At 39.1% G+C, this 57671-nt stretch carries 49 protein-coding genes and 1 pseudogene (1 of these 50 running past the window's edge); 5 read left to right on the top strand and 45 right to left on the bottom strand.

Annotated elements, in window-relative coordinates; translation table 11 throughout:
* From Hs30E_RS02055 to Hs30E_RS02020, 9 genes and pseudogenes are all read right to left on the bottom strand, one after another.
* A protein-coding gene (locus tag Hs30E_RS02055) for a DNA cytosine methyltransferase (RefSeq protein WP_172207589.1) crosses the window boundary here: on the bottom strand, positions 1 to 840 show its 5' portion. The gene continues 324 nt to the left of window position 1, outside the view; only the first 840 of its 1164 coding nucleotides appear in the window; its start codon is at positions 838 to 840; its stop codon lies off the left edge, out of view.
* Positions 841 to 1001: 161 nt separating this feature from the next.
* The gene (locus Hs30E_RS02050; RefSeq protein ID WP_172207588.1) at positions 1002 to 4760 is read right to left on the bottom strand and encodes a YobI family P-loop NTPase; all 3759 of its coding nucleotides are present in this window, start codon (positions 4758 to 4760) and stop codon (positions 1002 to 1004) included.
* 177 nt (positions 4761 to 4937) lie between these two features.
* On the bottom strand, positions 4938 to 7763 hold the full coding sequence (uvrA, locus tag Hs30E_RS02045) for an excinuclease ABC subunit UvrA (protein ID WP_172207587.1): 2826 nt from the start codon (positions 7761 to 7763) through the stop codon (positions 4938 to 4940).
* Positions 7764 to 8024: 261 nt separating this feature from the next.
* Positions 8025 to 8933: a Gfo/Idh/MocA family protein gene (locus Hs30E_RS02040; RefSeq protein ID WP_172207586.1), complete on the bottom strand. Its 909-nt coding sequence runs from the start codon at positions 8931 to 8933 to the stop codon at positions 8025 to 8027.
* Between the two features lie 31 nt (positions 8934 to 8964).
* On the bottom strand, positions 8965 to 9351 hold the full coding sequence (locus tag Hs30E_RS02035; protein WP_172207585.1) for a RidA family protein: 387 nt from the start codon (positions 9349 to 9351) through the stop codon (positions 8965 to 8967).
* Positions 9352 to 9487: 136 nt separating this feature from the next.
* The gene (locus Hs30E_RS02030) at positions 9488 to 10387 is read right to left on the bottom strand and encodes a polysaccharide deacetylase family protein (protein ID WP_172207584.1); all 900 of its coding nucleotides are present in this window, start codon (positions 10385 to 10387) and stop codon (positions 9488 to 9490) included.
* Between the two features lie 44 nt (positions 10388 to 10431).
* Positions 10432 to 11769, bottom strand: a complete 1338-nt coding sequence (gene asnS / locus Hs30E_RS02025) for an asparagine--tRNA ligase (protein WP_172207583.1) — start codon at positions 11767 to 11769, stop codon at positions 10432 to 10434.
* A 50-nt stretch (positions 11770 to 11819) separates the two neighbouring features.
* Positions 11820 to 12158: a VOC family protein gene (locus Hs30E_RS11485; RefSeq protein WP_371864125.1), complete on the bottom strand. Its 339-nt coding sequence runs from the start codon at positions 12156 to 12158 to the stop codon at positions 11820 to 11822.
* A gap of 33 nt (positions 12159 to 12191) precedes the next feature.
* Positions 12192 to 13364, bottom strand: a pseudogene (locus tag Hs30E_RS02020) (pyridoxal phosphate-dependent aminotransferase); the annotation flags it as partial.
* Positions 13365 to 13694: 330 nt separating this feature from the next.
* Here Hs30E_RS02020 and Hs30E_RS02015 point away from each other — a divergent pair.
* On the top strand, positions 13695 to 14426 hold the full coding sequence (locus Hs30E_RS02015) for a hypothetical protein (RefSeq protein ID WP_172207580.1): 732 nt from the start codon (positions 13695 to 13697) through the stop codon (positions 14424 to 14426).
* A 69-nt stretch (positions 14427 to 14495) separates the two neighbouring features.
* On the opposite strand, the gene Hs30E_RS02010 is transcribed toward Hs30E_RS02015, so the two are convergent.
* On the bottom strand, positions 14496 to 14918 hold the full coding sequence (locus tag Hs30E_RS02010) for a cell wall elongation regulator TseB-like domain-containing protein (protein ID WP_172207578.1): 423 nt from the start codon (positions 14916 to 14918) through the stop codon (positions 14496 to 14498).
* A 10-nt stretch (positions 14919 to 14928) separates the two neighbouring features.
* Entirely contained in the window at positions 14929 to 17274 is a 2346-nt protein-coding gene (locus Hs30E_RS02005) for an exonuclease domain-containing protein (protein ID WP_172207577.1), read from the bottom strand.
* A 101-nt stretch (positions 17275 to 17375) separates the two neighbouring features.
* Between Hs30E_RS02005 and Hs30E_RS02000 the strand changes: the two genes are divergently transcribed.
* Entirely contained in the window at positions 17376 to 18008 is a 633-nt protein-coding gene (locus Hs30E_RS02000; protein WP_172207592.1) for an MBL fold metallo-hydrolase, read from the top strand.
* 243 nt (positions 18009 to 18251) lie between these two features.
* Positions 18252 to 19220: a N(5)-(carboxyethyl)ornithine synthase gene (locus Hs30E_RS01995; RefSeq protein WP_172207575.1), complete on the top strand. Its 969-nt coding sequence runs from the start codon at positions 18252 to 18254 to the stop codon at positions 19218 to 19220.
* A gap of 64 nt (positions 19221 to 19284) precedes the next feature.
* Here the strand turns inward: Hs30E_RS01995 and Hs30E_RS01990 are convergent, their stop codons facing one another.
* The 31 genes from Hs30E_RS01990 to Hs30E_RS01840 form a co-directional block, all read right to left on the bottom strand.
* The gene (locus Hs30E_RS01990; protein ID WP_172207574.1) at positions 19285 to 20148 is read right to left on the bottom strand and encodes a sortase domain-containing protein; all 864 of its coding nucleotides are present in this window, start codon (positions 20146 to 20148) and stop codon (positions 19285 to 19287) included.
* A gap of 93 nt (positions 20149 to 20241) precedes the next feature.
* Positions 20242 to 22089 carry a bifunctional metallophosphatase/5'-nucleotidase gene (locus tag Hs30E_RS01985; protein WP_172207573.1) on the bottom strand — a complete coding sequence of 616 codons (1848 nt, stop codon included), beginning with the start codon at positions 22087 to 22089 and terminating at the stop codon, positions 20242 to 20244.
* A gap of 218 nt (positions 22090 to 22307) precedes the next feature.
* Positions 22308 to 23255: a cation diffusion facilitator family transporter gene (locus Hs30E_RS01980; protein WP_228461969.1), complete on the bottom strand. Its 948-nt coding sequence runs from the start codon at positions 23253 to 23255 to the stop codon at positions 22308 to 22310.
* A gap of 88 nt (positions 23256 to 23343) precedes the next feature.
* Positions 23344 to 24267 (bottom strand): ATP-binding cassette domain-containing protein, encoded by a 924-nt coding sequence (locus tag Hs30E_RS01975; RefSeq protein WP_172207572.1) that lies wholly within the window; start codon positions 24265 to 24267, stop codon positions 23344 to 23346.
* Complete coding sequence (locus Hs30E_RS01970; protein ID WP_172207571.1) at positions 24267 to 25328, bottom strand: ABC transporter ATP-binding protein; 1062 nt, start codon at positions 25326 to 25328, stop codon at positions 24267 to 24269. The genes Hs30E_RS01975 and Hs30E_RS01970 overlap by 1 nt, the downstream gene beginning before the upstream one ends.
* Before the next feature lie 15 nt (positions 25329 to 25343).
* Positions 25344 to 26264, bottom strand: a complete 921-nt coding sequence (gene oppC, locus Hs30E_RS01965) for an oligopeptide ABC transporter permease OppC (RefSeq protein ID WP_172207570.1) — start codon at positions 26262 to 26264, stop codon at positions 25344 to 25346.
* Between the two features lie 2 nt (positions 26265 to 26266).
* Positions 26267 to 27760 (bottom strand): ABC transporter permease, encoded by a 1494-nt coding sequence (locus Hs30E_RS01960; RefSeq protein WP_172207569.1) that lies wholly within the window; start codon positions 27758 to 27760, stop codon positions 26267 to 26269.
* An 87-nt stretch (positions 27761 to 27847) separates the two neighbouring features.
* Positions 27848 to 29836 carry a peptide ABC transporter substrate-binding protein gene (locus Hs30E_RS01955; RefSeq protein WP_172207568.1) on the bottom strand — a complete coding sequence of 663 codons (1989 nt, stop codon included), beginning with the start codon at positions 29834 to 29836 and terminating at the stop codon, positions 27848 to 27850.
* A gap of 703 nt (positions 29837 to 30539) precedes the next feature.
* On the bottom strand, positions 30540 to 31295 hold the full coding sequence (locus tag Hs30E_RS01950) for a tyrosine-protein phosphatase (protein ID WP_172207567.1): 756 nt from the start codon (positions 31293 to 31295) through the stop codon (positions 30540 to 30542).
* A gap of 11 nt (positions 31296 to 31306) precedes the next feature.
* Complete coding sequence (locus tag Hs30E_RS01945) at positions 31307 to 33163, bottom strand: beta-glucoside-specific PTS transporter subunit IIABC (RefSeq protein ID WP_172207566.1); 1857 nt, start codon at positions 33161 to 33163, stop codon at positions 31307 to 31309.
* Positions 33164 to 33274: 111 nt separating this feature from the next.
* Positions 33275 to 34105, bottom strand: coding sequence for a PRD domain-containing protein (locus Hs30E_RS01940; protein WP_172207564.1), 831 nt, complete (start codon positions 34103 to 34105; stop codon positions 33275 to 33277).
* Between the two features lie 279 nt (positions 34106 to 34384).
* Positions 34385 to 34957, bottom strand: coding sequence for a hypothetical protein (locus tag Hs30E_RS01935; protein WP_172207563.1), 573 nt, complete (start codon positions 34955 to 34957; stop codon positions 34385 to 34387).
* Positions 34958 to 35218: 261 nt separating this feature from the next.
* A complete protein-coding gene (gene rpmG, locus Hs30E_RS01930; protein WP_172207561.1) occupies positions 35219 to 35368 on the bottom strand; it encodes a 50S ribosomal protein L33 in 150 nt (49 codons plus the stop codon).
* A gap of 15 nt (positions 35369 to 35383) precedes the next feature.
* Positions 35384 to 35551 (bottom strand): 50S ribosomal protein L32, encoded by a 168-nt coding sequence (rpmF, locus tag Hs30E_RS01925; RefSeq protein WP_172207560.1) that lies wholly within the window; start codon positions 35549 to 35551, stop codon positions 35384 to 35386.
* A gap of 220 nt (positions 35552 to 35771) precedes the next feature.
* Positions 35772 to 37220, bottom strand: a complete 1449-nt coding sequence (gene gltX, locus Hs30E_RS01920; RefSeq protein ID WP_172207558.1) for a glutamate--tRNA ligase — start codon at positions 37218 to 37220, stop codon at positions 35772 to 35774.
* Positions 37221 to 37359: 139 nt separating this feature from the next.
* Positions 37360 to 37842 carry a 2-C-methyl-D-erythritol 2,4-cyclodiphosphate synthase gene (ispF, locus tag Hs30E_RS01915; protein WP_172207557.1) on the bottom strand — a complete coding sequence of 161 codons (483 nt, stop codon included), beginning with the start codon at positions 37840 to 37842 and terminating at the stop codon, positions 37360 to 37362.
* Entirely contained in the window at positions 37829 to 38590 is a 762-nt protein-coding gene (locus Hs30E_RS01910) for a TIGR00266 family protein (RefSeq protein ID WP_172207556.1), read from the bottom strand. The genes ispF and Hs30E_RS01910 overlap by 14 nt, the downstream gene beginning before the upstream one ends.
* 262 nt (positions 38591 to 38852) lie before the next feature.
* A complete protein-coding gene (locus Hs30E_RS01905; protein WP_228461968.1) occupies positions 38853 to 39284 on the bottom strand; it encodes a hypothetical protein in 432 nt (143 codons plus the stop codon).
* Positions 39284 to 39949: a 2-C-methyl-D-erythritol 4-phosphate cytidylyltransferase gene (ispD, locus tag Hs30E_RS01900; protein WP_172207554.1), complete on the bottom strand. Its 666-nt coding sequence runs from the start codon at positions 39947 to 39949 to the stop codon at positions 39284 to 39286. The genes Hs30E_RS01905 and ispD overlap by 1 nt, the downstream gene beginning before the upstream one ends.
* Positions 39946 to 41025: a PIN/TRAM domain-containing protein gene (locus tag Hs30E_RS01895; protein WP_172207553.1), complete on the bottom strand. Its 1080-nt coding sequence runs from the start codon at positions 41023 to 41025 to the stop codon at positions 39946 to 39948. Before Hs30E_RS01895 ends, ispD begins: the two co-directional genes overlap by 4 nt.
* Positions 41026 to 41167: 142 nt before the next feature.
* Positions 41168 to 42529, bottom strand: a complete 1362-nt coding sequence (gene radA / locus Hs30E_RS01890) for a DNA repair protein RadA (RefSeq protein WP_172207552.1) — start codon at positions 42527 to 42529, stop codon at positions 41168 to 41170.
* 2 nt (positions 42530 to 42531) lie between these two features.
* A complete protein-coding gene (locus Hs30E_RS01885; RefSeq protein ID WP_172207551.1) occupies positions 42532 to 42978 on the bottom strand; it encodes a dUTP diphosphatase in 447 nt (148 codons plus the stop codon).
* Positions 42979 to 43099: 121 nt separating this feature from the next.
* Positions 43100 to 44983 (bottom strand): Stk1 family PASTA domain-containing Ser/Thr kinase, encoded by a 1884-nt coding sequence (gene pknB / locus Hs30E_RS01880; RefSeq protein WP_172207550.1) that lies wholly within the window; start codon positions 44981 to 44983, stop codon positions 43100 to 43102.
* Positions 44983 to 45729: a Stp1/IreP family PP2C-type Ser/Thr phosphatase gene (locus tag Hs30E_RS01875; protein WP_172207549.1), complete on the bottom strand. Its 747-nt coding sequence runs from the start codon at positions 45727 to 45729 to the stop codon at positions 44983 to 44985. Before Hs30E_RS01875 ends, pknB begins: the two co-directional genes overlap by 1 nt.
* Before the next feature lie 48 nt (positions 45730 to 45777).
* Positions 45778 to 47109 carry a 16S rRNA (cytosine(967)-C(5))-methyltransferase RsmB gene (rsmB, locus tag Hs30E_RS01870; RefSeq protein WP_172207547.1) on the bottom strand — a complete coding sequence of 444 codons (1332 nt, stop codon included), beginning with the start codon at positions 47107 to 47109 and terminating at the stop codon, positions 45778 to 45780.
* Entirely contained in the window at positions 47102 to 48031 is a 930-nt protein-coding gene (gene fmt, locus Hs30E_RS01865; RefSeq protein WP_172207546.1) for a methionyl-tRNA formyltransferase, read from the bottom strand. Before fmt ends, rsmB begins: the two co-directional genes overlap by 8 nt.
* 52 nt (positions 48032 to 48083) lie before the next feature.
* Positions 48084 to 48866: a pyruvate formate-lyase-activating protein gene (pflA, locus tag Hs30E_RS01860; protein WP_172207545.1), complete on the bottom strand. Its 783-nt coding sequence runs from the start codon at positions 48864 to 48866 to the stop codon at positions 48084 to 48086.
* A gap of 136 nt (positions 48867 to 49002) precedes the next feature.
* A complete protein-coding gene (locus Hs30E_RS01855) occupies positions 49003 to 50133 on the bottom strand; it encodes a cation:proton antiporter (protein ID WP_172207543.1) in 1131 nt (376 codons plus the stop codon).
* 297 nt (positions 50134 to 50430) lie between these two features.
* Positions 50431 to 50568 (bottom strand): hypothetical protein, encoded by a 138-nt coding sequence (locus Hs30E_RS01850; protein ID WP_172207542.1) that lies wholly within the window; start codon positions 50566 to 50568, stop codon positions 50431 to 50433.
* 68 nt (positions 50569 to 50636) lie between these two features.
* A complete protein-coding gene (locus Hs30E_RS01845; protein ID WP_172207541.1) occupies positions 50637 to 51989 on the bottom strand; it encodes a hemolysin family protein in 1353 nt (450 codons plus the stop codon).
* Between the two features lie 41 nt (positions 51990 to 52030).
* The gene (locus Hs30E_RS01840) at positions 52031 to 53158 is read right to left on the bottom strand and encodes an AI-2E family transporter (RefSeq protein ID WP_172207539.1); all 1128 of its coding nucleotides are present in this window, start codon (positions 53156 to 53158) and stop codon (positions 52031 to 52033) included.
* 67 nt (positions 53159 to 53225) lie between these two features.
* On the opposite strand from Hs30E_RS01840, the gene Hs30E_RS01835 reads away from it, so the two are divergent.
* Positions 53226 to 53678: a GNAT family N-acetyltransferase gene (locus Hs30E_RS01835; RefSeq protein ID WP_172207537.1), complete on the top strand. Its 453-nt coding sequence runs from the start codon at positions 53226 to 53228 to the stop codon at positions 53676 to 53678.
* Between the two features lie 140 nt (positions 53679 to 53818).
* Here the strand turns inward: Hs30E_RS01835 and rsmA are convergent, their stop codons facing one another.
* The 3 genes from rsmA to Hs30E_RS01820 all read right to left on the bottom strand — a co-directional run bounded on the left by rsmA (position 53819) and on the right by Hs30E_RS01820 (position 56119).
* Positions 53819 to 54688, bottom strand: a complete 870-nt coding sequence (gene rsmA, locus Hs30E_RS01830) for a 16S rRNA (adenine(1518)-N(6)/adenine(1519)-N(6))-dimethyltransferase RsmA (RefSeq protein WP_172207535.1) — start codon at positions 54686 to 54688, stop codon at positions 53819 to 53821.
* A 95-nt stretch (positions 54689 to 54783) separates the two neighbouring features.
* Complete coding sequence (gene rnmV, locus Hs30E_RS01825; RefSeq protein ID WP_172207534.1) at positions 54784 to 55350, bottom strand: ribonuclease M5; 567 nt, start codon at positions 55348 to 55350, stop codon at positions 54784 to 54786.
* Complete coding sequence (locus Hs30E_RS01820) at positions 55340 to 56119, bottom strand: TatD family hydrolase (RefSeq protein WP_308780661.1); 780 nt, start codon at positions 56117 to 56119, stop codon at positions 55340 to 55342. The genes rnmV and Hs30E_RS01820 overlap by 11 nt, the downstream gene beginning before the upstream one ends.
* A gap of 92 nt (positions 56120 to 56211) precedes the next feature.
* On the opposite strand from Hs30E_RS01820, the gene Hs30E_RS01815 reads away from it, so the two are divergent.
* On the top strand, positions 56212 to 56964 hold the full coding sequence (locus tag Hs30E_RS01815) for an SDR family NAD(P)-dependent oxidoreductase (RefSeq protein WP_172207532.1): 753 nt from the start codon (positions 56212 to 56214) through the stop codon (positions 56962 to 56964).
* Positions 56965 to 57671 lie beyond the last annotated feature (707 nt).

Raw genomic sequence — 57671 nt, 5'->3', positions numbered from 1 at the left:
CTTAAATAAATAAGTGTTCTGTAAATGCTCAGAAATGGTGTAACCATTAGGGTTTTCTTCTAAAATTTGACTAACAGGCACGCGGTTATTAGACCCCTGTGGCAAATCAAAGTTCGTAATCTCTAAATCTTTACGAAAACCAACAATGACAACACGCTTTCTGACTTGTGGCAAACCGTAATTTTGTGCATCTAACACATCTGAAAAAACGTCATACCCCACTTCTTTTAAGGCAGATTTGATAATCCGAAAAGTTTCGCCATTTTGAATCGTCAACAAACCTTGCACATTTTCAAGCAAAAACATCTTAGGTTGATGATGTTTGATAATGCGCAAAACATCAAAAAAGAGTGTACCTTGTGTGGCGTGGGAAAATCCCTCACGCTTACCAATCATGCTAAAAGGTTGACAAGGAAAACCAGCCAATAGCACATCATGTTTAGGAATCTCTTCCGCCTTAATCTGCGTAATATCGCCATGAGGTTTTTCACCAAAATTTGCCTCATAAGTCGCAGCAGCGAATTTATCCCATTCCGAGCTAAAAACAGCTTTTGTCTTGTCGTCCTCAAAAGCCTGTCGAATACCACCAATTCCCGCAAATAAATCAATGAACGTTAATTTATCTACCTTATCTTCACGATTTTTATTATAAACAGCAAAATTAGCAAGCCCCTCCTCAATCAGAAACTCACAGCGACTTGAAAAACTATCGCCATACGCAATCGGCGCTTTCATGACTTCCTCGTACAATTCTTCGGGAATATAAATATTTTTTTGCTTTTTCTTTTCCAGCTCACTCTTGGCTTTTCTACCCGCACCAACCCTTTTTCCGCCACTCATATTGTCAATATCCTTTCAGAATAATGCTTTATTAACAGTATAGGCTTTTATTTTTGAAAAAGCAAGTTGTTTATTCAAGTTTTGTTCCGTAAATAATCATGACTCTTAGTAATTTAAAAATACCTTTCTATTGTTCTTCAATAATTTCTGAAGACTGATTTTCACAAAAATCTCCTCGTACCGACAGCTCGTATTTTTTCATCATTATCAATAAGCTCAAATTTAGTAACTATTAGATTCTTAACTAGCCATTCCAAAATCATTTTGTCTTCATTTGTATTTTTAAATTTCGGTCTTTTTCCATCAAGTAGTTTAGTATAACTACCCAATTTTAAATTATTTAGGAGATTAACAATTTCATTTTTTGAAAGTTCACTTATAACTATCTTAAACAATAATTCTCTACTAATTTCAAATTCTTCGCTTATGATTTTAGAAATATTTTCATTTACAATTTCAAGCATTTTTTCTTGAATTGAGTCATCAAATTTTTCATAATTAAGACACAAATACTCCAAATCATCACTGTCAAAATTATTAGTTAATATAAACTCTAAAACTGCGGAAGAAAAATTTTTTTCAGAGATCGAAATTGGCTCCCGAATCTTTTTAACAATATCAAGATAAAAGTCATCAGTCTCATCTTTTAAATTAATAAGCATCATCAATTCATCAAACTTATAAATCTCTTCATCAAAAACAAGTTCAAGATAATTAGCAATATTATGAGTAATAAACAAAATCACACTATTTGGATAGTAGCATCTAATATCAAGAAGTATTTGTTTGGAAAATCTAATAATATTATTTTCAATTAAAAGCATCATTTTTCCATCAGAAATATTTTGATACTCAAATGATTCTACACAATAATAATTCAGATTTTTAAGTAACGTCAGATATTTAGCGTTATCTAAATCATTACAAAGTACAACTTCACGACAAAAAGCTACTCTTGATTCTTCATCAAAATTATTTTCTACAACACCATTCTCCCTAAACATTGAATTAATAAAGCCAACCAATTCTAGTGTCAATTTATTTTCTTGATTAATAAAATATTTCAAGATATTTTCAACACTAGGACTTAATACTTTAGCTTTAATCACTAATTCTTGAATCTCAACATCATTAATTTCGGATAAATCACTAATTTCAACAGTTAGCAAATTCACATACTGTTCTTTAATTTCGTTTGAAAGATTTTCATTATTCAAAATTTCCAACACATAAAATAACTCATCTGCTATTTTACCTTCGCAAAATGAGACATATTCTTTCATGTATTTGGTAAAATTCACACTATTTTCATGAATATAATCAAAAATTTTTTCTGAATTTTCTCGAATAATTGTGTAATTCTTCATTTTAAACGCTAATTCGTTTATTTCTTTACAAAATTTATTAAATGAATTATATAAATTTTCATAACTTATCTCGTAGAAATTTTTTTCAAAAATAAGGTTCGAAAGTTCTCCATCTAATTCAGAAAAATCAACATTGGCAAATGTCATACCTTGAAAACTACTTTTAAGATTTTCGGCATACTTGAGTTTTTCAGCTATATCAGAAAAATGTTCATTCATGAAACCACGAACAACAGCAACTTCTTTAAACTTCTCTACTTCTTCATATTTCAAGTATGAAAAAACTTTAAATGCTAAATTCGCCTTATCTTTATCACTCGTATCAGAATGGTTCAGATAAGAATATAAAAACAAAGTCCATTTTTCATTAATATATTTTGAAATTTTTTCAGATGATTCATTATCAAAAATCAGGATACATTTTTCAATAAAATCAATAGCATTGTTTTTTTCAAGCATATTGAAGTATAAAGATATTTCCTCAGTAAATTTATCATTATTAGAAATTAAATGTTTCATCAAAGATAGATTTTTAGATTCAATTTTTCCAAAATCATCAAACTCCATTCTGTCTATGACTTTTTCAACATTCTTTAATTCAAAGCCATCTTCGAGAATTTGTTCATCTACAATACTCCTCAAAAATTGTTTATCTTCTAAAGTGATACTGTTAGGATAGAAATATGTCAAATAATCGGTATAAGTCTCATCAATCCAGCCATTAAGCAGCAAGAATGGAATGATTGATAAATAATCATTTTCCCCCAATTCTTCAAACTTACTATCTTCAAGTAACTGTTTAATATCAGCTCGACTAACAATATCTTTGAACTTTGAACTCTTTATTTTTAATTTTGATAGCTCCTTTTCTAGTTTTTCAGATTTCGCTTTTTCTTTATTTTCAATAGTTTCTTTCCTTTTTAAAAATTCTTCATTTCCATTGAGAGCTTCAAAAATTGGAAGTGGATCCAATGGGGATAGGCTACGTCTACTATAACTGTCTAGAACAACTTTTTGTACCTTATCAGGATTATTTTTAATCTCTTCTATAAATTCAGTTCTATTCGGAAAATCTTTTTGCTTTTTATTATTTACTAGAATTTCCCCATCAAAAACGGAATAAATAGCTTCCAACTCAGCTATTTTTAGCAAATGTTCTTCTCTACTTTCCTTTATTCTATTTTTAAGTTCTGTAATTTTCGCCGACAGTTCATTCTTCTTATTTTCTATCAATTCATCTTTTTTGGCAAAAATTTCAAAAATAAATCCTTGATTTAATTGTAATTTTGCAAAATCACTTGGAAAAATATTTTTATAGATAACTAACGATAATAATTTATTATCATCATAAATTGATTTATCCTGTTCTATTTCAACATTTCTCAGTTGTTGTTTGTAAATATTAAATTCATTATAAATATTTTTCAACAAGCTCATATCATCAATATATAGTGAGATTTTTTGTAAAAATTTTTCATCAAGTGACTCGTAACAATCATTTTTCTTGAAAATTTCACTCAATTTTTCAAACGAGTTAGAAGCATTGATAACTGGTAAAACTGGAATAATAAAATCAAAAAATTTAGTTCTATCCTTAGAAATAAACATCTCATCTTTTATTAAATATAGAAAAGTTAATTTCTTTTTCCTACCTGTCTTGCCATTAACTAATGTATTAATTTCCCTTAACTTTACAAAAATTCGATTATCTTTAAATCTATCAATATCTTCAAAAACAATCACATCAGCACCTGAATTGTTGAACAAATAAATGACATCATCCAAATATTTATCAAAATATGATTCATTGCTTTCTCTGAATAGCTCAATATTACTCTCAACTACACCACTTTTAAAAGCAATATTCTTAATGATTGACTTATTTTTTTGAAGTAAGATAAATTGATATAGGAAATACATTATCAAAACAAGAACAACTAATCCAAATAATGCCCTCGCCTTATTTATTGAGACCAAATTAAAAATAGAGATTAAGAAAAATTTTTCTTTTTTCAATTCAGAAATAAAATTTATCCATGAATCAAATTTTACAGTTATTATCCCAAGTACAACTATCATAACAAAAAGAAAACTATAAAAAAATATTTTGACTCGACTAATTTTCCCTTTAATTTTAAAAATAGTTTGCGGAATCTTCTTAGGTTCGATTTGATGAAGTAACTGATTTAGGATTTTTCCTTCAATGAAATTAACCTCTGATATAATTTCATTATCACTAGGAATATTTTCAACTTTTTTATCTCTATCAAATCTTGCCAAAGAAATATGAATAAACTTCTTGCTTTTCTTTTTAAAAAATTTCTTATCAAAAAACTTTTCATAAGTTTCAATTACACTACTTTTACCTGAACTATAAATCCCTGTCATTGCAACATTGTTGATTTCACTATCTTCCAAGGAAAAATCTAAAGCATCTTTATACGCCGATATTTCTTTAGGATTTAGATGGTTATTTGGAGTTAGTTTTTCAAACTTCTTTTGAGATTTTGTATTAACTTTTTCTTTTACAAAGATACTTTTTAAATTCATCATATCCTACCTTCTTTATTTTTAGTTAGATAAAAGTATGATTTACTTAAAAATCTTTGTCGCAAACTTCCACTCTTTCTCATACTTCATTATACCAAAAAAAATTATCTCATATGCACTCTTATCAACATCACACAAAAAAACTCCCACAAGCAAACAACTTGCAAGAGTACTAAGTTTTCACCCCAACTTCCCCTTCAAATACCTCCCAGTATAAGAACTCTCAACCGCAGCCACTTCCTCGGGTGTGCCGACAGCCAGAATCGTCCCGCCACCGATACCGCCCTCGGGACCAAGGTCAATGATATGGTCGGCTGTCTTAATCACATCAAGATTGTGCTCAATGACCACAATCGTGTTGCCTTGGTCAACCAAGCGATTCATCACGTCGAGGAGCGTGGCAATATCCGCCGTATGTAGACCTGTTGTCGGCTCGTCAAGAATGTAGAAACTCTTGCCACTCGTGCGTTTTTGTAGTTCACTTGCCAGTTTCATCCGTTGCGCCTCGCCACCAGAGAGTGTGGTTGCGGGTTGTCCCAATGTCACGTAGCCCAAACCAACATCAACAATCGTCTGCAGTTTTCGTTCAATTTTGGGAATGTGTTTGAAGAAATTAACTGCATCAGATACGCGCATATCCAAAACTTCTGAAATGTTTTTTTCTTTGTAATGAACTTCTAAGGTTTCAGAATTATATCGTCTGCCGTGGCACACTTCGCATGGCACATAAACGTCAGGCAAAAAGTGCATTTCAATCTTGATAATACCATCACCCGAACACGCCTCGCAGCGACCACCCTTGACATTAAAACTAAAACGTCCTTTTTTATAACCACGAATCTTCGCCTCATTAGTATTTGCGAACAAATCACGAATATCGTCGAAAACGCTAGTATAAGTCGCAGGATTAGACCTTGGCGTGCGCCCAATCGGACTTTGGTCAATATTAATCAAGCGCTCAATCTTCTCATAACCCGAAATCGCCTTGTATTTACCAGGTTTTTCGCTATTGCGATTGAGTTTTTGCGCCAAAGCTTTTTTAAGAATGCTATTGACTAAGGTTGATTTACCCGAGCCTGAAACACCAGTGACGGCAGTCATGACACCCAAGGGAAAATCAACATCAAGAGTTTGCAGATTATTCTCCGCCGCCCCTTTGACAGAGATAACATTTTTCTTGTTAATGTTTCGACGTTCAACTGGTACAGGAATTTTCCGCTTACCAGACAAATATTGCCCAGTAATTGACTTCTTGTTCTTAGCAACTTGCCTAGGTGTGCCAGCAGCAATAATCTCGCCACCCAAATCGCCCGCACCAGGACCAATATCAATCAGATAATCTGCCGACATCATCGTATCTTCATCATGTTCAACAACAATCAAAGTATTACCCAAATCACGCATTTTTTTCAGCGACTCAATCAAACGGTCATTATCTCGCTGATGTAGACCAATTGACGGTTCATCTAAAATGTAGAGAACACCCGACAAATTTGAGCCAATTTGCGTGGCAAGCCGAATCCGCTGACTTTCACCACCCGATAATGTTCCCGAATTTCGCGATAAGGTCAGATAAGCCAAACCAACATTTTTAAGGAAAGTTAGCCTGTCACCAACTTCCTTGACAATTGGTTTTGCTATCGTTTCCTCGTTTTCTGACAGGACAAGCTGAGTCAGCAACTCTAAATGTTCGCCAATTGGTAAGGCAGATAAATCAGCAATATCAACACCATTTTCTCCATGAATTTTAACTGACAAGGCTTGTTCATTAAGCCGCTTACCGTGACAAGTTTGGCAAGGTAACTCATTCATATAAGCGCGCATTTGATTTTTTGTGCCGTCAGAGCCTGTGTTAAAACGTCTGAAAATATTAGGCACAATACCGACAAATGCCATATCTAAGTCACGTAGTCCAAAATCTCCCTCATGATAGAAATGGAAAAGGCGCTCGCCTGACCCGTAAAAAATAAGCGTTTTGTCATCTTCTGCTAATTTTTCAAACGGTAAGTCAATGTCAACGTTGAAAGCTGCCATTGCTTGCTCTAAAACCGCTGGATAATAGGTCGAAGAACCTGAATACCAAGGCACAACCGCTCCTTCACGGATCGTTTTCGTAGCATCTGGCACGACTAAATCGAGATCAACCTCAAGGCGCATACCCAAACCATCACAGTCGGGACAAGCCCCCTGTGGCGCGTTAAATGAGAAAAGGCGCGGTTCAAGCTCGGGCACGGAAAAACCGCAAATCGGACACGCATAATACTCGCTAAACAACAGTTCCGCACCATCCATGGTGTCAATCTTGACATAGCCGTCACCTTGGCGCAAAGCAGCCTCAACCGAGTCAAAAAGCCGACCACGAATCCCGTCTTTAAGCACAATTCGGTCAATCACGATGTCAATATCGTGCTTTTTATTCTTGTCAAGCTCGGGCGCCTCCGACACATCATAAACCTCGCCGTTGACCCGCACACGAACATAGCCGTCCTTTTGAATCTTCTCAAAAATCTTCTTGTGCTGCCCCTTTTTAGCACGCACAATGGGCGCTAAAATCTGAAGTCGTTGCTTTTCGGGCATTTCCAAAATCGTGTCAACAATTTCCTCGACAGATTGTGCTGTAATTTTACCATGACCGTTGATACAATAAGGGACACCTATCCGCGCATAGAGCAAGCGCAGATAATCATGAATTTCCGTCACCGTGCCAACTGTTGACCGCGGATTCTTAGATGTCGTCTTTTGGTCAATCGAAATCGCAGGCGATAACCCATCAATGCTATCAACATCGGGCTTATCCATATTGCCAAGAAACATGCGTGCATAAGCCGAAAGCGACTCAACATAACGGCGTTGCCCCTCAGCATAAAGTGTGTCAAAAGCAAGCGATGACTTACCCGAACCAGACAAACCAGTCATCACAACCAGTTTATCTCGTGGAATCGTCACATCAATATTTTTAAGATTGTGGGCGCGCGCGCCGTGGATAATAATATTTTCTTGTGCCATAATGTTCTTTCTGCCTGTTAGTTTTTTGGACTAACACAAGTATATAACTTTTACAAGCAAATGTCAAATCAAAAAATATCGTGGTTTCATACGAAAGTTTGACAATTGCCTTGTGTTGTCTGTCTCTTAATTATAGCATAATTTGACAAAGTTCTATTTTCTGACAACCTGTGTTTTCTAATATCTAAATGATCGTTTTATCTCCTTGTTATAAAACGAAAATCGGAAAAAATATCCGATTTTATTTCCTTTATAAAGTTATTATGCCAATATCTCAGCAATCATTTCATGACTTCTTACAACATCAGTCTGTTTGAGCTTTTGCATTATCTCCTCACGATTTGTTCCGTCAAATCTTTCAAGTTCGGTTAAAACTGCCTTAACCATTGGCTCAAAACCACGTTTATAAAGCGTTGTATCCCAGTCTTTGAAAGAAATGACTTGCTTGCCTGTTGGTCGGTCAATTTGATAATCAGTCAAGTTGAGCAGATGATAAGTAGCTGTTTCCGATTCAACTGTAATCGTCTCCGTATTGGCACCTGACTTAGCATTAAGCCGTGCGATACCTGTCTCGGTCACTGTTTCAATAACAATTACAATCTGTCGCAGACGAGCATTATCCGACCTGAGAAAAACTTGATAATCAATTATTTCATCATCAAGTAAATAAATTAACGTATCAAGCGGATGAATAAATAAATCGTAAAGCCCGTAAGTCAAATCGAACGTTTCGTTAATTCGATTTTTCGTGACAGTAATTATATTTTTCTGTGAAATCGCCTTTAATTCAGTCACACGTGGCGCAAAACGACGATTAAAACCGATGATAAAGAGCAGATTTTTTTCTTTGGCAAGGTTTTGGAGTGCTAAAACTTCAGAAAAATCCTCAGAAATAGGCTTATCCATGAAAACATGTACGCCATTTGACAAAAAATCATGTGCTAACTCAAAATGAGCGGGTGTTGCCGCATGAATGAAAACGATGTCACTAGCGTAAAGCTCGCTCAACTCGGTAGTAACACCCAGAAAATTATATTTTTCCTGAAGATTGATAGCTTTAGTTCTATCACGCGAATAAATAACAAAATCGTGCACATCTTGCAAAGTCGAATAGGTTGGGACATAGGCTTTAAGCGCAATATTACCCGCACCAATAATTCCTATTTTCATACTTCCTCCACTAGATTAAACAAATGATAATTTATTTGCCAAGGTAAGCGATAACTTCAACTTCAACGAGAACATCTTTTGGCAAACGAGCCACTTCGACAGCTGAACGCGCTGGAAATTCTGCGCCGAAAGATTTGGCATAGGTCTCATTAAATGGTACGAAATTTGCCATATCACTCAAAAAACAAGTTGTTTTAATAACATTATCAAAATTAGTACCCGCTGCCTCAAGAATGGCTGCAACATTTTTCATAACTTGCTCGGTTTGCTCAGTAATCGTCGTACCGACAATATCGCCAGAAACTGGAGAAAGCGGAATTTGACCAGAAGCAAATAGGAAATCTCCAACGATTTTCCCTTGAACATAAGGACCGATAGCACCTGGTGCTTGAGCTGTTGCGATTGTTTTGATTGACATGTTTAGTTACTCCTTTTTGAACAGCTGATTATATCATAAAATTATAAAAGAAAATGATGAACAGCGAAATATAACTCCATTATACCAAATTTTCAGAAAGTTGGGTTGGAACGTGACAATTTTGCAATAACTATGTTCACTTATCCCCAATCAGCGCCATAAAAGTCGCCTCACTATGTCCATAAGCCACACGCACACGATTCAGCGCAAACAAGCCATTGCGACTACTAGCAAGACCAGGATTAGTCGTCAAACCAAGTTTGTAACCAGCATTTTCGGCAAGCTCCGCTGTCTCATTGTTGTAGCGCCCAGCTGGATAACAAATAACCGACGTTTTTTGTTTCAATAAACGATCCAACTCTTGTTTAGAGTCCCTAAGCTCACTATCTGCTTGGTCGTTTGTCAAATATTCCAAATCAGGATGATTGACTGTATGACTTTCGAGCGATATAAGGGAATTTTGCTTCATTTTCAGTAACATTTCATCAGGCATCTTATCCTCATCGTCTCGCATACCCGTGATAATGAAAAAACTCCCCGTCATCTCAAGCCTACTCAAAATCGGCATAGCAGTATCGTAGGCATTTTTATAACCATCGTCAAACGTTACCCAAACAATTTTTTCGGCTGGCTTTTCATTCGTCGTCAAAACACGATAGGCTTCCTCAGGTGTCAACGTATAATAACCCGCATTTTTGAGTGCCATCATCTCCATTTCAAACTCATCAGCTGGTACAAACAGCGTATTGCCATCTACAACATCTGCAATATGATGATACATCAGAATCGGAAACTCAATTGGTGTCTCCGATTTTAACCAGTCAGCTTTAGCAGATTTGCTATCGGCTTTCTTTGATTTGGCGGGTTCTGCCGTTTTTTCAAGGACTGGCGCAGGTTTAGATTTCTTATCATCCACCACTTTTTTTGGCTGATTGACTGAGTGCGGCAATTCTGATTTAATTTGCCAAAAAATCGCACCAACAAGCAAAGCTAGTACGACTAAAAATGTTCCTTTTAAGACTTTTTTGATATTCATTTATCACTTCAACCTACAATTTCTAGCTGTTTTTGAAATCATTTTTAAGGTTTCAAACGGTGGAGCAAACGCGGAAATGGTATCGCTTCGCGGATATGTTCATTGCCAGTAATAAAAGTCACAGCACGCTCAAGACCGAGACCAAATCCAGAATGCGGGACGCTACCGTATTTGCGAAGGTCAAGATACCAAGCATACTCTGTTTCGGACAGACCAAATTCAACTAATTTTTCTTTGAGATATTCATAGTCCGTCGCACGTTCAGAACCACCAATAATCTCGCCATAGCCCTCAGGTGCCAATAAATCGGCACAAATTACCACGTCATCACGTGTCGGATGTGGTTTCATATAGAAAGCCTTAATCGCTTTCGGATAGTTGAGGATAAATGTCGGCACGCCAAAATGGTTAGAAATCCAAGTTTCATGCGGTGAGCCAAAATCATCTCCCCACTCAATTTTTTCATAGTCGTTATCGGCCTGATTTTCCTGTAACAAAGCCACCGCATCATCATAAGTAATCTTCTTAAATGGCGTGTTGACATAGTTTTCAAGCACCGTAATATCACGCTCAAGCTCAGTCAAAGCAGATGTTTGATTGTCAATAACAGCCTTGATAATATGTTTAACATAAGCTTCTTGGACCTCGAGCGATTCCTCGTGTGTCGTAAAAGCCATTTCAGGCTCAATCATCCAAAATTCCGTCAAATGACGGCGCGTTTTAGATTTTTCAGCACGAAAAGTCGGCCCAAAGGTAAAAACCTTGCCAAATGCCATCGCCCCAGCCTCAGCATAAAGCTGACCTGTCTGCGACAAGAACGCAGGCTGACCAAAGTAATCTGTCTCAAACAGCTCAGTCGTCCCCTCTGGAGCAGAACCTGTCAAAATCGGACTGTCAATCTTGATAAAACCACGCGCATTGAAAAATTCATAAGTCGCACGGATAATTTCATTGCGAACCAGCATAATCGCGTGCTGCTTACGACTCCGCAACCACAAATGACGGTTATCCATGAGAAAATCAGTCCCATGGTCTTTGGGCGTAATCGGATAATCCACCGACTCGCCAATCACTTCAATATCCGTCACATCAAGCTCATAGCCAAATTTGCTACGGTCGTCAGCCTTGACAAACCCAGTAATCTGAACAGATGTTTCTTGTGCCAAATGCTTAATCGTCTCAAACTTAGCAAGACCCACTTCTTCGCCATATTTTTCAATAAAATTTGGCTTAAAGGCAACAGCTTGGAAGAATGCCGTTCCATCACGAAGTTGCAAGAAAGCAAGCTTGCCCTTGCCCGATTTATTTGCGATCCAAGCACCTATTGTAATTTCTTGGTCAACGTAATTTTTCACGTCAATAATTGAGGTATAATTTGTCATTTTACTTTCCTAATTCACAGCTAGACTAGCAATCATCTTGATAAAGCATCTTATTTTGATTCACGAACGGCGTAAAAGTTGCCGTCTGGGTCGGTAAAATTAAAGACACGCCCAAGACCTGGTGCATCAACGATTTCACCTGCTGCATGGTTAAGCTCCACAAGTTTTTGATACAAATCGTCCAAATCTTCAGTTTGGAGCAAGAGCGACGGCACACTATCCGCAGCCTCAGGCGAGATTTGACGGACAATATCCTTTTTATACAGGGTAAAGGTAACATCCGCATCAGCGCTAGATTTGATGTCAGCTGAATTTTCATCCAATATTTGCGCTGAAAAGCCAATAGAACCCCAGAATTTAACAGATTCAGCAACATCTTCAACATACATCATGACATTAAAGTTTGAGCGGAAAAATTCTCGACCCATATACTCTTTGAGACGATTGACAGCTTCAAAAAGCGTTTCAAAATCTGTCGCATAGCTAAGTCGCAGATTTTGCGAAGCGCCAAAGCCAGCACCTGTGACTAGGGCAACTCCTGTCTTTTCCAAAATATCATCACAAAAAGCTGTCACATTGCTGAAACCTTTGATTGCCATGGCCTCAGATACCTTTGGAAAGAGATAAAAAGCACCTTGTGGCTTGATTGCCTCAAAACCACGGATTTCGTTAATTAAGGGCAAGAGCATATTTAGACGTTTTTCAAATTCTGCCCGCATATTTTCAGCTTCTGTCTGGTCACCGTTTAGAGCCTCAATCGCTGCGTATTGGGCAACAGTTGTCGGATTTGATGTTGTTTGACTAACAATCTTGCTCATCGCTCCAATAATTTCAGGATTTCCCGTCGCAAAACCGATTCGCCAACCAGTCATGGCATAAGTTTTTGAAACACCATTGATGACAATGGTTTGATTTCTAATCTCTTCAGAAAGAGTTGAAATCGGCGTAAACTGGTTAGCATTGTAGACCAAACGACCATAAATATCATCAGCAAGGATAAGGATACCGTGCGCCACTGCCCAATTGCCAAGCAAAGTCAATTCCTCAGCCGTATAAATCACACCTGTCGGATTGGACGGTGAATTGAGGATGAGGACTTTGGTGCTACCTGTCACAACTTCTTCAAGTTGCTCAGTCGTTATTTTAAAATTATTTTCTTGCGTTGCGACCGCAAAAACTGGCTTGCCCCCAACCATTTTAACTTGCTCTGCATAGCTGACCCAGTATGGTGTTGGAATAATAACCTCATCACCAAGGTCAAGAACAGCCGCAAAGAAAGCGTAAAGCGCAAACTTCGCACCAGTCGTAATCACAACTTGCTCATGCGAAACGCCATAACCATAATAACGCTCAAAGTAGCTCCCCACAGCATCTTTGAGTTCAGGCAGACCCTCTGCTTGCGTATAAAAGCTTGATTTTCCTGAATCAATAGCTTCTTTAGCCGCAGTTGCAATATTGTTCGGTGTCACAAAATCAGGTTCGCCGAGTGTCAACATGAGAATGTCGCGACCTTCAGCTTTGAGCTGTTTAGCACGCGCAGAAGCCGAAAGTGTTACCGACTCTTCTAAATTATTGACCAGATTTGATAATGCCATTGTTACGTCACTCCTATTTCTAAAATGATTACAGTACCAAACTTAGTTTTTAGACTTCCCCCAAGCTATAATACTCTAATTACTTAAGATTATACCAAAAATAAAGGAAAAAATCATCTCTTATCAGGCAGTTTTACCATTCTTTTTATTATATTATGAAATTTTTGTCTTAAAATCACTTAAATTAGATATAAATTAAAATGTTTCATTTTCGAGACATTTTCTCTATTATAACAAACTTAGGTATATAATAGTGTTAGAGGTAAGTCTAAAAAATTCAGATTGACTTGTCATGACCTGTTAATTCAAAATAATAAAAGTTGAGAAACTATGAAAATAAATAAGCAACAATTGATTAAATCACTTCTGATTTTTATGACAACATTATTGGTAAGTGTTTTATCGCTCTACGTACAAGCGGAATCTTCGATTTTTAATGAACAGTCAAATACCTTGGCTGAATTTTTTGCGCCTAATAACGAGAGCGGTGTTTATTTGCCAGATAATAATCGACTTTTTGAGCAGAAAACAACTGATGGTTGTAACCTTCAATATCAAAGCCTAGATAAAGCCGTCAGCACTTGGTGGAATGTGAAAGGAACGCTCTGTCAAGTAACCGTCGTCAGATTTGATGGTCAAAATGAAATCACTCGTAAAACGCTCCCACTCTCGCCAGATGGCAATGTCAAGATTCTCTTCAAGGATTTGTATGCCAATGAGAGCAAATTCCCTAGAAGTTCAAGGATTGTTGTTTACATCTCTGAGCTTAATGGTCAAGCCTTTGATCCTGAGGCTAGCACGTTAAAAGAGATTGCTTTCACAAGAGAGGACTGGCAGTATCTACAAAAAAACTTATTCGCTCGAACTGGTAAGAGTAGCTCAGCCAAGATGGTCACACTGCTCATAACTGGTTTTGAAATTTCGGTTTTGATTATGATGGTAGGTGCAGCTTTAATTTTTGTCAAGAAACGCAATAAAACTCGGCTAAAATTAGAAATTGAAAAACAAGTCAAAGCCAACTTCTCCGAACGTCGAGAAGTCATTCTTATGACGATTGATTGAGAACTTTTACGTTTAGAAATAAATCGCCCTCAACAGACTTCATGCTTGTTGAGGGCGATTTTACTATGATTATTGCTTAATTTCCTTGCCTGTCTCGAAATCAAAAAGCGCTAATTCAGCTGTCTGCCAAACTACTTTGCCCTTATATAAGGTTAATTTAGCCGTTTTTTCTGTCAAATTACTTTTATTGTCAGACAATTTAACCGTGATAATCTCACCACCTTCTGCAGGAATCAAAACACCAACTATTTGATTGTCAGCATCTACGCCAATCAAGCTACATGTGCTTGTTTTAGTTGTTGTAATTGAAAAGTTTGTCACTGTTTTAACAGATGTTTTTTCCTTAGCCAAACGGATAGCATCAGCTTTAGCCTGTGTATAGGGACTCGTGGCTTGTGCGAAAAAGATAATTACTCCCACCAAAAAAGCTAGGATAATCATAAATGTCCCAATCCAAATTTGACTCGTTTTTGTCATGCGTTTTTTCTTCATTATCTTTCAATTATAGCAAAAAATTTCGAGTTTGTCTGATGATGTCGGTAAAAGTTGCAAAATCAACACGATTAGTTTGACGCAAATTTTTGACCATTTTCTTGGCATAGGTCTTACCAGTTAGACGTTTGTCGAGAATAATAACTGTTGATTTCTGACTTTGTCTGCGATTGACACGACCGATAGCTTGTTTAAGCTGCAAAGTGGCAAGTGGCACTGAAAAATCGTAAAAAGGATTCTTAAAACGTTTGGCATATTTTCTAATCAAAATATCATCTGGCACTGTAAATGGCAGACGTGTGATAAGCAAAATAAGCTCATCTTGGTGTTCAAAGTCAACACCCTCCCAAAATTTCTTGCTCCCAAGTAAAATGGCATTTTGCCGTTCATCAAATTTCTTCTTAATGCGACTGGCATCACTATTGATTTCAGGTTTGAGAAAATCAACTCCCGCATCTAGCAATACTTCCGCTGTCAAATTTAAAGACTCATGACTCGTAAAAAGCACAACCATAGGCTTTTCGAGCTTTTGCAACTCCTGTATACGCTGTGCCAAAAAATGCGCATACTGATAGGGCGAAAGCTTGGTCAAATCAGCACTGTCAGTCGCCACAAAAACTTGCTGATTAGCCGCAACTTCTTGGGAAATGCTATCAAAAGTATAGTCAGAAAAGCCCAGTAATTCAGGAAAAATCGGCTTTTTATCAGACATTGACAAGGTTGCGCCAATCAGAAAAGTTTTTGTTTTTTCAGGAATCAGCGCTGAAAAATTCAGAAAATCTTCAGGGCTTGCGGTCAAAACATGGTTTTTTAGCCAAACAAAATCAGTCGGATTGCTTAAAATATCTGTGATAGCTGTCAAACCAAGCTCATTGGCATCCAATCGAATTTTTTCAATATCCAACTGACGACGAGACAGTTGATGTGTCAGGCTTTCAAGCAAACGTTTATGGAGCTGAGAGGTGTGAATATTGACTTTAACCAATTCATCAAGAACTTTGACAGACTTTTGTTGCGCATTTTCAAGCACCGAAAAGAGCTGTTGTGCTTCATCTACAACTAAAACTTTGCCTGAAAAGAATGCTGTTTGGTCAATGATTCGCTCAGTCAAATAGGCATGATTGACCACGATGACTTGCGAATTTGTCGCTTTTTGTTGGGCTAATTGCCAAAAATCTTGCTCAGTATGTTGCAAGGAATCAGTGACATAGCCAGTGTGACGAATTTCATTTAGATAAGTCGGGCTAGTCATTGACAAACTCAACTCGTCAAGCTCGCCTGTCATTGTTTCAGTCAGCCAAACAAGAACTTTCATCTTGAAAATCTCATAATTCTTACCTTCATCACGTTTATATAAGATTTTACTAAATTTTTCTAAAGAAATATAATTACCTGTTCCTAGTAATTTTGCAAAATTGACACCAAACTTACCTTTAAAAATCGGTGCTAAATCTAACATAATCTGATCTTGCAAAATTTTCGTCGGTACAGACAAAATAAGCTGTTTGCCTTGACCAAGCAAAGTCAGCAAATAAGCATAGGTCTTACCAATACCCGTCGGCGCTTCGATAAAACTCGCGCTTTGAACAGCCAAACCTTGCTTGATAAGTCTGACAAATTCTTGTTGTTTAGGACGTTCGTCTAATTTGAGTGCTTTCAAATTTTGTCTGAAATTCTTTTTGACAAGATTTTTATTTTCACTGAAAAATGGTTTTAGCGTTGCAATATTGTTGATTTTAATCATATCGGCGTGCTTGCGTTGCGCATTTGGCAGTTGCTCTAGGATGACTAATTTTGTTTCATAAATAAGATTATCGGCATGATTTTCAATTTCTGCCAAAACATTTTTCGGCAAGCGAGACATTTTTTCTTGGAGTTTTATTAGTAATCTCGCCGTTGCATAGGCATCTGACAAGGCTTCATGAGGTCTGTCGTGTTGCAAATTCAGAACACGTGAAAGGGTCTCTAACCCATATTTTTCCAGAGTTGGGAAGAAAACCCTTGCTAGTTCGACCGTGTCGACACGTGGCATCGTCAGCCTGAAACCATGTTGCGCAAAGGTACGAGCAAGTAAATTGTAGTCAAACTTAACATTGTGAGCGACGAAAACACAACCGCGCAAAATATTATCAATCTTTCTTAGAACAGCCGAAAAACTCGGCGCACTGTGAGCCTGCGCAGTCGTAATACCTGTCAACATCGTAATATGATGGTCAATCGGCTCATGTGGGTTGACATCAGTCTGATAAGTTTCAATAATCTCACCGTTTTCGACCACGGCAATTCCAATCTGAATAATTTTACTGGTGTGACTGGCGCTTGTCGCCTCCAAATCCACCACGGCATATTTGGTCATAAGTTTCGTTTTCTATCTTTTGTTAAGTCTATTATACCACATAATACTTTATAGGCTAATTTTGAGCTAATATCTGGTATAATGTAACTATGAAAAAGACACTGAAGATTCAAATGATAACCAACCCAATCGCCTATGAAAACACCTATTTTTTGACCAATGATACAGCAACCCTCATCATTGACCCTGGTAATGATAGCGATAAGATTTTAGAGGTTATTCGCACCACAGCAAAACCTGTCGCTGCGATTCTCCTCACGCACACTCACTACGATCACATCATGAGTGTTGAAGCCGTTCGTGCTGAAACTGGTGCGCCCGTCTATGTCAGCGAGCTAGAAGCTGACTGGCTCTACACGCCTGAACTCAACCTCTCAGGTCTCTCTCGTCACGATGAGTTGCCAAATGTTGTGGTCAATGCTGCAGAACATACTTTTGAGATTGGCAGAACTTATGACCTATCAGGCTTTGCGTTCACTGTCCTTGCAACACCTGGACACTCCCAAGGTGGCGTTTCTTTCGTATTTGAAAAAGAACATCTCGTCTTTACAGGTGATGCGCTTTTCTCTGGCACAATCGGCAGAACTGACCTAAATACTGGCGACTTAGAAACACTAAAAACAGCTATCCAAACCCAACTCTTCCCACTCAACAGTGATTACAAAGTCTTTCCCGGACACGGTCCGCAAACAACGATTGGTACAGAACGCCTGTCTAATCCATTTTTCCGTTGAAAACAACTCTAAATCAACTTACTTAGATTTAGAGTTGTTTTTAAATTTTAGTTTAAAAAATAACAAAAGCATGATTAGGAAATAAAAGTATTTTTTAATAAATTGTGTTACAATAGTATCAGAACCTTTACAGAAAAAAGGATAACTCTACAAATTATACGCAACTACCTATTATTTAAATAACTGCATATAATATCGCTTTCTAAGCTGTCCTTCACGTATCTGTTCGACGAATGGAGAACTATGGATTCATTAAAAACAATCGGATTTTTCAAGAGTCACAAAGAACATGAACAGAGGATTGCCTTGCTGCCACAGGATTTAGCGCAGTTGGCACATCCCAAACAGATTTATCTGGAAAAAAATTACGGGACAACTCTCGGTATTCCAGATGACATCTATAAAAGTTTGGGTGCGCATATCGTCTCACGACAGGAAACGCTTGCGCAAGACATTGTGTGCGAGCCGAAAATCGGCGATTCAGACATTTTAGATAATTTACAGGCGCACCAAACAGTTTTCGGTTGGATTCATGCCACGCAAAGCGCTAAAATCACGGCTTCGCTCGCTAAAACAGGTGTTCGTGTTATTGCTTGGGAACATATGAGCGAGGACAATCAGCACACATTTTGGCGCAATAACGAACTTGCAGGCGAGGCGGCAATTATGCACGCTTTTCTACTAACTGGGCAAATGCCTTATGATACCAAGGTTGCGCTCATTGGTCGTGGTAGTGTCGCTTTTGGCGCAACACGCGTTTTACAAGGTTTAGGCGCCGATGTGACCGTGATTCGGCGCAATCAGGAGGAGTTACTGACACATACGCTTGGTGATTATGATGTTATTGTCAATGCTAGTCTTTGGGACGTCAACCGTTGTGACCATTTGATTTCACAAGCTGACCTTTCTTTGATGAACCCTGGTGCGCTGATTATTGACATCTCAGCAGATGCGGGGGGAGGTATTGAAACCTCTCGGATTACGACTTTCACCAAGCCGATTTACAAGGTTGAGCAGATTACACACTACGTTGTCGACCATACACCTAGTTTGCTTTATAAAACGGCATCAAAAAGCATTTCCAAAGCGATTTTACCTTACTTAGATGATTTGATTTCTAGTATTGAAAATGATGTTTTGATACAAGCAACAATTATTGAAAATGGTCAGATTCTTGACCCTGATATTTTAGCTTTTCAGAAAATGATATAAAAACAAACGCCATTTTTAATATTTAAATGGCGTTTGTTTTTATTTAAATTAGCATGAAAACTAGCTAATCTATTTCAGAAGTCCCAACTAATTCTGCTTGAACAATCAGTCGACCACTGCCTAGCTTATCCGTACACGCATATAAAGTCAATTGTGGACGGTTTTTAAAATCATTATGCGCATCATTGAGCTGTGTGAATACCACTTCTCCGTCAATTTCTTGACCATAGTCAGCCACAATTTTTGAAACTCTAAATTTATACTCACACTGGTCAACATTTTGCTTAACATAAATCACACTACCATTGTGAAGTTTCAAATTTTCCAACTGCGGATTTTCTTCAAAATTATCATTTTTTTGACTTAAAAGTGGATTAAAATATTTATCAGATGAGTCAAAAAACGATGTATGCGCACCAAGAACAAAATTATCTCGTCCTAAAACTTGATTTTTTTTGACACTAACAGCTTTCATAAAACGCTGATATTGAGACGTTGGCTCATCACTCGGCTCGCCGTCTCCTATTCCCATCCCTTGCCAAATCGGCAAATCAAGACCAATTTCTGGACAAATAACTCGCCCAATAATTGTCTCATCTGCTGCATCATCAATATCAGGCAACTGAGCAATTTTCGCAACTTCTGTTTGGGTCAATGCTTGTGCAAATCGCGCATCTTCGATCTGAGATATTGTTTGAGTTGGTTGTTCAGCTTGAGAAGAATTTTCAGAAGCACTCTCAAGCGAAGATTTAGCCTCTCCTAAATTTTTAATCGTTGACACATCAGCCTTTTGAAAATAGATAACACATGAAATCAAAACTGAAAGCAAAAGTAAAATCATACCGAGACTCGCATACCAATTACTTTTTTGCTTCTGTTTCTTCTTTCGCAAATGGTCGCTACGACGAAAATTGTCATCTGATGTCACGGCAATTCTCCTTTCATCTCTCATTATACCAAAATCAGAAGCCGATTTTCAGACTCCTAATTTTAGACTGACTTTTAGTTAATTTGGTATTGTTTACTTTTCTTTTATTGTCAACATTCTCGCTTTAAAAATAAAGCCCAAACCGCTAAGAGCAGTTACAATTACTACTAAAAATAACGGATTCTCTGCAATTTTTTTGACCAAAACAGCTGTTTTTCCACCTAAATTTTTGGTTGGTTGAGTTGGACTTTGCCCCGTATTATCACTGCCTTTGTCAGATCCAGTTGGTGGGATAGGCGTGTCAGATGCCTTGTCTTTATCAGTCTCCTTAGGCTCATCCTTGCCTTGTTCTTCTTGCTGCTTGGCTGCTTCTTCAGCCTTCAACTTATCCATATCGACAACAAGCAAGCGATTGTCAATCTCTGCTTTGAAAGATGGTGCATGTGCTTTAGCATACTCGATGAATTTTGGATAAACTGTACCAACAGACTCTCGTGGTAAACTTTCTAAATCGCCTGTATTATCAGGATTTGAGATCATATCTTCACGTAAAATGATTGAATATGTTTTCTTTAAATCAATCTGTTTACCATCAGCCATTGTGATTCGGTAAATCCGTTTTCCGCCTTCTTTCGTTGGGTCAAATTCAACAACCATGCCTGAAATTTGTTGGAAATCATTCCAAACCGCTGGATACTCGCTCAAAGCGCGCTCCATCATCGTCCAAACTTTTTGACCTGTCACATGATATTTTAAAAGACGTTGTTCTGAGCCTAGCAATTCTAGCAGACGACCATAGGTAATCGGTCCTGCTGCCGCATTTGCCCGAATCGTAACCGCTGCTGCAAAACCAATATCAGCATTGCCTGCAACCCGATAAGCATCTGCCACAATATCACCAAAATTCGTTTCCCGTGACCGAATCAATGGCTTGTCACCAATCAACTCAACAGGCGTCGTGAACATAACCTCGCTTAAAGTCGCTTCATTTCTAGCGTTGACTTCATCAACGAAATTTTTAACTTCGGTATCTGGTGTAATGCTATTATTAACAGGAACATCTTTTTCCATGATTTTGATCAGTCGATCGCTTTTTGCCAAAACTTTGACCGTTGCATCAGTTTCACTCTTATCAAGGGTCAAAGACATCACGCCAATGTTATTGCCATATTCACCCGTTTGACCGACTAGGACACCATTATCATGCAAAACGCCGTTTGGATGCTCAGTATGACTATGCCCATCAATAATCGCCGTCAACCACGGACATTTTTCAGCAATATAAGTACTTCTCATCGTTGGTTCTGGGTCAGTATCGCCCAAATGCGACACACCGATAAAAATCTGAGCACCTTCAGCTTTCGCTTGATTTCTCAGACTTTCAATCACTTCCACCCGATAATCGCCCTGTGACTGCTTTTTCCCAGAAATCGTCTCACTCGTGGAAGAAGTCGTCAACCCCAGAAAAGCGACCTTAACACCATTGTAGTCCTTAATAATATAACCTTGAATTTCAGGAATCTGAGTCAGCAAATCTGGCACCTGCTGCACAACATTGACCCCAAGAATCGGAAAATTCGCTTCATTGACAATGTTTTTCAACGTTTGCGTTGCCATCGCAAACTCATGATTACCCAAAACCATGGCATCGTAGCCAACTCTATTCATGGCACGCGCCACATCAAGCCCGTCTGACATTGAGGCAAATGCTGTCCCTGCACACGCATCGCCTGCATCAATGATTGAGACATTATTTGGATTTGTCACGCGCAATTGATTAGCCAAGCCCTTAACATAAGGCCAAGCGCCCGCATGACCATGGACATCGTTGGTGTGAACAATATCAATTTTGATCTCTTTTGCCCCAACTGTCGTCGTTGCAAAAAGCGACAAACCAAGTGCCATAGTTCCCAAAAACAAGCCTGTCATTTTCTTCTTCAATTTGATTACCTCCAAGTTTTAAAAATGATGGAGAAGCGCCAAAAATTGCTTGTTCAAACTTCAAGAAGCTGACTACAAGGCATTAATGAAATTTTGAAAACTGAATTTTTAGAGCTACTCTTTATTACCTACAATTATATTATATAAATATGTAAGCGGTTACGCAAGCCTATTTTTATAAATTTCAGAGTGTATTTTAAATAAAAAAACACCTAATTTTAGGTATTTTGCTTGTAATCCGCATCAAATGTATCGGTTTCGATGTAAATATAAACTTTATAACCGACCAATCTTTTTCTAATTTCAACTTCAATGTCATTGATTAGGTCAAATGTTTTAGCATCAAAAGTGGCAACAACATCAATTTTCGCAGCAACTAAAATATCTGTTGGTCCCAAATGCACCGTTTTCAAATCAATCAACTTGTCAATTTCTGGGCGCTCAAAGGCTGATTTGATTTTGGCAATGTCGGCTTTGGTTGCAGACTCACCAACAAGGAGACTGTAAAATTCGACAGCTAGGAAAATTGCTGCTGCCATGAGCAAAAGGCCAATCAGCAAACCCGAAAAGGCATCCCAAAAAGCATTTTCAGTGAGCTGCGAAAGCACCGTCCCGAGTAATGCCAACACCAGTCCGACCACTGCGCAGGCATCTTCTGTAAAAATAATCAGAACCTCACTATGACGACTTTCGCGCAAAAAATGAAAAAGTGGTAACTTCTCAGTATTAAGCTCAGAGATTTCCTTAAAAGCGACACGCAAACTGCTACACTCAACAATCAGTCCGAAAATCAAGATACCAATCACAAGCCCCGTGTTTGAAATCTCGTGCGCGGGGTGCGAGAGCTTTTCCACAGCCTCGATAACGCCAAGCGCACCACCGCCGAAAAAGAGCATCATGGCAACAATCGTCGAGAAAAAGTACTTGGCACGCGCCTCCCCAAAAGGATGGCGCTCACTCGCCCCAGCTCTAGCGCGCTTATCGCCGAAAAGGAGCAGAATTTGGTTGCTACAATCGACCAAGGAATGAATGCTCTCGTTCATCATGGCAGCCGAACCTGAGATGAAAAAAGCGATGAATTTACTAATCGCAACCAAAATATTCGCAGCTAGTGCCGCTATAACACTCCCCATACCGTTATTTTCGTTTGTTTTTTCCTGTGACATATCATCCTCGTTCTTTTCAATAAAACTATTCTACCTTATTTTGGGAAAAATTACAAAAACAGACAATAAAATCATCTGTTTTCTAATCTTACAACATTTCCTGATAGTTTTTAGCTTCTGCATCATTTGCCCAAACAAAATGCCCTGACTTAATTTCTTGGAAACTTGGTTTATCTGTCGTGTAATCATGAATCGAGTCGTCATAGACAATCAATTCCTTAGCACGTTCAAGCACTGGATCAGGAATTGGTATGGCTGATAACAATGATTTGGTGTAAGGATGAATTGGATTGTTAAATAATTCTTCAGTCTCCGCCATTTCAACAATATCGCCATGATAAATCACGGCAATGCGGTCAGAAATGAAATGAACAACTGACAAATCATGCGCAATGAAAAGATAAGTCAACCCTTTTTCTTCTTGCAAACGTTGCAAGAGATTGAGCACTTGCGCGCGAATTGAAACATCAAGCGCTGAAATCGGCTCATCAGCAATGACCAAGCGCGGTGCCATAACAAGCGCTCGCGCAATGCCAATTCTTTGCCGTTGACCGCCTGAAAATTCATGCGGATAACGCGACAAATGTTCAGGTAAAAGTCCGACTTCCTTGAGCATAGTCTCAACTTTTGCCTTGCGATCCGCCTCGTCTTTGTAGAGATGAAAATTATGCAACCCCTCAGAAATCACATAATCAACGGTTGCACGTTCATTGAGCGAAGCAGCTGGATCTTGAAAAATCATCTGAATGTCTTTAATCAGCGACACTTTTTCAGCACTGGACAATTTGGTATTGATTTTCTTGCCATCAAAGATAATATCGCCGCTTTCAATGTTGTTCAAACCCATAACAGCACGCCCAATTGTCGTTTTACCAGATCCTGACTCCCCTACAAGGGCAAAAGTTTCGCCCTTATAAATATCAAAATTGGCATTTTTAACAGCAATATTTTTATGTTTACCTTCGCCAAATGAAATTGAGAGGTCTTTAATTTCTAATAATTTTTCAGCCATTAACTTGCCCCACCTTCCTTAACATAAAGCGCCATCATTTTCTCATGCAACCCCTGAATCCCCTCAGGTTTAGCCAACTTTGGCGCACGTTCGTCAAGCAACCACGTTTTTGCCCAATGCGTGTCACTAACGGCAAATTTCGGTGGCAATTTAACAAAGTCAATCGCCATAGGCTGTGGATTACGAGGGGCAAAGGCATCGCCTTTTATCTCAGAATAAAGAGACGGTGGTGTGCCAGCAATCGAATAAAGTTTGTCAGTTGTCGCTAATTGTGGCAAGCTTGACAACAAAGCCCATGTGTAAGGATGGCGACTGTCATAGAAAATATCTTCAACACTACCGTACTCAATAATTTCACCCGAATACATGACCGCAACTTTATCAGCAATTGAGGCAACAACACCCAAATCATGCGTGATAAAAATCATAGCAAAACCGTATTCTTTTTTGAGTTCTTTCAACAAGGCAATAATCTGCGCCTGAATCGTCACATCAAGCGCCGTTGTCGGTTCATCACAAATCAGCACTTTCGGGCGTGACGATAGCGCAATAGCGATAACAATTCTTTGTCGCATACCGCCAGAATACTGGAAAGGATACTCATCATAACGTTTGTCAGCTTCAGGAATACCAACACGATTCATCAGATCAATGGCAATTTCCTTAGCCTCTTCTTTTGTTTTCTTTTGATGTTTGATAATCGTTTCTGAAATCTGGCTACCGATTGTTTTGATTGGATTGAGTGAGGTCATTGGGTCTTGAAAAACCGTTGAAATCTCACCACCACGAATTTTTTCCCATTCAGCATTTGTTTTGAGATTAGTTAAGTTGACGTCCCCATAAGTCACCTCACCTGTTGCAACTGAACCATTTGCCTCAAGCATACCTGTAAAAACTTTGGTAAAAACTGATTTACCTGAGCCTGATTCACCAACAAGCGCTAAAGTTTCGCCCTCATGCAAATCAATAGAAATATTGCGAATGGCGCGTAAAGTGCGCTTACGAACTTGAAATTCAACACTGACATCCTTTGCAGAAAGGATAATTTTTTTATTTGACATAAAGTTTCTCCTTTTCTACTGGTGAGTGCGTGGGTCGCTTGCATCTGCGAGTGTTTGACCAACGAGATAAAGTGAAATCGTCACAAGTCCCAAAACAATAACTGGAAACCAGAAAAGATAAGGATGATTAGTGATATTATCCGTATAGGTGGCAATTAAACGCCCAAGTGATGGCGTATCAGCTGATAAACCAACACCTAAGAAACTCAAAAAGACTTCATATGAGATAAAGTTAGGCAATAAACCGCTGATAATTGTCACAATAACTGAAATCAAATAGGGTAAGATATTTTTACTAATCATCGTTACCGCTTTTGTGCCCAATGTTTTTGAGGCAATATTATACTCGCGATCACGATACATCATGACTTGCACACGAATCGTATAAGCCACACCAACCCAAGAAGTCACACACATTGCTAAAAGTAAATTCCAAAAACCTGAACCAAAGGCATATGAAAAAACAAGTAAAATCAAAATTAGAGGGATATTGTTAATCACATTGTAAACTTCAAGCATGACTTTATCAACACTTTTTGAGATGCCCCAAATTGCGCCGACAATCACACCAATGAAAGTATTGATGAGCGTTGCAAGCACCGCAATTGAGATGGAAGTTTTTGCACCAGCCCAAATCGCATCAAAAAGTGATTGTCCAGTTGCATCTGTCCCAAACCAATTTTTAGCATTTGGATAATTGTAACGTAAACTAAAATCATCAATTTTACCTGAATTAATGACCGAATAACCCGAAAATAATGGTTGAATAAAACTCATCAAGAGAAGAAATGCCAGTAGAATCAGCATGGCAACCGCTAATTTAGAAGAGAAAAATTTACGACCGACACTTTTCCAGTAAGAATAAAAGGGGGCTGAAATTTTTTCCGACTCGTTATCTTTGGCATCGACAAACTCGAATAACTCTTTTTCTGTCATTTTTACTTCCCTCCTTTACTTGATAATTGAATACGTGGATCAATCACTTGCATCAACAAATCTCCCAATAGCACGGCGATAACCGCTAATGAGGTCAAGATGAAAGTAATGCCGATAACCATCGGATTATTGTGCGCCTTAATCGCATCTGGCAACATTTTACCCATACCAGGCATCAAGAAGATTGACTCTGTCATTGTTGCACCCGCAACCATTGCAATGATTGCTGATGGAATGCCATTTGAAATAGGAATCATCGCATTTTTCAAAATATGTTTTTGTGAAATTTCTTTCTCAGAAAGCCCCTTAGCACGCGCAAATTTGATATAATCAGATGACTGTTGGTCAATCATATAACGTCGAATCCACATCGTAAGCGTTGGGACATTGAGCAAAGCAAGAATTATCGTTGGTAAGATATAACTCTTAACTTCAGAAGCGCCAAATGTTGTAAACGAGTCAGGTAAGCCAAAAAGTGAGCCAACAAAACGATCCGTATAGATAACTGCCAAACTAGGCAAAGCAATCAAAGCTGTGATAAAAATTAGTCCCAAACGATCAATCAACTTACCAGCATAACGGCTAAGCAAAATCGCAATCGGAATCGCAATCAGATAAGCCAAAATCACACCGACAACACCAATTCGCAGTGAATTGCCAATCATTGACGGGTCGGTATAGACATTTTTGACATTCGTATAATCGTCTTTAAAGATTCTCTTCATCCGAGAACTTTGATTTTTAGGACTTTGGTAAGTTGCTGAATGAATATCCATTGACGTTTTCATCGTTTTACCATCAGGTAAAGTAATCTCACGTGTGACTGTTTCGCCTTGACCACTTGTCAAAACTTCCGTAACGGCACGTCCACTAAAGGTTGGATAAGATTGTCCAAGGTTAAGTGTGATGATATTTTGATGAATAAACGGAAAATGACCGTCAAAATAAATCAGATATTTATACTTAGTACCACTGCCAATCAACGCAGGACCGCCACTTTTATCAGCTGTGAATTTGAGATAACGTTTCAAATCAGGATTTGATTTGTCTTGAATTTTCCAAGGATGATCAATTTGAATCAAATTCGCATAAAACTTGCCAACACGTTGCCAGATTGGAATTTCTTTCGTCGCATAAATCGTCTTAGAAGTTGGCATTTGCTCGATCTTCCAATCTCCCTTGGCAGATTTTGCCCAAGCTTTAGCAGCAGCAAGATTTTCCTTGGTATCAGTGCCATCAAAATTGGGCGCTGTTGCTTTTAATTTAGCAATCAATTCTTTTTGACTGAGATAATCAATATACCCTTGACGCTCATAAGTCACATTTTCATATTCACGGCGCGGGTCAGCCTTCCCAGCTACTCTGGCATATTGTTCGTCTGATGTAAAAATATTACGGCGCGGAATCAAACTGAAAATCAAAGCATAAATAATTGTTGTCACAACCACAATCGAGATAGTTGCTCTTAGTAGTCTAAATAACACATATTTTTTCATATTATAAACCATTCTTTACTAAAATAACGCAAAATCGAGACCAGAAAATCCAGTCTCTCCTTCGCTTCATTGACAAATTAACTAAGCTTATTTATCAGCTTCTTTTGCTTTTTCTTCAACTTTGGCTTTCCATTCTTTTAGCGCTTTTTCATAATCAGCAGCCGTCAAAGGTTGGTCGCCAACTTCTCTAAATTTAAATGAATAAGTTGTTCCACCGACATTGTTAGAGTCAATTTTTGTAAATGGTATATCTTTTTGCATCATTGGTTGTGCGCCACCTGAGTAAATAGGTGTCACAATCCCATTATCAAGCAACCAAGCTTCAGCTTTAGCATAGGCTTCATAGCGTTTATCATTGTCATCAAAGATAGCCGATGCTTTGTCAAGCAATTTTTGATACTCATTGATATTGATTGCCTCTTTAACAGCTTTACCTGCATCTTCACCCTCAAGTGATACTTCTGGTTCAAGACCAAGTTTGATAAAGATGTCACCTGACTTAGGACCAAAGATATTTAAGTAAGTTGATGGGTCTGCATAGTCAGGCCCCCAACCAGAGATAGCGAAATCAAAATCAGCTTCCGCTGCTGTTTTAAATGAGAACGCAGCTTGCAGATAAGGATCTTCTGCAAGTTTGATTGAATTAATCTTCACTTCACCATCAAAGACGGTATTAAGCGTATTCGACAATGATGCCCAAGAGGCGATAGTCGTCGTAGCTGTTTCACGAACTGGAACATCAAGAACAATTGGCGCTTCTTTTGAAACAGTTACACCTTCTGCTTTTAAAGCCTCTTTTGCTTTGGCAAATGTTGCCTTAGCTAAATCAACGTTGTAAGTGCCTCTTTCAGCTTGTTTGACAGAAAGAGTTTTCCAAACAGGGTTCAAATCTTCAAGTTCTGTTTGAACTGTGTTCCCATAATCTTTGCCCGCAATGGTCACAAAGTCGTAAGGAAGTATTGTATTACGAAGGCCTTTAATGCCACCTTCTTCACCCGTTCTTTGGGCGATAAATTTTTCTTTATCAATCGCATAACTAAACGCCTGACGGAACTCTTTATTCAAGAGGGCTTTTTTAGTTCTATCTTTAGCAGCATCATCTGTATGGGCTGTATTAGCATAGGTTTGACGATTTAAGTTAAAGTAACCAAAATAAGTATAGGCATCTTGTGGTGTCCAGATAATCTCAGATGAATCAACCTCTTTATAATACGGCATTGACGGATAAAGAACGGCACGCGTATATTTGCCATCTTCAAAGCCCTTATAAAGCTCTTCTAATTTTGAACCATCAAAGTATGACAACTTGATTGAATCAATATGAACGTTTTTCTTATCCCAATAACTCTCGTTAGCTTTATATTCAATAGCCGACTTATTGTCAAATTTAGTTGCAATATAAGGGCCATTGTAGAGAATACTATCTACGGCAACTTTACCAAAATCAGCGCCTTTTTCTTTCAAAAATTCAGCATTGATTGGTTGCAAGATCCCATAAGTTGCTTTTGAATTCCAAAACGACTCTGGCATATTTAAAGTATAAGTCAAAGTTCCTTTTTTATCATCTGCCTTAATGCCAACTTTTTTAAAGTCTGTCTCCTTACCACTAGCATAGTCAGCAAGACCGACAATTGAATCAGCAACCAAATAAAGCGTTTCTGAGTTCGAGTCAGCTGCATGTTTTAAACCTGTTACCCAGTCAGATGGTTTAACATCATCGTACTCATTGCCGTCAGCATCAACCCATGAGACGCCCTCACGAATTTGGTAAGTATAAGTCAAACCATCCTCTGAAACTTCCCAAGATTCAGCAAGTGCTGGAATGATTTGACGATATTGGTCATAAGACACTAAGCCTTCAACAAAATTCGCTGTATTTTCAGTCGTATAACGTTGACCCGAAAAGGTATAATCCAACGTTTCTGGATCAGCCTCATAAATGTAAGCATATGCTTTACTTGTATCTGAACTTGTGTTTGAACTTGTGTCAGATTTTTTATCATTGCCACAAGCTGCAAAAGCACCGAGCGCTGCAACTGAAAGGAGGCTTAAGCCAATAATTTTAGATTTCTTCATATTTCTCTCCAATATAAATTTTAGAATTGATTGAAAATTTATTTACTTCCTAAGTTTACTTAATTTTAGCTTAAATGTCAAGGGTTCTAAACTTGACATTTAAGTTTTTATCATTCGAAAGTGATAATGTCTTAAGTAGGTCGAAACATAAAATGTCCCAAATGTTAAACTAATACTTATGAAAAGGATATTGCTCACTGTGAATGAATTGAAAAAGTATCGTGTTATCAAGTTATACTCAATTCGCTAAAAATAAAGAACACTTTCAATAGCCCCACTATCGGCATAAGCCAAAATTCTCTTTTGGATTGTTTTATCATAGGTCATACTTACAGTATATCATACGTTGCGCTTTTTTATCAAATTGAGTATAACGCATGAAATTTAATCAACCCAAAGAAGGCAAAAAAGAAAAAGCAAGTATATTCCCCAACAGTCCACCCGTGGAAACTTGCATCTTTCGAAAAATATCTCAGAAGAATCGGTAAGACGCTTCTGGAATATCAAGCTGAAAATTCAGCCTAGATCATAATTCAATCATATCAAAAATGGAATCTAAAAGCAAATTTTGCTTTAGCAAAACGTAACTCATGTTTAGACTTTTTGGGGGACATTTTCAATTTCGCTTGACAGAAAAAAATTGATCAAAAAAGTGATAAACTCGAAAATTCATCACTTTTTATCATCCTAAACATAAGCAGTTTTATGCCAAATAAAATTCCCTAAATTTCAAAATCTCCGTTTCAGTCAAGCCAAGACCATTTAACAGATAAGCCTCAAAACCTCCAAATTCCGTATTTACCGTTTCCTTAGCTGCCGCCAAATAACTCTCAGCAACGCAAAATGCTTTTTCAATCCCTTGTAATTCAGCCTCAGTCGCGCCCTCAGCTCTTTTCTCAGCTAAAATCACGTCATTAGCTGCCTTGCGTTGCACATTTGTTTGTAAAAAATCAGTCATGATGTCGGTATAAGAAACACCGAGTATGCCCAAAATCAAGGCAGCTGCTAATCCTGTCCGATCTTTACCCGCAAAACAGTGGAAAATGCTAGACTTGCCGTCAAATTGCAATAACAGCTGAATCATGTTTCGATATTCCTTACGTGCAACCTCATCTCGCACGATTTCACTGTACAACTCTTGCATATTTTTATCAACATCTTCGCCATGAAACCCCTTTAACAGCTCATGTTTACTCGAATCAGGACGATTAAATTCTGCCAAAATATCCACATGATGATAAGTTACACCGGAAATTTTATCATCTGGTGTCTTAATAATTTCTTTTTGCCGCCGCAAATCAATGATTTTGCCCAAATTGTAAGTCGTTGTCAATTCATGGCGATCATTTTCTGTCAACTCATATAATTCGCCTGAACGCAATAACAATTTTGGCTTGACTTGCCGTCCCTCGTGACCGATATAGCCACCCAAATCTCTAAAATTTACAATTTTTTCCATGTTTTAATACCTCATTCTTCTAGTGTCATAATCGGCTCGCCTTTGAAAATCAAACCGTCACTTTGCACTTCTTTAATCGTTGAAAATTTTTCAGAATTTGTCACAACGATAACGACAACTGGATCATAGCCCGCTTTTTCGATTTTTTCCTTGTCAAATTTGACCAAGGGCTGACCGAGCGTTACCTTATCGCCTTGTGCAATCAAAATGTCAAAATATTGCCCTTTAAGATTGACCGTGTCAAGTCCGATATGAATCAAAAGTTCAACACCACCTGCTGTTTTCAAGCCAATCGCATGTTTCGTCTCAAAAATCATCTGAATTTCAGCATTAATAGGGGCATTGATGACCATTTCGTTAGGATAAATGGCAAAACTTTTCCCGATAATTTCTTTGCTAAATGTTTCATCTGCTAACTTTTTGAGCGGGACAATTTCGCCATCAATTGGACTGCAAATCTCTTTTTCAATGGCTTTTTCAGCTGTTGTTGCTAGCGTGTTTTCGTCATCTTTTTCCTCTCCCATTATTTTCCATAAAACAATCGTTATTGTAATTGTTGAGACAACTGTTACAATAATCCCAGCAAGTGCTCCAGTAAAACCTTGACCGAAAAAGACGGGCAATGACAAGATACCTAAAGCTGAGGCGTAAGCTCGAGCGCCCAAAACTGCGGCTGTTGCCCCACCTAAACCACCACCAATCAGCGTGCCAATCAAAACGGAACGATAACGCGTGATAACACCATATAAAGCTGGCTCTGTAATTCCCAAATAACCCGAAATTGTGGCAGACATCGAGATTTGTCTGACTTTCTTATCTTTTGTACAGATATAAGCTGCCACTGCACCAGAGGCTTGCGCCATTGTACTCATGAACTGCACGGGAGACAAGGTTGAAAAGCCGTAAGTCGCTCTTTGCTGTTGCGTAATCGGACGAAGTGCATGGTGAATCCCCGCCAAAACCAAAAGTGGTCGCGTTGCACCAACGATAAAACCAGACAAAAATGGTGAAAAATTGATAATTGCCTCAATGCCAAGTGCCACATATTGTCCGATATAATACCCCAAAGGCGCAAGCGCCGCAAATAAAATCGGAATCGTAATGACCAAAGTAATCAGCGGTGTAAAAATCAAAGTTACCATTGACGGCATGTACTTGTCAATATAGTTATAAATATAACTCATGAGTAAGACACCTAGCACAATCGGAAAAATCGAGGTGCTGTAATCAATGACAGGAATCGTCAGAAAGCCAAAAATCTTTAGATTTGACATGGTACCATTGACTGCTGCATTGAGAAAAGTCGGATACATCAAAGCGCCCGCTAATGACAAAGCCATATATTCATTTGTTTTGAATTTCTTAGCCGCACTCACCGCCAATAAGAATGGGAAGAAGTAAAACATACAATCTGATGCAATTGACAAAATCAGATAAAGGCTACTTTCTTCGCTCATCCAATGAAAATTCGTGAACATGCCAAGAAATCCTTTTAACATACCACCACCAATAATAGGCGCAATACTTGGCGTCAAAATTGAGGAACAAGTTTCCATGACACGATTGAAAATGGAACCTTTCACTTTACTTGTCTGATCCGATTGACCTCCGTCCATTTCCAAAGCAGGAATAATCGTCAAAATTTCGCGGAAAACTTTCTCCACTCGCCCGCCGACAATAACTTGATATTGCCCACCTTTATTTTGGTAGCCCAAAATATCTTCAAGTTGAGACAATGTTTTCTCGTCAACTGCAGTCACATCTTTCAAAATGAATCTCAGCCGTGTCACGCAATGTGTCAAGATTTGAATGTTTGTCTCACCACCCACACCCTTGATAATTTTTTTTGCTAATTCATTATTTTCCATGAATTTGTCTCCTTATTTCTAAATTTAAAATAAAAGAGCCAAGAAATCAGACGACAAAAAACGTCTGTTTTCTTGGCTATGCCGGCATTATCCGTAACAATCCCAATATTGTTATGTAATTAATCGGTTAATATGCAAAATGAGATATAATTTCTCGTCCACCGATGTTGTGATGCCTAATCGTTTATCAATAAATGCGACAATCTTATTCACACACACACTTTCATCATGAAAGCGTTTTTTTATCGCATGATATAGCTCCTCATTCCCCAACTTAAAATCTTCGCCGTTTTTTTGTCGGACAAAAAAGTATCTAACATGCGTGATAAATCGCTGATAAGTCGATGAACTCTCATCAAGCTCCTTTTGAAACTGATACTTGATAATTTGATTAATTTCGTGCATAAATTCTGTAAAAGCGACCGTATCAGAAATCGTTTCATCATCAAACTGAATATTAACAAAATGTAAAGCGAAGAAAACGCTCTCCGAATCTGGTAATCTCAGTCCTAACATCTCCTCAATAATAGCAATCGCTTTCATTCCGATTTGCGTTTCAATCGGATACATATTGCGAATTTCCCAATCAATCGGACTAGCTGTAAACTGTCGACTTTCAAACCGTTTTATCGCATAATGGAGATGATCCAATAATGGCACAATCAAATTTGGATTTAACGATTTGTTTAAAAATTTCTCTCCTTCCTGAATAATTTTTCTTGCTGCGCCAACTTCCTTAGTCGACATCTCGTCAATCAAAGCAACAAAGGTTTTTAGATTAAAATTTTCAGAAGAAACAAAAACTTCAGAAACACGTTCCTCCGAAAGCAAATCTTTTGGATAAACCTTAAAACCAATCCCTTTCCCCACAAGCACATACTGTTGTTGCGCCCTCGTCGCCATCACCACATTATTGTTTACCCTTTTCTGGATTGTATACATGACCTCCTCCCTTCAACGTGGCACAAAAAATACAGGTATACCTTAACAATATCGAAAAGACAAAAGTAAGTCCCTCAAACAATATCGCTTAGGTTATGCCTGCAAAATCAGTTACAATTCCTATATGATTCTATCTTAACATACAATGAAAACGCTGTCAACAGGAAAGTTTTATTTTTTTAAATAGATACAGTTTTTATAAAAATTCCAATAAAAATAGCTCAAATTATTGAGTCGTTTTTATCTGCTTTGATTTATGCTTTCCTTTGAGCTCATCAACTAGATAAATAAAATCAGACACGACTTGGGCATTTTCAAATGAAGTAATTGCCTAAAGCCATCAATACCATAAAAAAATGGATTCGCATAGACCAAATATCTAAGTGATCTCGGAATATAGTCAACTGGATATATAGCCCGAGAAAATTGAATGACGCTAAAAATATAAAAAGTTGTTTTAATATTATTTTTCATGACAGCAAAGAAAGAAATAACAAAGCCAACACAATAGCTTTGAATCGTTGAAATAAAGGAAACAATTAACCATGGTATTATATCGCTAAGTACAATAACAGTTGGTTTAATACCTATAACTTGATAATAATTCCCCCTTCCCATGCGTTTTTCTTCCAGAGCATAAATGCTACACATAATCACATTGTTACCGATAAACAAGGTAAGTAAAAAAGAAGTTAGAACGAACATGGTTTTCTCATTTTGTGACGTTTCTACTATCGTCATGATTAAAAATGGAAATAAGGTCGTCATCGTTCTGATCTGAATAGAGGCAGTATCAACAACATTTCTAAATAATAGCTTAAATCTTATTTGCGATAAATACAATAAAGCCATCACACATTTCCTTTCCTAAAATTTTTATTTGTCATATCTATTATTAATAACAGAGAGACTATGAATAGATCTAAGCGAGCGATCTGATTATGCTAATTTATATAAACATTCAAATCAATAAAAAAACAACATATCAAATACGTTGCTCTTATCTATTATTTATTGAACTTTTCGTTTCCAAAAAGGGGGATGGCTGATTTACAAAATTTCAAAAACCGCTCTAAACACCCTTTTTAAAGTCCATTAACATGTACTTAAACCTTATTTAATTTCTTTAAAAATCACGTGTTTACGCAATTTTGGAGAATATTTTTTAAGTTCAAGACGGTCAGGCGTGTTACGTTTGCTTTTTTGAGTTAGGTACAAACGTTCGCCAGATTCTTTGTGTTCAAGAGTAATATTTACGCGCATGAGAGTCCCTTTCTATTATTTCGTAACTTTTTTGCCTTTGTAATATCCTTTGAGGGATACACGGTGTCCGCGGCTATAATCGCCAGTTGTTTCATTGAAAACAACGCTAGGCGCAGTCAACTTATAGTGCGTCCGACGCTTGTTTTTCTTAGATTTGGATGTGTGACGTGCAGGTACTGCCATTGTCTTAAATCTCCTTTAGTTGTTTTTGTTAATGATACTCAGATTTCTCAATACTTATCTATTTTAACAAAGAATGATTCAGAAATCAAGCATTTTTGTCAAGTATTTTTACTTGACAGAGAAAAATCACTACTAAAAATTGATTGCCACAAAAAAGCTTTACAATGTGTCAAGCAAAATTTCCCTTAACATAAACCTGTATCTCTTTTTAAATTTTTTCCTACTTCACAAACCGCGCCAAATGCGCAACAACCTTCTCTTTCCCCAAAAGGAAAATCGTATCTGGCAGCTCAGGCCCGTGCATTTCGCCCGAAACGGCAATCCGAATCGGCATAAACAGATTTTTACCTTTGATCCCCGTTTCTTTTTGCACTGCCTTAATCAGCGGGAAAATGTTGTCTTTGACAAAGTCCGCGTCCGCCAAATTTTCGATTTTTTCCTTGAAAGCCTTGATGACAATGGGAGCAGTTTCGGTCTCAAGAACTTCTTTTGCAGCAGACGAAAGCGCTGGAAACTCAGCATAAAACAAGTCGGTCAACGGAACAATCTCGTCAACTGATTTCATTTGCGGTTGGTATAACTCAACCAAATGTTTCGATTTTTCATCTAAACGATTAGCAGCCTCTAAAAATGGCTTAGCCAAGTCAAAAATCTTGTTCAAATCAGCATTTTTGATGTAGTCATTATCCAACCAGTCAAGTTTCTTCTGATCAAATGCTGCGGGCGATTTAGACAAACGTTTTTCATCAAACAAGTCAACTAATTGCGTTTGAGAGAAAATTTCTTCCTCGCCACCAGGATTCCAACCCAAAAGAGCGATAAAGTTGAACACCGCCTCTGGTAAATAGCCTTTTTTACGATAATCTTCGATAAATTGCAAAGTATTGGTATCACGCTTAGACAATTTCTTTCCTGTCTCAGAATTGATAATCAAGGTCATATGTCCGAACTCGGGCGCTGTCCAACCCAACGCCTCATAAATCATCAGCTGTTTCGGGGTGTTGGCAATATGGTCATCGCCACGAATAACGTGAGAAATCTGCATATCGTGGTCATCAACGACCACCGCAAAGTTGTAAGTTGGATAGCCGTCACGCTTTTGAATGACCCAATCGCCACCAATGTTTTTGCCCTCAAACTCAATATCGCCCTTGACAATGTCGTGCCAAGTGTAGATAGACGCCTCTGGCACACGAATCCGAACCGTCGGCACAATGCCGTCAGCCTCACGTTTGGCAATATAATCAGCAATTTCTTCGTCTGTCAACCCAGCGTATTCACTGATATAAACAGGTGGCAGACCTTTTGCCTCTTGACGTTCGCGGTCAAGCGCAATTTCTTCCTCAGTCTTATAAGATTTGTAAGCCTTACCCGCCGCAAGTAAGTCGTCAATATAGGTTTGATAAAGCGACAAACGCTCAGATTGACGGTAATTTTCATGCGTTTCGGGCGACTCATCCCAGTCAATGCCAAGCCAACGCAAGTTATCCAGTTGCGAGCGTTCGCCGTCCTCAACATGACGTTTGCGGTCAGTATCCTCGATACGAATGATGAAATCGCCACCATGATGACGCGCATACAAGTAATTAAATAGCGCCGTCCGAGCATTTCCAATATGCAAAAGACCGGTTGGCGACGGTGCATAGCGTACACGAATTTTATTTGTCATTTTTATCTCCTTATTTGAACTTCAAGCAAACTTTCCTAGAAAGTTTGCTTGAAGTATCATGATTTAATGTGTAAAACAGTCATTCCTATTTTACCAAAATATTAGAAAAAGCGCTAATTTGACTTAGCGCTTCAATAACTCAAACTTGACTAAGCAACACAACAGCCTCACAAGCCATGCCCTCACGCCGACCAACAAAGCCGAGTTTTTCAGTTGTTGTCGCCTTAATATTGATATTGTCAACTGCTGTATGCAAAATACTGGCAATATTTTCTTTCATTTGCTTTAAATGAGGCGCCATTTTGGGTGCCTCGGCTAAAATCGTGGCATCAACATTGCCAATTTCATAACCTTTTTCGAGCATTTTATTATAAATGTTAGCTAAAATTTCAGTTGAGGCAATGCCTTCCGTTTCAGGATTGGTATCTGGAAAGGCATGGCCAATGTCTCCTAGACCTAGCGCCCCAATGATAGCATCCGTTATTGCATGCAACAACACATCTGCATCTGAATGGCCTAGAAGTCCTCTGTCGTGGGAAATGGTCACACCACCGATGACCAAGTCTCTATTTTCAACCAACTGATGAACATCATAGCCGTGACCGATTTTAAGTGAGGGCATCGAAAATACCTCCAATCGCACTGCCAGACGAGCTAGAGTGACCGTCAGTCACGATATAGTTTTTCATGATATTAGCAAAAGTCTCAATATTCAAACTTTGGACGTAAATCTCGCCTGTCCCACGAAATGTGTTGACGACACCTTCGCCAGTACCGATAGACTGCACAAAACCATTTTCCAAATGAATGTCATAATCAAGACTTTCAGACCAAGCCACAACATGCGCATTGTCAATCGTGATTTCTTGGTGCGCAAGCGTTATTTTTTTGATACTACCAAAAGCGTTGACAAGGAGCGTCCCCTCGCCATAAGTCGTCATCACATAAAGCCCGCCTTGACCACCAAAGAGCGCACGCCCGACACTTTGGCGCTCCATGGTGTACTGAGCGCTACCGTCAAGCGCAAGAAAAGCACCATCATTGAGCCGATACTGCTCAGCGCCAAGCTCCAGTGGCATAACTTGCCCAGGGGTTGACGGCGCAAGCGCCAAAATACCATTATCGGCATTTGAAACAGCTTTTGTGATGAACACACTCTCGCCAGACGTCATCGCACGCCCAGCCGCCTTGAACAACTTGCCAAGCCCGCTCCCTTTAGCATTAAGCTCAGTATTAAGACTCACCGCAGCGTTATGATAAACCATACTCCCCCGCTGAATGTAGGCAAATTCGCCCGTTTCAAGCGCAATTTCAATCAATGGAAATTGCATATTACTATCAATTGTGTATTTCATTTTGTTATCTGACATGGCTACTCCTTTAGCGATTGAGCGACTTTAGTCGCGAAGAGCTTAGGGAAGTAGCTAGGCACAACGTGGCTTAGCGGTTTTACCGCTTAGCCGTTGGGTTGGCTACTCCTTTAGCGATTGAGCGACATAGTCGCGAAGAACTTAGGGAAGTAGCTAGGCACAACGTGGCTTAGCGGTTTTACCGCTTAGCCGTTGGGTTGGCTACTCCTTTTTTTCACAACACAAACATTATCCCTAATAAGATATACGTTTTTTAATATCTCTATTCACCAATAAATGACAACCCCATTCCAAAACCAAGAATTGTTGAGGCTACCCCTTTTTTTGATAACATATGACCTATCCCCCAAGTCAATGCGACAATAATCAATGTAAACAAGGCAACCTCAAAAGAATAATAGAGATATTGCGCAATAAATAACGAAACATTCCCATAATGTTCAAATTCTAGCAATGGTTTAAAGCCATGCCAATCAATATATGAGAACACTAACGAGAAGATAAGCAAAGTAAGTGTTAGAATAATCTGCCATACTAACACCATTAAATAACGCAAATTCAAGCAAACAAGCACTCCCTCGGATGCCAAGGCGATAAAAGCAAACAATGCCAACAATAAATAATTTAAGCCTGTGATTCTTTTGATAATTCTCCTTACCTTTACCATATTAGCAGAATTATCAAATGATGTCATCAGTCGTCCGACCGATTCGCCAAAATCGCTTGCCCAAAAATCAGATCCTCAGGCGTTGTCATCTTGATATTTTCGTAAGACCCTTGCACAATGGTAACCGAAACATCAGAAAATTGCTCGACCAAACTCGCATCGTCAGTCCCCAAAAACGCTGCTTTATGCGCCATTTCGTGAACTTTTTTGATGAGAGCAGTCTCAAATAACTGGGGTGTTTGTGCGCCCCAAAGCGCCTCACGTGGCACTGTTTTAAGGATCTTTCCGTCGATAATTTGCTTAATCGTGTCCTTGACAGGCGCTGCTAATATCGCATTTTTCTGTTTTTTGAGCGCTGACAATTCGGAAGCTGTGACAAACGGCCTTGCGCCGTCATGAACCATGACTGTTTTTTGTGTCACAACAGCCAAAGCATTTCTGACAGAATCTTGCCGTTCACTACCACCAATGACAAATTGCACACGTTGAGACAACAAATGCTCGAAATGCGCTTTTTCATCAAACTTGCCAACCAAAATCACTTGTTGACAATCGGAATCTGCCAAAAACAAGTCTAATGAATAGCGAAAAATCGCTTGACCGTTTAATGTCAAAAAAATTTTATTGCGACAAGCACCCATTCGACTGCCCGAACCAGCGACGAGAATGATTGCGCTGTAAGCATTTTTCATCGCACAAGCTCTCCGAAAATCATCCGTCCAGCAGACGTTTGGAGCGACTTGGTTACCTCAATCCTAACCATCTTATCAAGTTTATCCGCCGTCTCCTCAACAACAATCATCGTGCCGTCAGGCAAGTAACCAATCCCCTGACGGCGCTCAGTACCTTTCTTGACGATGAGAATGTCAAGTGTATCGCCGACAACTAGCTGCGGTTTCACCGCATTTGCGAGGTCGTTGATATTCAACACCTTGATACCTTGAATTTCAGCGACTTTATTAAGATTGAAATCATTGGTTACAAGGGAAGCACCTGTTTCTGCAGCATAGCGCAAAAGTTTGGTATCAACCTCATGAATATCATCATAATCCTTGTTTGAAACGGTCACTTTGGCGATTTCTTTCATATTATTGACCAAATCTAAACCACGGCGACCCTTAGCACGCTTGAGATTATCATTGCTATCAGACAAAATTTGCATTTCCAAAAGCACAAAATTCGGCACAATAATTTCGCCGTCCAAAAAACCCGTTTTGAGAATATCAAAAATTCGACCGTCAATCAAAACACTCGTATCTAGTAATTTAGCGAAATTTTGTTTTTTCCGTCTCTCTTTTTTCTCAATTTTTTCATGTTTCTCAGCTCGCTCAGTCAGCACTTTTTTCCTACTGAAAATTTTGAGAATATCAGCCTCACGACGTGATGAAATACTGTACCCAATATAAGTTGTCAACATCATGACTAAAAACGGTAAAATCGTTGACAAAATCGGAATCCGCAAAATCCAAAGCGGCACACTACCAACAACACCGACAACAAGCCCAATCACAGCACCTAAAAAACGCCAAGTGATTTTGGGAATGTTAATCGTTGCAATTATTTCGTCAATTTTTTCTACAAAGCTAAGCAGCAGTCTGATAAAAATAAATGAAAAAACCAGAAAAATAAGTGCGCCAATTAAACTATTGACCGCTGCGTTGCTTTCAAATTGCCTTTGATGAATCAATACCCAGAAATCTGGTAAAAACGTATTGCCAAGTGTTGCACCGACAATCGCCATCAAGGCATGAATGATGATTCTTTTCATACATTCTCCTTCTAATGTTAAAGTCATATTTTTAACATCATGACTTTATTTTGTGATAAATAATTTAATTTTACTTAAAAAATAGAGCGCATCTGAAAACGATTGCACCCTTTTATTTTAACATATTTTCTTAAAAATACCTTTAACCAAACACTTTCTGCAAAACCTCCTTAAGTGTCGCAACACCGATAACTTCAATAGTTGCGGGAATTTCAAGTCCAGATAAGGAATTTTTCGGTGCATATATTTTTTTGAAACCGAGTTTTGCTGCCTCGTTAATTCGATTTTCAATGCGATTGACCCGACGAATTTCACCAGTCAAACCAAGTTCACCGATAAAAGCAACATTTGCTGGTGTCGGCTTTTCTTTGTAGCTTGAAACAATCGCAAGGGCAACCGCCAAATCAACGGCTGGCTCGTCTAATTTGACACCACCCGCAGATTTGAGATAGGCATCTTGATTTTGCAATAACAAATTAGCGCGTTTTTCTAAAACTGCCATGATTAAGCTAACACGATTAAAATCAAGCCCAGATGTTGTTCGTCTCGCATTGCCAAAAACGGTCGGCGTGACAAGCGCTTGAATTTCAACTAAAATCGGGCGTGTTCCCTCCATTGAGACAACAATTGCCGAGCCTGTCGCACCAGCTAAGCGTTCTTCGAGGAAAATCTCGCTCGGATTAGTCACTTCGACTAGACCTTGCGACTGCATTTCAAAAATGCCGATTTCATTGGTCGAGCCAAAACGGTTTTTGACTGCCCGCAAAATACGGAAAGTATGTTGGCGCTCGCCCTCAAAATACAGCACCGTATCCACCATATGCTCCAACATGCGCGGTCCCGCAAGACTACCTTCCTTGGTCACATGACCAACGATAAAGGTGGCAATGTTGTTGGTTTTAGCGATTTGGAGCAATTCAGCCGTGACTTCACGCACTTGGCTAACCGACCCTTGAACACCTGTAATTTCTGGACTCATAACGGTTTGAATGGAATCAATCACTAGAAAATCTGGCTTTAATTTTTCGATTTCAGCGCGAACATTTTGCATATTATTTTCAGCATAAAGATAAAAATCTGCCTCCAAATCTCCTAAACGTTCCGCCCGCATTTTGATTTGTTGGGCAGATTCTTCGCCCGATACATAAAGAACACGCCCAATATGAGCAAGTTGAACCGAAACTTGCAAGAGAATCGTTGATTTACCGATACCTGGATCGCCACCGATGAGAATCAGACTGCCTGGAACAACACCACCACCAAGCACACGATTAAATTCAGCCATATCCGTTTTGACACGCGGTGTCTCAAGACTTTCGACTTCACCGAGCTTAACGGGGCGCGTTTTCTCGCCAGTGAGGGTCACGCGCGCATTTTTGACTTCTTTGGTTTCAACTTCTTCGACAAATGAGTTCCATGCGCCACAATTGGCACAACGTCCCATGTATTTGGGCGACTGGTAACCACAAGATTGGCAGACGAATTTTGATTTTACTTTTGCCATCCTTATTTTCCTGTGCTACCAAAGCCACCGACTCTTGCACCGTCAGCACTGTCAGCATCTGCTATGAGAAATGGTGCAAAAACACCTTGAACGATCCGCTCGCCTTTTTCGACCGTGACCACCTCGTCCGTGATATTTTTCATTCGGGCAAAAATATGCCCCTCATTGTCAGGATTGTTATAATAATCGCCGTCAATCACACCTACGCTGTTAATCAAAACTAGACCTTTTTTACTCGGATTTGACGAGCGATCGTAGAGATAAAGCACCTCAGACGGCTGCATGTAAGCCTTGATACCTGTCGGGATGAGCTTGATGTCATTTGGGGCAATGCTAATGGTTTCAGCTGCACTCAAATCATAGCCCGCTGCATGCGCTGTGGCACGAAACGGTAGTGTAATATCTGTATTTTTATATTTTGTAATGATTTCAAAGCCACGTATTGTCATGATTTTCTCCAATTATTTTTATGCTATACTCTATTATACGAAAAAAGCTGAGAAAAATCTCAACCCTTTCTTTAATATCAAAATAAAGTATCATTTGTCAGGCATTTACTAACAATTTTTGTCAATTTGATCGAGTTGTTGTTGAGAATTCAGATTCTGGTGGTGCGGTCGTTGACTGAATCGGCTCAGAATCTGAACTTGACTGACTGCTACTTTGACTTTCAGATTTTGATTTGGTCACACTTGAACTTTCTGAGGGTGCTTCATATTTTAAGACTGTCAACACAATTTGTGTTGTTTCGGCTTTAAAATTAGCACCTTGTTCAGGTGTTGAGCTAACAACATAACCATCAGATGCTTTGTCAGCTGTTGTCAAATACTCAACTGTAATATTCTTGAGTGGCACACCTAGATTTTGAAGTTCAGCTTTTAATACTGTCACTGTTTTCGTACTCATACCAGAAAGATTTTGATAAGTTGGCATAGCAACCTCATCGCCCTTAGATACCTCAAAGACAATTTTTTCTATACCATCTAAATCAAAGTCTTTGCCTGCTTTAGGTGTTTGTTTAACAATTTTTCCTGCCTCAAAATTCGATGATTTAACATATTTCTTTTCAATCTGACTGGCGCTGACATTGTATTTAAGCATAAGTTCATCGATAGCAGTTTGTATATCTTCATCAATATAATCTTGCATCTCGATGACATTGCCACCTTTCGACACATAAAGATTGATTTTAGAACCTTCTTTTTTATTGGTCCCTTTCTCTGGATTAGTCTTTATAACCCTATCTTTCTCAACCTCAACTTCAGTACTTCCCTCTGAAATGATTTCACCCACCTTGAGTTTCTTTTTCTCAAGCTCATTTGTCGCCTCAATAACAGTCTTGCCAGAAACATCTGGCACTCTGACTTCTTTTGGTGTTGTCAGAAACAAGGCTGCCACCGCAATGGTAAGAATCGCAATGATCGCACCACCAATGATTAAGCCTTTAGGAACACGATGTCTAGGAGTACTTGTGCCCACAAACTGTGGTTCTGGTTCAGGAACTGTATCTTGCCTAACTTGATTGACTAATTTATCGGTATTACCATTATCAGGAATGAGAATTTTTGGAATAGATTTTGTAGCCTCCATATCCTCAGCAAATGTGCGCTTGGGGTCATGCGCATGATCCAAACTCAAAGCCATATCCAAGTCCTGACGCATTGCTAACGCGTTATCATAACGATCTTCTAACTTTTTAGCTGTCGCTTTGATGACAACATTTTCAAGTGCCTGTGGGACATTTCGGTTTTGGTTGATAATGCTTGGTAGGTTTTCCTGAAAATGTTTCAGCGCAATCGTAACTGGACTATCGCCGTCAAAAGGGATCTGACCTGTCAACATCTCATAGAGAATGATACCAATCGCATACAAGTCGCTCTGAGGTGTCGCATTGCCGCCACGCGCTTGCTCAGGACTAAGATATTGCACTGAGCCAAACATTGAGTTAGTTTGTGTCAACGAGGTTTCTGACAATGCTTTAGCAATACCAAAATCCGTGACTTTTGCTGTACCATCTCTGGTAATCAGAATATTTTGCGGTTTCAAATCACGATGAATAATACCGCTACTATGCGCCAAAGCCATCGCTGCCAAAATCTCATCGCCAATTCTGATAACTTCTTCATTGGCAAGAGGGGCATGTTCATTGATATACTGCTTAAGAGTCAAGCCGTCAACGTATTCCATGACAATATATTGCTGAGAGTCTGCATCACCGACATCAGAAATACTCACAATATTTGGATGATTGAGTTCCGCCATAGCGTAAGCCTCACGCTGAAAACGCGCAATCGCAATACTATCATTTTCAAAATTTGAACGCAGAACTTTTATCGCAACCTGCCGATTATCTAAATAGGTATCTTCGCCCAGATAAACATTTGCCATGCCACCGCGACCAATTTCTCTACGCACCCGATAACGATCTGCATAGATTTTCCCCACTTCTATCATTACAGATCTCCTTTATCAAACTTGATCAAAACGACTGTGATATTATCAAGACCGCCGTTGCTGTTAGCAAGACCTACCAACGCTTCTGCTTGTAAATCTAGCGCAATGTCATTTTCAATAATTTTCACGATGTCTGTGCTTGGTATCATATTTGTCAACCCGTCAGAACTCATGATAATCATATCATTTTCATCAATTTCAAGCGTTGCCGTGTCCACTTTCACATCAATTGGTTGACCAAGTGAACGTGTGATAATATTTTTATTAGGATGATGTTCAGCCTCATCAGCAGTAATCTGCCCCGCATCAACCAATTCTTGAACTAAGGAATGATCCTTTGTAAGCCGAATCAACTCACCATTTTTGATGATTTGCGTGCGAGAATCGCCAACATGGGCATTGATAATTTGGTGTTTTTGGACGATGACAGCCTCAAGCGTTGTTCCCATACCTTGATACTCATCGAGCTTACCAAGGTTGGCAATATTTTCATTTTCCGCACAAATTTGCGCACGGAGCCATTCCTCAACTTCACTCGACTCACTTCCAAGGGCGAAAGTTGTTGTCGTCCACGCCTTTCCCAAGTCCTCAACTGCCAATTTGCTCGCCACATTGCCAGCTTTATGACCGCCCATACCATCTGCAAGCAGAAAAATCCGCTCACCTTGCTGATTAACAAAAGTGTCGGCATAGTCCTGATTGTTGGAACGTTTCTGTCCAACGTCTGACAAAATACTATACTTCATGAATATCCTCATTTTAGATGTGAGACTGATATTTAAACACTAGCAGTCTCACTCATTTTCGTTGAGATTAGATTTACGCAATTTAGCGATAAAGAAACCATCTGTATGATAAGCATCTGGCGTGATAAAAAGGCAACCGTCTTTAACAATGTCCGCTCTTTCATGTGTTAATGCAACCTTTTCAAACTCAGGGTGCCTTGCCAAGAACTTATCAATCACTTGAAAATTCTCTTCATCAAAAATTGTGCATGTACTATAAACTATGATACCATGATTTATAAGGGTTTGGCAAGTATTTTCCAATATTTCGAGCTGAATTTTCTGTAAATTTGTAAAATCGGTCGTTTCTTTGCGATATTTGATGTCTGGTTTGCGGCGAATCAGCCCAATACCTGAGCAAGGCGCATCAATTAAAATCTTATCAAAACGATTGGCACCAAATTTTTCAAAACTTTGGCGTGCATCCAGTTTGGTCAAGGTGATTTTGTCCATTTGCCCTAAGCGTTCAGCATTTTGCTTAATTAAACGCAGTTTATGGTCGTACAAATCAAGCGCCTCAATATGCCCGCTTTCTGACAAATATTCTGCCATATGCACCGTTTTGCCACCAGGTGCTGCACAAGCATCAAGGATTCTGTCATGTGGCTGCGGGTCAAGCACAACGGCAACAAGCTGACTTGATTCATCTTGAATCGTGATAAGACCGTCGTTAAAATCAAGCAAGTCAGCAAAATGACCCGATTCAGCGACAATACCTGTTTCAGAAATTTCAGATGGCACAACATCATAGTCACGAAGTAAGCGATTAAGTTCAGTCTGGAGATCTGTTTTGCTCAAATTAACGCGTAAACTTGCACGACTTGGTTCTGCCAGACTTTTAAAAATTTTAACTGTTTTTTCAAATCCGAATTGTTTAACAAATTTTTTCGTCAAGTCAATCGGCATCGAATATTGGACAGATAATTTTTCAGTCGAATCAGAAATTTCGTCAAATGATCGTAATTCAGCACGTGTAAAATTGCGCAGAACGCCATTAACAAAGCCAGCAAGTCGCTTATCGCCTTGCTTTTTAGCAATTTTGACTGCCTCATCAACCGCCGCCGAGGTCGGAATCCGATCCATGTAAATCATCTGGTAAACGGTCATGGCAAGTAGATTTTTAACCCATTTTTTCGTTTTCTTGACAAATGGTTTGGTGTACCAATCTAGCGTGATTTTCATTGAAATCGTGCCATAAACAAGCTGCGTTACTAGCTTTTTGTCAAGTTCAGTCAGATTTTCCGACTTGATTTTTTCATTAAGCGCAATATTAGCATAAGCGCCGTTATTTAGGACGTCATTAATGACCGAAAGCGCCACACGGCGCGGATTATTACTCAAATTTATCTCCGATTTTGATGTTTTTGCCTAAGCCATTTAGAAAATCTTGGATGGGCATTTTAGGTTTGCCTGCTGGTTGGACAGTGATAAGGCTTATCGCCCCTTTTCCTGTTGCGACAAGCAGACTTTTTTTCGTTTTTTCAATGACTGAGCCTGAGGTGCCTTCGCCGTCAACCAAAGCAACGTTGTGTAGTTTGAAACGGGCATTTTGCCAAGTCGTATGCGCCACAGGCCACGGCGACATACCACGCACTTGATTGAAAATATCACGCGCAGGCTGTTGCCAATCAACACGCTCCTGCTCTGGTGTGATATTTGGCGAAAAAGTCACTTGCGTTTCTGCCTGTGACACAGGTTGCAACTTGCCAGCCAGATAATCTGGCAAGGTTTCAAGCAAAAGCTCACGTCCGACAAGGCTCAGCTTGTCAAACATTGTGCCAACAGTATCAGCGTCAGTAATCGGAATCCCCCGCTGCGAAATCATATCGCCCGCGTCCATTTTCTTGACCATTTCCATAATGGTCACGCCAGTTTCAGTATCGCCATTGATGATGGCATAATGAACAGGCGCACCACCACGGTATTTGGGCAAGAGACTAGCATGAATATTGATGGCATGCTTGACTGAGTTAAGCAATTTTTCTGGCAAAAATTGCCCGAAAGCTGCCGTTACGATAAGGTCAGCATTCAATGTCAGAAGTTCCGCCATTTCAGCAGAATCGCTAATTTTCTCAGGTTGATAAACTGGCAAATTATGGCGCAATGCCGCCACTTTGACTGGTGTCATCTTGATTTCTTTTTTACGGCCAACCGCACGATCGGGTTGGGTCACGACGGCGAGAACATCATAGCCACTTTCAATCAGACCGTCTAAGATTGGCACGGAAAAATCAGGTGTCCCCATGAAAATTATTTTTGTCATTTTTTATTCTCTCTCCAAAAAAAGTGTATAGTCTATTATACACTTTTTATGCTTAATTTTTCACACGTTCCAAATATTTCTTATAATCTTCTGTCTGTAACAAGGCTTTGGCATTGGCAACACGGTCAGCTGATGGTGGTTTGACACCGACTAGCGGATACTCCCAGCCTAGCTCTCGCCATTTGAACTCACCCATGGTATGATAAGGCAAAACTTCAAATTTCACAACATTTTTCAAGGTTTTGACGTAGTTACCAAGCTCAGTCAAATCGTCGTCAAAATCTGTTTCGCCAGGCACAAGAACATGCCGAATCCAAACAGGAATATTTTTATCTGATAAATAATGAGAAAATGCGAGAATATTGGCGTTTTTATGTCCCGTCAAATCACGATGTCTCATATCGTTGATTTCCTTGATGTCAAGTAGCACCAAATCAGTTACAGCAAGAAGTTTGTCGATTTTTTCTAGCATTTCAGGTTTAGTCGAAAAAGGTTGACCACAGGTGTCTAGCGTACAATGGATACCAAGCGCTTTGGCTTTCGTAAACAAAGCCGTCACAAAGTCCATTTGTAACATGGCCTCACCACCAGAAACCGTAATGCCACCACGACTACCCCAAAAAGACTTGTATTTGAGCGCTTCTGTCAATATGTCATCAACCGTTCGCTCTCGCGCTTTTTTTGTTTTCATCGCCCATGTGTCGGGATTATGGCAAAATTTACAACGCATTTTACAGCCTTGCATAAAAATAATAAAACGTATACCAGGACCATCAACACTCCCAAAACTCTCAGTTGAATGGATGAGTCCAGTCACATCTCCTAGGTTTTCCATGATTATCACACTTTCTAATACGAGTCTAAAGTTACATCTAACCTACTTCTATTTTACGTTATTTTGATAGTGTTGACAATTATTTTGGTTGGAAAGTGATTAGAAATCAAATTTAAAATAGACAAGAAATCGGATATTACGTCATTGTCAAACTCGCCTTAATCAAAAATGGCGCAATCAAGGTTGACAAAATAATGACAATAACAAGCTCACTATAAATCGTTGTATCAATCAACTTGCTAGCAAGTCCTATCTGCGTGACAATCAGTGCCATTTCACCACGACTGACCATGCCACTACCAATCAGCAAACTGTCACGTTTAGCAAATTTGAAACTGCGAGAGATGAGATAACTTGGCACAAGTTTTGTCAAAATAGCCAAAATGGTCAGGCAAATAACAAATAAAGGACTTGCCAGTATGCCATTAAATTGAATCGGTAAGGCGATTGTCATAAAGAAAATGGGGATAAAAAAGGTGTAAGCAATCGTGCTAATAGAAGTTTCTATTTTCTCAGCCATGGTTGTCTGACCAATGGCAAGACCCGCAAAAAAAGCACCAATCACGGCACTCATGCCAACAAAATCAGCAAGAAGTGAAAAAATAAAGCAAATCAGCAAACTAGCGGTTATATATTTGGCAAAAATCGTGAGTTTATTTATCAAATGAAAAACAAACGGCACTAGCCATTTAAAAGCAAGATAGAGAAAGACTAAGAAAATGACTTGTAAGGCGAATTTCAGAGCAAGATTGCCATCAGATTTTTGTGAACTCATAAAAAAGCTCAGCACTAATACGGCAATAATGTCATCTGCAACTGCTGCCCCCAGAATGACAGCACCAGCTTGCGTGGTTAGTTTACCATATTCCTGCAAAACTTCAACGGTAATGGAGACACTGGTCGCCGCAAAAACGATACCATAAAAAAGCGCAATAGGTGGCTTGTAACCCATATAGGCCGTCAATCCAGCATAGGCGATAAGCGGTACAATAACGCCTAAAATCGCAACCAGTAGACTTGGTTTCATGTATTTTTTGAGCAAATCAAAGTCACTCTCAAGCCCCGCCAAAAACATGAGTAAAATAACGCCGATTTCAGCTAGAAACTCAAGCGTTTCAGTTCCGTGAATCAGCCCCAGAACACTTGGCGCAAGGAGAATACCAAGCAAAAGTTGCCCCACAACTGCTGGCATACCAATCCGCCTAGACACCACCGTAGCCATTAAACTCGCGCCTAAAATAAGCGTTATTTGAAATAATTCTTGCATTTTATTTTCCTTTATTTGAACTTCAAGCAAATTTTCTATGAAAATTTGCGCCTGCGGTTATGCGTCGCACCACTTTTTTTTCATGGTTTTATATGGGCATCTCTAAAAACTGCTTTTTCAAAATTTTAGATAGATTTTTTAACCGCAAGGAAATCTGGCGACGGCTTGCTGGTGCAAGGCTAGAAAGATTGACGCAGGATTTGGAAAATCTAGCACATCTTTTTCTGTCAGCGATTTTATGAGCTGACAAAATTTGGGAAATCTGAGTTTTTAGAGATGTCCATATCTATTTTTAAATCAAGAAAGAATATAAAAATGAGCACCTGCCCAGACGCCCACCTTATTATAGGGCATCTCTAAAAATTCAGATTCGCCCATTTTTGTTAAAATTCCCTTAATCGTCAATCTTCCTCTACTTGCACCAACAAGCTTCATCGGATCTCCTAACCTAAGAAAATTTTATCTAAAAATGAACAAAAGCAATTTTTAGAGATGCCTTATCCTTATTTTTCAGCAGCATCACTTTCAACTCCTGACAAATTTTCATGGAAAGTCACGCGCAATTTAACCAGACGTGTCCCGTCAACTTCGAGACTTGTCAAAGTCAGATTGTCCTTATCAGTCACAACATCATAGTCAATCTGCTCTTTTTCATTTGGAATCGCACCAATTCCCGCCATGAAATAGCCCGCAATCGTGTCAACATCATCAGATTCCAGATGTGTGTCAAAATGCTCGTTAAAGTCATTTAAAGTCAGACTGCCTTTGACAACAAAAATATTGTCAGCAATCGGGAAAATATCTTTTTCAGCAATATCGGACTCATCTTCAATCTCGCCGACAATTTCTTCTAGCAAATCTTCAAGCGTGACAATGCCCTCAACGCCACCGTATTCATTGAGCAAAATCGCCATTTGATTCTGCGTTTTTTTAAGTTCACGCAACAAATCGTCGACAAAAATTGTTTCTGGAACAAAAAGTGGTTCTTGTAAAAACGTTCTTAACTCTAACTTATCGAACCCTTGCTCATAACCATTTCTCAGTAAGGTTTTAGTATGCAAAACGCCGACAATTTTATCTTTATCGTCTTCATAGACAGGGATTCTGCTGAAATTTTGTGCGAGAATCGCTGCAATATTAGCATGAATATCATCATTGACATCAACCATAAAAGCATCCGTCCGCGGTACCATGATTTCGCGCGCCATCAACTCGTCAAGGCTGAAAACGCCCGCCAACATCTCGCGCTCATTGTCATCAAGCGCACTGTTGTCACTATTGTTGAGAATGTACTCAATTTCGTCGCGTGTCATATCCTCAGCATCATCGTCGAAAGTCATCGGTGTTAGCTTACTGAGAATGTTGGTTGAAGTCGCAAGCAGCCAGACAAACGGGCGCATAATCAGCCCTAAAATATGCAACGGTGTCACAGCAGCAAGCGCATATTTTTCCTTGAGATTTTGCGCAATTCGTTTGGGATAAAGTTCACCAAAAACGATTGAAACATAGGTCAAAATAGCAAGTATTAGTACATTGGCAATCGTTTTAGCAGTTGGCGTACCGCCCAAAAGAGGCGCAAGTCTCGCCGACAAAGTATCAGCTAGACTTGCCCCAGAAAGAATATTGATGAGGGTAATGCCGATTTGAATCGTTGAGAGAAAATTACTTGGTTGATTAAGAACGGCAAGTAATTTCTGATATTTCTTATCTCCCTCTTCAGCCCGCTGTTCAACACGCGCACGACTCGTTGAAACGAGCGCCATTTCAGCGCCTGAAAAAAGAGCATTGATAATCGTCAAAATGACCAGTAAAGCGATTTGTATTAACAAGGACTGACTTTCAGGGTCAGGGTGCATGGGTTTGTTTCCTCCAAATTTTGTCCGGTTAAGTCCGAACGTTATTTATCCATTATATCATATTTCTTGGTTTTGCTTGTAACCAAGCTCAATTGTCGGCGATTTTCACGTAATTTCCATGAAAATTTCACGATTTCTTTGGCAAGCGAGTAAAATGGGACAGCAATTAGCATACCAATCAAACCATAAAGTGAGCCGACCACTAACATCAAAACCATGATTGTCACAGGATGAACTTCAACGGCTGAGCCAACAATTTTGGGATAGACGATATTGCCATCAATCTGCTGAATTGTCAACACGACAAGAACAGCACCAATCGCCTTTATCGGATCATCAAAGGCAATCGTCAAAACAACTGGAATCAGCCCAATATAAGGTCCCAAGTAAGGAATCAGATTGGTTACCGCCGCAAATGCTGCAAACAAAAACGCATACGGAACACGCATTATCAGATAGGAAATAAAAACCGTCACAAAGATAAACAAACAATCAATCGCAGCACCGCTGATAAATTTGGAAATTGTCTTATTCATATCATTTAAAAGACCTATGATATTAAGTTTATCGGTCTTTAATACCGTCTTTTTCAAAAACGGCAACATATTTTGACCATCCTTGAGCATGTAAAAAAGTAGAATGGGAACTAAAACAAGTACCATAGCAATTTTTGAAACGATATTGACAACACTGGAAACGCTGAGTGTCACGCCCGACAGCAGATTTTTCAAAATATCCATGTAACTAATATTGGCTTTATTAATCAGCGCCTTGAAATCTATCTCGCTAAAAGCGGGATTTTTTGAGAGATTCTCCAACCATTTTTGGAGAGCTGGAAAAACGTCACTCGAAGCATTTATCAAACTGGTCAGCTCCGCAATAACATTTGGAACGAGTGCAGTCAGCGTATAGACACAAATGCCGATAATCAAGATAAAAACGAGAACAATACCCCAAATTCGTCGAATTTTAAACTTTTTTTCTAGGAAAATGACCAGTGGATTAAAGACATAGTAAAGAAAACCAGAGATAACAAAAGGCAAAAAAACCAATGAAAACAGCGTTGTGATAGGCTTAAAGACAAAGCTAACATGTGTCAATAGCCAGATAAGTGCAACAACCGCAAGCATCTCAATCGTCCAGTAAAATAATTTTGAATTTTTAAACACAAGGTACCTTTCGTATTTTCAGCGAAGTTTTGGTATAATATACAATTATACCAAAATCGAGGTAAATATGGAAATCAAGCAAACAAGAGATACTTTATCTAGCGTTTACGTTCAGGCGCTGAAAATTCGCAACACTGTTTTTGTCAAGGAGCAAAATGTTCCTTGTTCGCTCGAAATTGACGAAAATGAGGCTTATTGTGTTCATTTTGTCCTGTTCTTAGATGATGAGACTGCTGTTGCAACCTTGCGCATTTTGCCGTCTGACAATGGTAAACAGGCGCTAATTCAGCGTGTCGCTACGCTCAAAGCCTATCGTGGAGAAGGGTATGCGTCTCAGTTGATTGTTTTTGTGCTAAATTTTTTAAAGGCACAAGAATTTGAAACAGCTGAACTGCATGCGCAACTTCATGCCATTGCTTTTTATGAAAAATTGGGATTTGAGGCGTTTGGCGAGGAATTTTTGGATGCTGGGATTCGGCATATTGCTATGAAAAAGAGATTGGAACAAAAGGCAAATTAATAGAAAAATCGTATGAAATTCGCTTTATAAAACGTTGATTTCATGCGATTTTTCTATTTGCTGAAATATGCTAAAATAGCTAATTTTTATTCCCAACTCCTGTTAATTTGAACTTCAAGCTAACTTTGCAGTATCATGTTTTATTTCAGTGGTAACAGTGCCTCAGCTAGTTTGGCAAATTCTTTAATGGTTAGCGCCTCGCCTCTTATTTTGGGTGAGATTTCGGCGTTTTCTAGTGATTTTGTTAGTTGCACACGCACTTCTTCTGTCTTGCCAAAGGCTGACTGTAAATTGTTCCAGAGTGTTTTTCGTCTGTGGCGAAAGGCGATTTTTGCGACTTTGAAAAAGAAGGCCTCGTCTGTGACCTCGACCATTGGCGCGGCGCGCCGTGTCATCTTTAAAATAGCGGAATCAACGTTTGGCGCGGGAACAAAGACGGTTTTGGGGACGATGAAAGCGACTTTGGCGGTCATGTGATACTGGACGGCAATAGTGAGGCTGCCGTAAGCCTTGGTGTTGGGGCTAGCGCTGATACGGTCGGCGACTTCTTTTTGCATCATGACGACGAACTCGGTAAAGGGAATTTTGCTGTCAATGAGGTGCATGAGAATGGGGGTCGTGATGTAATAAGGGAGGTTAGCGACGACTTTTATCGGAAGATTAGGATTTTTGAAATTTTTGATATGCCGCGCTAAGTCGGCTTTCAGCACGTCCTCGTTGATGACTGTGACGTTGTCAAAATCGCGCAAAGTGTCTGCGAGAATTGGCATCAAGCGGTCATCAATCTCAAATGCCATAACCTCGGCAGCTTTTTCGGCGATAAATTCAGTCAGCGCACCGATACCTGGACCAATTTCGATAACATTTGTTTGGTCATCAATCTCAGCTGTCTCAACGATTTTCTGTAAAATGTTGGTATCAGTTAGAAAATTTTGCCCCAGACTTTTTTTGAATGAAAAGCCGTGGCGCTCTAAGATGGCTTTGGTGACTTGGTAATCTGCTATGTGCATGGGATTCTCCTGAATTTTTTTTGTCTGATACTATTATAGCAGAAAAAATAATTGCTCGCTTTATTGCTTATTTTCTTCTAGCAATTTCCATTTCTTCAGTCAAACTCCCGCATAACATCCTCAACTTCTGCCAAACTCACCCCAAACAACGCCAAACGTTTCAACAATTGCTTGGCGTTACTGTAACCAATTCTGAGTTGTTCGCCTAAAAATTCACGTCGTTGTCGGCTGTCCTTTGCCGCAATCAATCCTAGTCGAATCAAATCTTTCGGCGCAATGTCAAAATTATCTTCATCCTCAAAATTTGATGTGACTTGACTTAAAGCCTTTTGTAAATCTTCAAAACTGGCATGTTCAACACCAAGTGAGCGCCCTTTCGTTTTCGACTTGGGTCTTGCCTCATCGCGATTGAGAAAGGCGTGTTTAACTGTTGGAATGGCGGTCATGATGATCCGCCGAATGCGTTCGCCACTATGATCTGGGTCGGTAAAAACAATCACACCACGAAGGTCATTTAAGCGGTCAATTCTATCTAAATCATCTTCTGAAATCGCAGAACCTTGTGTTTCGTAGGTCTCTACGTCGTAATATTGTCTGAGATTAGCGGTGTCATCCTTGCCCTCAACGACAAGAATTTCTGAAATTTTTATCTTATTTGCCATTATCTAAACCAAAAATTCTCATCGCATTCTCATAAGTCGCTTGCGCTACCTCGTCAGCTGAAATACCACGCAAATCGGCGATTTTTTCGACGACAAACTTGGTGTAGGCGGGCGTGTTTTCCTTGCCACGATAAGGCATGGGCGCAAGATAGGGCGCATCCGTCTCGACCAAAATCTTGTCCAAAGGCAACTTTGTCGCCACCTCTTGCAGTTCGAGCGCCTTTTTAAAGGTCACAACACCTGAAAATGATACCATCAGCCCAAGATCGAGGAACTTTTTGGCAGTCTCATAATCGCCAGAAAATGAGTGCATAATCCCACCACGCGCACCAACACCCTCGGACTTGATGATAGCATAAGTGTCCTCAAGCGCATCGCGCGTATGCACGACAAAAGGCAGATTGTGCGTTTTCGACAGCTGAATCTGACGGCGAAAAACACGTTCTTGCACCTCTTTTGGCGCTGTCATCCAATGGTAATCTAGCCCGATTTCGCCGAGTGCTATCACTTTGGGAGTAGCTAGATTTTCGACAATCATCGCCTCGATTTCAGGCGTGTAATCGCTAGCCTCAGTTGGATGCCAACCAATTGTGGCATAAAGATTGTCAAATTCTTCTGACAATGCCAGACTACGCTTGATTGTTGGCATATCAAAACCAACGATATTCATCTTGGTCACGCCAAACTCATGCGCTTTCTCAATCTCCTTGGCCTCACGACCTTGGAAAGTTTCTGTATTTAAATGGGTATGTGTATCGAAAATTTTCATCATACTTCATTATATCACATGAAACCTTTACATTCAGCAAGCGACATAGTATAATAAATATATAGTTTTTAAAAAATGGAGGATAAATTTAAATGAACACTGTTAAAGGTAAATGGGCTTTGGTAACTGGTGCAAGTCGTGGCGTTGGTCGTCAAATTGCTTTGTATTTGGCAAAAGAGGGGGCAAATCTTGTTTTGCATAGTCGTGACATCGCCCATACTGAAAACGTTTTGGCTGAGGTGACAGCGCTTGGCGTTACGGCTTATGCTGTTGCTTGTGACCTGTCCGATGATAAAGCGGTTCGCAAAATGGCAGATGAGGTGTTGGCGAAAACTGACGTTGATATTTTGTTCAACGACGCTGGGGTGCAGGTACCATTGCAAGACGACATCTACAAAATGGATACGGACGAGTTTCTGCTGTCGTTCAAGGTTAATGCTTTGGCGCCAATGATTCTGACTGGGAAATTTGCGCCCGGCATGGTTGCGCGCGGTTTTGGGCGGATTATCAACACAACGAGCGGTATCAACAATCAGCCCGAGCAGTCCGCTTATGCGGTTAGTAAGGGCGCACTTGACAAGGGCACGCACAATTTTGTCTCGACTTTTGAGGGGACTGACGTGACGATTAATATCGCCGATCCAGGTTGGGTGCGTTCTGACCTTGGCGGTCCGAATGCCCACCATGCTGTTGAAACAGTCGTTCCTGGCATGGTCGTTGCCGCCTTTCTTGATGACAAACAAAGTGGTCGCCTGTTTGGTGCGCAAGCATTTGCTGGCTTGACTTTGACAGAGGCTGTGGCTAAGGCTGAGACCTATGATAAGAGCCTTTATTCTAAGAAATAAAACAGATTTTGGCTAATTTCAGCCAATTTTTCACCAACCAATCGCAGTGGCAACTGGTTTCCTATTTTATAAAAGAATTTTAACAAAAACAACTTAATAGTAAATTGTAGCAACACAAAAGCAGAGTTTTTTGAGCTCTGCTTTTGTTATGCGTTCTTAATTTCCAAAAATATAAAATAATTACTCATCAACCATGATTAAAAATTTTAACCTCAGTTTTATAATCTTCAATTGATTTTTCAGGATTAACATCATATTCTTTTTCATCGGTAAAATCAAAATCTACACGCAATATAGGTTCTTGAAATCATCTCTAATAATTTTTCAGTGGGCTTATTTAAATCAGAAGTTTTTAAAAGTGTCACATCTTCTTTTTTTAATCGTTCAACTCGAATGTTATACTTAATTCGTTAAAAATAAAGAACACTTTCAATAGCCTCACTATCGGCATAAGTCAAAATTATCTTTTTGGATTGTTTTATCATAGGTCATACTTACAGTATATCATACGTTGCGCTTTTTTATCGAATTGAGTATGTCTATACGTTCTTGCAAATCTTTTGAAGCAAAACTATAATAATTTTTAATAGACTTCTCCCGAAATTAAATTTCGAAATTGATAATACCACAAATTAAGGACGCACGAAGTAAGTGCCTCTTTCTTCGATTACGATATTTCTGAGCCATACACTTAAAGGTTTTGATTT

It is taken from the genome of Pseudolactococcus hodotermopsidis (assembly GCF_011170085.1).
GTDB classification, from domain to species: domain Bacteria; phylum Bacillota; class Bacilli; order Lactobacillales; family Streptococcaceae; genus Pseudolactococcus; species Pseudolactococcus hodotermopsidis.
The sequence above is the reverse complement of the archived record's forward strand: the minus strand, read 5'-3'. Positions and strand labels throughout refer to the sequence as shown.

Coding starts and splice junctions, on each gene's coding strand:
- Hs30E_RS02050 (WP_172207588.1), bottom strand. CDS start 4,760: ATGATGAATTTAAAAAGTATCTTTGTAAAAGAAAAAGTTAATACAAAA.
- uvrA (WP_172207587.1), bottom strand. CDS start 7,763: ATGGCACAAGAAAATATTATTATCCACGGCGCGCGCGCCCACAATCTT.
- Hs30E_RS02040 (WP_172207586.1), bottom strand. CDS start 8,933: ATGAAAATAGGAATTATTGGTGCGGGTAATATTGCGCTTAAAGCCTAT.
- Hs30E_RS02035 (WP_172207585.1), bottom strand. CDS start 9,351: ATGTCAATCAAAACAATCGCAACAGCTCAAGCACCAGGTGCTATCGGT.
- Hs30E_RS02030 (WP_172207584.1), bottom strand. CDS start 10,387: ATGAATATCAAAAAAGTCTTAAAAGGAACATTTTTAGTCGTACTAGCT.
- asnS (WP_172207583.1), bottom strand. CDS start 11,769: ATGACAAATTATACCTCAATTATTGACGTGAAAAATTACGTTGACCAA.
- Hs30E_RS11485 (WP_371864125.1), bottom strand. CDS start 12,158: ATGTATGTTGAAGATGTTGCTGAATCTGTTAAATTCTGGGGTTCTATT.
- Hs30E_RS02015 (WP_172207580.1), top strand. CDS start 13,695: ATGAAAATAAATAAGCAACAATTGATTAAATCACTTCTGATTTTTATG.
- Hs30E_RS02010 (WP_172207578.1), bottom strand. CDS start 14,918: ATGAAGAAAAAACGCATGACAAAAACGAGTCAAATTTGGATTGGGACA.
- Hs30E_RS02005 (WP_172207577.1), bottom strand. CDS start 17,274: ATGACCAAATATGCCGTGGTGGATTTGGAGGCGACAAGCGCCAGTCAC.
- Hs30E_RS01995 (WP_172207575.1), top strand. CDS start 18,252: ATGGATTCATTAAAAACAATCGGATTTTTCAAGAGTCACAAAGAACAT.
- Hs30E_RS01980 (WP_228461969.1), bottom strand. CDS start 23,255: ATGTCACAGGAAAAAACAAACGAAAATAACGGTATGGGGAGTGTTATA.
- Hs30E_RS01975 (WP_172207572.1), bottom strand. CDS start 24,267: ATGGCTGAAAAATTATTAGAAATTAAAGACCTCTCAATTTCATTTGGC.
- Hs30E_RS01970 (WP_172207571.1), bottom strand. CDS start 25,328: ATGTCAAATAAAAAAATTATCCTTTCTGCAAAGGATGTCAGTGTTGAA.
- oppC (WP_172207570.1), bottom strand. CDS start 26,264: ATGACAGAAAAAGAGTTATTCGAGTTTGTCGATGCCAAAGATAACGAG.
- Hs30E_RS01960 (WP_172207569.1), bottom strand. CDS start 27,760: ATGAAAAAATATGTGTTATTTAGACTACTAAGAGCAACTATCTCGATT.
- Hs30E_RS01955 (WP_172207568.1), bottom strand. CDS start 29,836: ATGAAGAAATCTAAAATTATTGGCTTAAGCCTCCTTTCAGTTGCAGCG.
- Hs30E_RS01950 (WP_172207567.1), bottom strand. CDS start 31,295: ATGGAAAAAATTGTAAATTTTAGAGATTTGGGTGGCTATATCGGTCAC.
- Hs30E_RS01945 (WP_172207566.1), bottom strand. CDS start 33,163: ATGGAAAATAATGAATTAGCAAAAAAAATTATCAAGGGTGTGGGTGGT.
- Hs30E_RS01940 (WP_172207564.1), bottom strand. CDS start 34,105: ATGTATACAATCCAGAAAAGGGTAAACAATAATGTGGTGATGGCGACG.
- Hs30E_RS01935 (WP_172207563.1), bottom strand. CDS start 34,957: ATGGCTTTATTGTATTTATCGCAAATAAGATTTAAGCTATTATTTAGA.
- rpmG (WP_172207561.1), bottom strand. CDS start 35,368: ATGCGCGTAAATATTACTCTTGAACACAAAGAATCTGGCGAACGTTTG.
- rpmF (WP_172207560.1), bottom strand. CDS start 35,551: ATGGCAGTACCTGCACGTCACACATCCAAATCTAAGAAAAACAAGCGT.
- gltX (WP_172207558.1), bottom strand. CDS start 37,220: ATGACAAATAAAATTCGTGTACGCTATGCACCGTCGCCAACCGGTCTT.
- ispF (WP_172207557.1), bottom strand. CDS start 37,842: ATGCCCTCACTTAAAATCGGTCACGGCTATGATGTTCATCAGTTGGTT.
- Hs30E_RS01910 (WP_172207556.1), bottom strand. CDS start 38,590: ATGTCAGATAACAAAATGAAATACACAATTGATAGTAATATGCAATTT.
- Hs30E_RS01905 (WP_228461968.1), bottom strand. CDS start 39,284: ATGACATCATTTGATAATTCTGCTAATATGGTAAAGGTAAGGAGAATT.
- ispD (WP_172207554.1), bottom strand. CDS start 39,949: ATGAAAAATGCTTACAGCGCAATCATTCTCGTCGCTGGTTCGGGCAGT.
- Hs30E_RS01895 (WP_172207553.1), bottom strand. CDS start 41,025: ATGAAAAGAATCATCATTCATGCCTTGATGGCGATTGTCGGTGCAACA.
- radA (WP_172207552.1), bottom strand. CDS start 42,529: ATGGCAAAAGTAAAATCAAAATTCGTCTGCCAATCTTGTGGTTACCAG.
- Hs30E_RS01885 (WP_172207551.1), bottom strand. CDS start 42,978: ATGACAATACGTGGCTTTGAAATCATTACAAAATATAAAAATACAGAT.
- pknB (WP_172207550.1), bottom strand. CDS start 44,983: ATGATAGAAGTGGGGAAAATCTATGCAGATCGTTATCGGGTGCGTAGA.
- Hs30E_RS01875 (WP_172207549.1), bottom strand. CDS start 45,729: ATGAAGTATAGTATTTTGTCAGACGTTGGACAGAAACGTTCCAACAAT.
- fmt (WP_172207546.1), bottom strand. CDS start 48,031: ATGACAAAAATAATTTTCATGGGGACACCTGATTTTTCCGTGCCAATC.
- pflA (WP_172207545.1), bottom strand. CDS start 48,866: ATGGAAAACCTAGGAGATGTGACTGGACTCATCCATTCAACTGAGAGT.
- Hs30E_RS01855 (WP_172207543.1), bottom strand. CDS start 50,133: ATGCAAGAATTATTTCAAATAACGCTTATTTTAGGCGCGAGTTTAATG.
- Hs30E_RS01850 (WP_172207542.1), bottom strand. CDS start 50,568: ATGAAGCTTGTTGGTGCAAGTAGAGGAAGATTGACGATTAAGGGAATT.
- Hs30E_RS01845 (WP_172207541.1), bottom strand. CDS start 51,989: ATGCACCCTGACCCTGAAAGTCAGTCCTTGTTAATACAAATCGCTTTA.
- Hs30E_RS01835 (WP_172207537.1), top strand. CDS start 53,226: ATGGAAATCAAGCAAACAAGAGATACTTTATCTAGCGTTTACGTTCAG.
- rsmA (WP_172207535.1), bottom strand. CDS start 54,688: ATGCACATAGCAGATTACCAAGTCACCAAAGCCATCTTAGAGCGCCAC.
- rnmV (WP_172207534.1), bottom strand. CDS start 55,350: ATGGCAAATAAGATAAAAATTTCAGAAATTCTTGTCGTTGAGGGCAAG.
- Hs30E_RS01820 (WP_308780661.1), bottom strand. CDS start 56,119: ATGAAAATTTTCGATACACATACCCATTTAAATACAGAAACTTTCCAA.
- Hs30E_RS01815 (WP_172207532.1), top strand. CDS start 56,212: ATGAACACTGTTAAAGGTAAATGGGCTTTGGTAACTGGTGCAAGTCGT.